We start from the raw sequence: 57,671 nt of genomic DNA on the forward strand, positions 1-57,671 counted from the left end.
ACTGGTGTTACTGGACCTACCGGCATTACTGGGCCCACTGGTGTTACCGGACCTACTGGTGTTACTGGACCTACTGGCCCTCCTGCCCCACCACTCATTTGCGATGTAACCGGCAGCATTGGCGAATGTTCCTTTGAAGGGAGCCCAATAGAGAATGGAGGATGTTCATTCGCTGAAGGATGCGGTACGATTGCAAATGGAGATTGTTCACACGCTGAAGGATGTGGTACAGAAGCAAATGGGGATTGTTCACATGCCGAAGGTTGTTGTTCAATTGCAAATGGAGATTGTTCACACGCTGAAGGAAGCCAAACACTAGCTAATGCCATTGGCTCTCATGCCGAAGGCGTAGGAAATATAGCGAGTGGATTTGCTTCTCATACTGAGGGGGGCGGTGTAGATCCATTTGGGAACCCAGCTCCCAACCTATCAAGTGGTTCCAGTGCTCACGCAGAAGGGGCTGGTACTACAGCAAGTGGATTTGCCTCTCACGCGGAAGGAGTTATTACAAGAGCAATTGGAGATTTTTCTCATAGTGAAGGAAACCATGCACTTGCAATTGGTGAGAACTCTCATGCTGAAGGTTTTAATTCAAGCTCAGTCGGATTTGTTTCGCATGCCGAGGGAATGAATACAGAAGCAAATGGTGATATTTCTCATGCCGAAGGGTTTAGTACAACTGCTAGTGGTGGGGCCTCACATGCCGAAGGGGATAGAACAACAGCTATTGGTGAGAACTCTCATGCCGAAGGTCGTAGAACAACAGCGAGCGGCAATATATCTCATGCCGAAGGAAATAGTACAACTGCTAGTGGTGATTTTTCCCATGCAGAAAGTGATAGTAACACAGCTAGCGGTGATGCGTCTCATGCAGAAGGCGAAGGTAACACTGCTAGTGGTAGAGCTTCTCACGCAGAGGGTGGCGGTGTGGATCCATTTTTCGGGAACCCTACTCCCAACCTAGCAAGTGGTGATAGCTCCCATGCCGAAGGCGCTGGCACCATAGCAAGTGAATTTGCCTCCCATGCGGAAGGATTTAATACAACTGCAAGCGGAGCTGTTTCCCATGCCGAAGGAGTTGCTACAACAGCTATTGGGGATTTTTCTCACGCAGAAGGAAGTAGCACAACAGCTAGCGGTAATTTTTCCCACGCGGAAGGAAGTACTACAACGGCTAGTGGGCATTTTTCCCACGCGGAAGGATCAGATACAACAGCTAGTGGAGAAGTCGCTCATGCTGAAGGATTTAGAACAACAGCCAGCGGAGATATCTCTCATGCCGAAGGTGAAGGCACTACCACTGCAGGATTTCAAAACGCCCATATAATGGGACGCTTTGGTGATGCAACAGAAGCCAATTCATGGTTTATCGGAAACGGCACAACGAATATATTAAGAGGCTTAGGAGCCAAATGGTTGGCAAGTGATGGGGAGATGTATATTGACGGCACTACTTATAACACAGGTGGAGCAGATTTTGCCGAGATGTTCGAAACAATCGATGGAAATAGTATAGATGTGGGTTACTTTGTCACGTTAGAAGAAGATAAAATAAAAATCGCTACGTCTTCAGATGACTTCATCTTAGGAATAAGCAGTGCAACTCCTAGTTTACTTGGAAATAGCGCAGAATTAAGTTGGCATGGTCGTTATGTTCTGGATGCCTGGGGCCGCCGAACATATCACGAAATGACAATCCCACCTAGAAAAGATCGAAAAGGGAATGAAATTATCCCTGAACATTCAGAAATACAACCCGTTATAAATCCAGAATGGGATCCAAAACGTGAGTATATCCCAAGGAAAAAACGTGCTGAATGGGTACCTGTAGGACTAATTGGTAAGATTTTAGTGAGAGATGATGGCACCTGTCAAGTAAATGAATATTGTCGTCCTAACAATTCCGGAATTGCTACAGCAGCAGATAGTGGATACAGAGTAATGAAGCGTACGGGACCAAATCAAATTTTGGTTTTATTTCGCTAAAAATCCAAATACTATCTTAATTTTGTTAAAAAGATAAACATAACTATTTCCCCTAAACAAATAAGCCCTACCAAAAGGCAGAGCGAAAAATCACGTTCATATAATCCCTAAAGCAGTAGCTATCAAACGGATAGCTACTTTTTTATTCTCATAAAAATTATCGCGTCTCATCATCAGCTCGTTATATACATAGGAATCTTTCACTTTCTCATTCCCTAAATATTTCAACTCAATAATCTGTCGCTGATCTTTATCAAGTGCATTCTGTAACGTCCGTTCAATTTGTTTAAAGCGTATCTCATGATTCTTATCGTCACCTTTCATTTTAGGAAAAAGAACAATCCCCCCCGCTTGAGCCTGCTCTTCTTGATTTTTCATCCGGACGCACAATGCTTTGTAGTTTTTCAGCTCCTTCACCACAAGTCTTCGCATCTCCTTTTCATCGATGTCTTCAAAAAATGACAATTGATTCATACGATACGGTTCCCCTCCGTTCGATCTGATTACTCTTTAGGATATTACTTCATTTCTTTTTGGCATTCTTTTAAATAATCGATAGCCTCTTGCACCTGTTCCTTTGTTGAAAGTAACTCCATCACATTTCCTTCTGTGTTGTATACACGAATCGTTCTTTCCTTGTATTCCATCCCTAACATCCCATCATCACCTAAAAGCTTTACGTTATCTTCTATTTTCAAAACCTCGCTTTCTATTCATAGGGTTATTTTATAAACATATTAACTAGCAAAATAATTAGTATTATTAAGCTATTACTCCAATCGTTCTATTTAATTTATACATATATTAATAGTAAATCGAGGAAAGGAGGTTTTTATATGGCTGAGCATACAAAATGTGTATGTGAACAATTAGAAAGATTACAGTTAGGTACTGAAGTAGATGTTTTCCTTACAGGAACAACACTAGAGGATCTTATTTTCACTAACTTTAATCCAGATAATTTTTGTGTAACATTTGTAGATAACACAACAGAACCTGGCTCTATAATTGTTTTGGACTGCCGTGATATTCAAGCGCTTAGAATTGAAGCTGAGTAGAGTAAAGATGGGGCTTTGAAAAAAGCCCTATTTCATACAGCATATTTAAATATAAATTATAAAATAGAGGAGCCGGAAAAATGTCAGTTTTCATCAACTATGCTATTACTCCCAAAGTATTCAATCCTAATCTAACATCTCTTCCAAATAACCGAATTTCTTTTATCTCAACCCCAAAAGAGAGTTCTAAAAATATTTGCTATCTTTTAGAAACATTTTACTTAGGAAAAAAATAAAACAGCTGTTAGTTAACGGCACAATATTAAAAGCTTCTATATTTGTAGGATTCCATAATAGATCCGGCCTTGCTACATTTATAGATGGAAGCGGAGATATCACTGTAATTAACTGTGAGCGTATTGATGCGATTGTGCTTTAATTGTGAATTTACATGTGAATGAATAATCATTATTTTCAAGATAAACGTGTAATTCTTACACATAACGCCAGTAACTGTTACTATAAGAGACTAGGTCTGTAGGACACTAATATATAGTTCTTTTTTAGGCTCAACCGAATAAAACTCAACATTCCGTTAATAATAAAAATACAGTTTCTAAATTCCCTTCATACCCGAGGGTTTAGCGGCTAACTTTTGTTAGCGGCTCTTTTTATGTTTTACACGAATAAAAATCTAAATTTTCCCGATACTATATAAGACTTTATAAAGTCAGCTTTAAGTTCTTCCCACTTTAGCTTTCTTGGTCGAGAGCCGAGCAGTTAGCTTTTGCTAGCTACTCTTTATTTGTAAAAAACGAACTCAATTGACTGTACGCACATATAATATTCTGCGTTCCTTTCTCTATAAAATAGTCGTTACAAAATGAATCTCGTCACGAGAGCACTTTATTTAGTGCTCTTTTTTGGTTTTTTAATACTTATCAATTGAAATTTTTGTTTAATTGATAAAATAAAACTGCTTGTCCACTTCAACCCATTCACCATCGTATATTATCCAACCACAATGATTGGATAATTCTTCTTGTATTTTCCATCCACTTCGATACATTCTTTAATCCCTCTTAACAATCCTTGCACTTTTATATAAACGCTTTCCAACTTCATGATTTGCTTTTTGCAACCTTTACCTCCTATGGCGAGCAATCATAGAAGGTAAAGGTATGAATGAAAAAAATATTGTTTTACATGGAGTTGCTGTTGAATCCAGTTTAATTGATTCAACACTCCTATCTATTCTTCGACATTCACTTTACCAACAGAAGCAACAGGTTTAACGATATTGATTTAGGAAGCGGACTCCCTTATATATTAAAAGCTTTTTGAAGTGAACCCATGCTCCTTATATATTATGGAATGGGTTTATATTTGTGACATAAGGGCTTATTTTTTTATTTATTTTAATTTTCAAGGGCCTTTTTCTTATACTTGTTTGTTAACCAATTCATAAGTTGTAGTGTGTATGTGGGTGAATGATAAGGATGGTGTAAAAATGAGTGAATTTAAAAAGAAATTTCATATTCCATGTGAGTGTTTTCTCCCCCCTGTACCCCCACCTCAAGTTGGACCAACCGGGCCGACTGGACCAACTGGGCCGACTGGACCAACCGGGGCTACAGGAGTTACAGGACCTACGGGACCAGCTGCTACGGCATGTTGCCCATGTACGAATGTTCTTGATAACCCTGGATTTGATGAACCTGCAACACCAGGTACTCCAGTTCCAGGATGGATTGTAACGGGAAATGTTTCAGAAGTAGGATTTCCAAATGCGCACAGCGGTCGTTTTCTTCCAAATGGAACCTTGAGTGCTTTAGCTGTTACTATTGGACCTGGAGGAATTATGACCCAATCTGTTGATGTGGGCGAAGGTTGTTGCTTTACCCTTTCTTTTGCTGGGGATATAAGAGACGGAGCACTCCTTGTTGCTTCTGTATCGTTTCCAGAACTTGGTCAAGGATGTCCTCCTAACCCTACAACACTTGGACCATTAAACATTCCGCACATTGTACCTGTTGCAAATCAACAACAAGCTGGCTTCCAACATTATACCCTTGTTGTGTGTATACCTGCTGATGTAACTACAGCATGTATTAGTTTCCAAAACTTAGCTACAGGTGGAGAAGGCGCAACAGCTTTTGTTGACAATGTTGTATTTCAACCTACTGGTGGACCTTGCACTTCATGTTCACAAAATTTTTAACACATTAATACGCTTGAAAATTTCCTTTTTCCTGACGAATCCAACAACTATTAAAGAGAGTCATCTGGCTCTCTTTTTATATTAGGAATCATCATAATCTGGCCCCTCATCCATGACTCCACTCACTATATATTCATTAATAAGCCATTTGTTACTCTCCATTTTATTCCAATAACTATTCATATTAAATCCGCACACCCCTCAGGGGCATACATACGATATTAAGTGGTATTCTTTTTCAATATTATTTTTTATCTGAGAGCGGATTTTATTATGCTGTACAAGCACTACTTCGCTTTATTAAATAGACTATATAGACATCTAAAAGAAGGGAGCTTTAATTTCATATGGCTGATTACTTTTATAAAGATGGTAAAAAGTATTATAAAAACCAAGCGCATTCGGATCATCAAAAAAATAACTGTTTTGTTGAGACTCATACAATTGGTGGTTCAGGAGAAAATTTAAATGGAAATATACCTACATCTATCGACCTCTTAGATACCACTCCACAAACAGTATTTGAAGATTTCACCAACAATCACAATAAAACATTAATTCAGTTATTTGTTGTTGGTATGAGTGCCCCCGTTCAAGTAACCATTCTAACAAGAAGATCTAGCGTACCAATTACTACTACATTACAACCCGTTCAAACAAAAATATTTCAAGTTGAAGATTTTCAAAGTCTTACTTTTACAAAGCAGGAAGGTCCTGCTAGTGTAGTTAGTTTATTTATTCAAAAAACATTTTGTATCTGCTGTAACGATAATAACGATTCATGTAATGAATATTACCACGAGTGCAATTAATAGATTAAATCACCAGAAGAACTCTTTATATAGAGGGTTCTTTTCTTTTTATAATGTCGCGTGAAATTTACCAAGACTTGAACCCCTAGCCCCTAATCCTAGGGATTCTCTATTTAAATATAAATTTGAGTAAAAATGAATTCACTATTTATTTGCAAAGTCCATATACTTATATAGACTTAAAAAAATACAAAATATAGTTCTTGGTCCAAGAGCACCACACTTTCTGTTGGTGCTCTTTTCAATTAAATAATGCTTTAATGAAAATTCCGTTATCTAATTTTTCACTTGTCCATTTCACTTTGTTCTATTTCCGCATTCACTATTTTGTTATATATTAAAAGTGCAATTTTTTTACTTTCCATACGACTTATGCTTGAGTGCTAGGAGAAATCCTAGCCTTTTTTGATTTATCTCATATCAGTTGGCCCTTTCCAAATACCCGCTCGTTTCCATTGTTTTTTCTTTTTCCCGACATACGAGGGGCTAAGATCATACATAATACCAATATCCTGATCCGGTATACCTTGTATATTTAACTTCCTGACAACCTCAGGCGTTAACCCACTCGACTTTTCCATTCTTCGTCCACCGTTCTTTTTCGGTTGTGTATCTAAATACATACCCAACCGGCGTAATTCTTCACCAGTCGGGCATGCTTTACACTCATTGATGCTGAAGCATTCGTTTGATGTACGATTGTAATAACAACGTCTACATTTCTGTTCGATAATGTCACCAATTTGGTATGTGAGCTCTTTTCGTTCTTCTTTTGTCAGCTTCATACCATCCACCTACAAGACTGCTTTAAGCGCTATACCGAGCGCTTGTGATCTACCTTGTAACTCAATACGGTGTGCACGTTCTTTCGCAGTTGTTTCTTCTGCAGCACGTACATTGATATGCATTTTTCGAAGATCATTCGCTAGTTCATGATTCTTTTCCGTAATCGCATTAAATTCGTTTAGTAATGAATTGTGATCTTCCTCGCGAGCTTGCGATTATTGTTTCATGGTTTCAAATGCATCTTCCGCTTCAAAGCGTGCTTTTGTTTCTTCGATGAGACCTTGCGCTAGTTTTTCTTTTATATCTTTTAATTCTCCGTACAGTTTCGATACTGCGCTTAACTCTTTTCGAAGTGCATCTTTTTCATCAAGAACATCATTTAATCGCTTATACAGCACCCCTAAAATCTTTATTTCAATACAATAAAACTAAAAAAGAACACCTTAAGTCGATGCTCTTCTTACAAATATCAACCATTATGTAATTGAACATATAGATAACATTAATCCTCCAAATGAAATTGCTCCTATTAAAACCCCTGTTAAACAAACACAATCAGCAAAACAAATAGAAGACCGCGATAATGGAACAAATGACCTACTTGTACTCGATCCATATTGTTTATTTTTTCATAATTCATATCTAACATGAAATGTAGACATGTTACACCATCCTCAATAGTTTGTAGAGATTCTTTTTCTAATCGCTCCAATAATTTACTATTAAAAGCAACTGGAAGAGGATACTACTAGCCAAGTTCTTGAACAACAATACAAGATGCTAGATAAACTAGGACTTAAATATGAAAGGGGTGATAATTAATGAACAGGTTAGATAATATCAGTAGTGTGTATAGAATTGATGCCAAAAAATCTCCTTCGAAAGAAGAAGTTAAAGCGCTTCAGGATTTTTCAGCAATAGATGTACCTACAGAATATATAGAAATAATTCAGCTAGCTTCAGACATTGAAATTAAAGTTAACGACCAAATTTAAATTCGAATTTGGGGAGCTTCGGGATGCATTGAAATGAATGAAACTTATGACGTGCAGAAATATCTCCCGAATTCACTCGCAATTGGTGATAATGAAGGAGGTGGTGCTTTGATCTATCTACAGGGTAAAGATGGTTTTGGAATATACTATAACAGATTCGCAGATTTGGATATTGAGGAGGCAGTGAAAATTGCACCATCGCTAACCGATTTAGTAGTAAATAATGTAGTCGTGAATACTTTATTAGATATTTTTAAAAATTTAGAGACCTTGATTAGCTTGCCTTTCAAGGTTTTCTATTGGTAATGATATAGGTTTTGTAACAACTATGCTATTTTTTATTCTCATAAAAATTATCACGTCTCATCATCAATTCGTTATAAATGTAGGAATCTTTCACTTTCCTATTCCCTAAATATTTCAACTCAATAATCTGTCTCTACTCTTGATCAAGTGCATTCTGTGACGTCCGTTCAATTTGTTTAAAAGTCACCCTTCATTTTAGGAAAAAGAACAATGCCCTCAGCTTGAGCCTGTTCTTCTTGATTTTTTCATCTGGATGTACAATGCTATGTAGTTTTTAAGCTCTTTCACCACAAGTCGACGCATCTCCTTTTCATCGATATCTTCGAAAAATGACAATTGATTCATACGATACGGTTCTCATCCGTTCAATCTATATAATTATGAATGGATTATTATTTTGAGTCCCAATATGCAATATTGCATATTCTGTACTTTCAATTTTTATACATGCGATAATTTTTTTATAAAAATAAAAGGTAGTAGTAAGAATGATTTATATGAACAAGTTCTGAAATAAGATGATTTAATATTTGCAAACATTTTGGGGATGCTTAGCATTCGTTATATTAATGTTCGCTATCTTCTTAATTATGGATTTAACAGATACACCTTTAAATACATTAGGCTGGAGAGACTGGCTAGGTTCTGCAGTAGGCGCAGCCATCTTAACTGTCGAGATGTTTACTTTAAGTAAATTGGATTTAAAATAAATATTCCGTCAATACTGTATATAGGCTGTGTGCCAAATCTCAATACAAGTAGATTTCCCTGTATCTCCCTGTACTGAGCAGTTAGCTTTTGCTAGCCGCTCTTTTATTTCGTTCCAGTTCTTGTTTCTTAAAGAGCTCTTTAACTGCGTTTCCCCAATAAGTACACATATCCATTCCCCTTTAAATTTTTATAATAATCTCCTCCATTAATTTCATTTGTATTAATCATTTTTATCGTATATGGAACCTTATACAATACCATATTAAAATTAAATATGGCTAAATAGACTGCCCATGCGGTAGCTACGGTAATTTCCCTCGGTAGTGCCTATCAATCCTTAAATTAGACAGACATTTGATGGTAAAACCATAAGAAAAAAGCAATGATTAGATTTTACAACTAGTCATTGCTTTATCTATCTCATCTGGATTTATACCTATATATCTTATTGTTACTCTTTCACTTGAATAATTGAATATACCCATTAGCGATGGCTATATTCTTTGTCGGCATGTACATGTATGAATCTAATGTTTTTTAATTAATAAATGTAGTTAATATTCATATGTTATAATAGTACCAGTAGTATCAGAAGTACCATTAAAACAATTAGAGCAACCACCACAACTTCCACAACCACCACAACCGCCACAGCCTCCACAACCAAAACAACCGAAGCAACCAATACAACGGAATCCACCACAACGAAATCCACCACAGCGACCGCCACAACCTCCGCAACGACCACAACCACCACAGCGACGAGCAGCATCTTCAATATAATAATATGGATATTGGTTTTGCGGGTCCCAATACACAATATCTCCAGACCGGTAATCATTAAGACTTAACGTTTGTAGTTCTTGTTGAAACTGATTCATTTTCATAACCTCCATTTATAAAATACAACCTCATCGATGGTTTCCTATAATTCTGTTCGTTACATCTAAGTAGAAATAACGCTATAAACTAAATTCAATTCATACACCAACAAAGTATGACCCATCACTAGATGATGCACCTTGTTTATGTACCTATTTTTACTATGGGCTCATTTTTATAAATAGAACTTATAACATTGCTTCTATTCTTTATCCAATTACATCTTTTACTTCTATATTCACTGGCCACTTTTCTAAAGTATAAGCCATTTCCCAAAATGAATATTCATATTGACTGCTAATAATAAAATGCTGCTTCATACGCTTACGGTCTGCCTCTGTTACTTTTTCAGCGATAGTATCTAACCTTGTAATTTGCTCTTCAACTAATGTTCGGAACCAATCGGATCCATAAGCAGAAATCCATTCGTTATAAATTGGCTCTTCTGGCTGACACTCTTTTAAACGCTCACCAATTTCATAATACAGCCAATAGCAAGGTAAAATCGCTGCAATGATATCGCCTAAATGTCCTTCATACGCAGCACGATACATATGTGAAGTATATGCGTATGCAGTTGGAGCGGGGATAAAATTATCTTTTTCTTCTTGTGTGATCCCTAGTTTCTTCGCGAAATTTTCATGTAAAGATAATTCCGCCTCATATGTATTTTGAGCATGATGTGCCATACGAGCTGTCGTTTCTAATTCCAGTGCTTTTGCAGCTCCTAATGTTTGTACTCTAGCAAAGTGACTTAAATAATAGGAATCTTGAAGCACGTAATAGCGAAAACTAGCTAAATCTAACGTTCCTTCACCAAGTTTTTTTACAAAAGGATGATGAAAACTTGCTTCCCAAATTGAATCTACTTCTTTACGCAATGATTGTGAAAAAGTCATTTAAATTCCTCCAATAATTCATTTAATATAAGTATTTATCCACAGCTATTAACGCTTTAAAATAAAAAAACTTCCTTTACAGACGTAAAGAAAGTGAAATTGACAATATTTATACATGAAATAGCAATGTCTTTTCCACTTCCCTACGCTGGCATTAACCAGATCAGGTACTAAGAGTCTCAAATTCCCATTTGATCTCAGCCTATAATAGGCCCCCCTAGTGGATAAATATTTAATTTTCGTATTGTATTCATCATAACACAATTCATGTTACTGTCAAAAGTATTCATGATAATGCTACTTAAAACCCTTCTTCTTCCCTTACTCTTAATGAAGTTTCAATAATCATATCTAATAGTTTGCTATAATGAATTCCCGCAGCATCTGCACTTTTTGGTAGTAAACTTGCTTGTGTCATCCCTGGTAATGTATTAACCTCCATTACATATGGAATACCGTCTTTCACCATCATATCAACCCTTGCATAAACACTACATTTTAATGCTTTATAGCAAGCCAATGACGCTTTGTTTACACGTTCTTTTAATTCAACTGGAAGTTCAATAACTTCTTCAATAGTACCAGCATCATCATATTTCGCATTGTAATCAAAGAACTCCGCCGCGTGTCGAATTGAAATGATGGGTAACTGTTTTCCATCAAAAATGGAACATGTAATCTCGTCACCTTTTATATACTTCTCTATTACTACTTCAGAATCCCATTCAAACACAGTTTCCAGCATTGAAATTAATTCGTCTTTATTATAGACAATCTTTACTCCAACACTTGATCCACCAGAGTTTGGTTTTACAACTAACGGAAATCCTAACTTATCTAACTCATCAAGATTTAGATCCTCCATTTTTGTAAGTTCAATCCAATCTGGTGTTTCTATTCCTTCATAACGTAAAATCTTTTTCGAAATATTTTTGTCCATACATATACCGCTAGATAACATATTGCTCCCGCTATAAGGAATACCTAAACTTTCAAGCGTTCCTTGAACAGTCCCGTCTTCTCCGTATTTTCCGTGTAATGCGAGCAGCGCAAAATCAATGTCTTTCGCTTTTTCGATTAAATCCATTTTTTCGTTTAACGTAATTGGAACTATGTCATACTTACTTTTATCTAAATGTGCAATCATTTCATTTCCAGTCATAATTGATACTTGTTTTTCAGAAGATACTCCACCCATAATAACGCCAATTCTCATTTCCTCAACTCCAAATTTCATTTTTTATTGTATCACCAATTATTTTGATTCCCCGAACTATGTCTTCTTCTTTCAGACGTGAAAATCCTAATCGAAAAGTGTTCGCTCCTCTTCCATCAGAATAAAATACATCTCCAGGAGAAAATGTAACCCCTTGCTCATAACACTTTTGCAAAAGCCTACGGGCATGAATTTTTTCTTCTAACTCTATAAATAAATGGAGGCCACCATCACCGGTCATTCTTTGAAACGGAATGTACTCGTTACATGCCCCAACAGCTAACTCATATTTTTTCTTATAAACTGATCTTGCCTTTTTTAAATATTTTTCAAAATATCCTTCATGTAAATATTGAAATAGAACAGCTTGATCTAAAGTAGATGTGTGAATCGTTCTTGCTCTTTTTACACTTTCTAAATGATGAATTAGTTCTTTATCTGCAATAATCCAGCCTACACGTAAACCAGGGAAAAGTACCTTCGAAAAGCTACTAATATAAATCACATTATTACCAGCGCCAGCAAAAGTTAATAATGGTGCTAAATGTGATCCTGAATAACGTAGTTCTTCATTAAATCCATCTTCTATAATAGGAATTTTATATTTTGAAAATAAGCTCATCAATTCCGTTCTTTTCTCTGAACTCGTAACAATACCAGTTGGATTATGATAAGAAGGAATTAAATACGCGAAATCAAAATCCTTTTCACGCAAACTTTTTTCTACTTCGTTCGTATCGATGCCATCTTCATTCATATTAATTCCATGAACCTCAAGACCATGTAAGCGGAAAAGCTTCAAAGCAGCATGATGAGTCGGATTCTCACAAATAACCCGCCCCGATTTTTTGGATAACGAGGATAGTACAATATCTAATCCTTCTGTAAATCCATTTGTAATTAAAATATCTTTGTTCGAAATATCTACACCTTTCATTTCCATATAATGAAGTAGATAATTCATTAACGGTCTATAACCTTTAGCGTAGCCGTAGTTTAATACGACATCACCTTCAATGGACATACGAGTAAGAAAAGCTCTTTTGAAATTTTCCACATCAAATAGCTTTTCGTCCGGAGCAATGCTATTAAAAACAATCATTCCTTTTTCCCAGCGGACACCATGTTTCATTAAATCTAATTCATCCGCTAATAAGGTAACTGTATTAAGTTTATTTTTCCAATCTATTTCAACAGACGAAGTGTTTGAAATATCAACCTTCGCAACAAAATTTCCTTTTCCTTTAACTGCATAAATAAGTCCTTCTTGTTCTAAATCTGCATAAGCAGCAAGTACAGTATTTCTGCTTACACTAAGTAATTCACTTAGTTCCCTTGTTGAAGGTATTTTTTGGTCTCCGAGCAAATGCCCTTTCATAATCATCTTTTTTAAATAATCTTTCAGTTGAATATAAACGGGACGGTCTTTGACAACTTTAAAATCTTTAAACAAATCCTTACCCCCTGCAATTATTTTTGCATATTTATTTCATTCTCAAAAGGTCCACTACATATGTATTTTTTATTAAGGGCGGTACGGTCTTATAAAATGAAACTTTAATCAGTGAGAATATTCATCCCCACTGATTATTAGACTTCACCAGTTAGGACAAATCTTTTCGATATAAGTTTATAACATCCTTTAAAGCTGCTGCTGCGGCTCCACGTGGATTAGAAGCACCACCAATTGTAGTAACTTGCCCCATCGTATCTGTAAAGAACGTAATCCCTTTTTCCGTCCCATTTACTTTTGATAACGGGTGATTTTTATCTAATTCGTACGGTTCAACACTTAGATTCACATTACCTTTTGTACCTTTATAAGCTGATGCTATTAATTTAATAATTTTATGTTGTTCCTTAGCATTTCGAATTTGTTCTTTTGTAACGTTCTCGATTCCTCTTATATGTATATCTGTAAGTGTATTCTCTACTCCCATTAAACTATTTGTCAAAAGTAACAATTTACACGCACTATCAGAACCACTTACATCTAATATTGGATTCGTTTCAGCAATTCCTTTACTTTGCGCTTCTTCCAGTGCTTCTTCAAACGTAATATCTTCCTCATTCATTTTCGAAAGAATATAATTTGTAGTCCCGTTTAATATTCCTTCTACTTTTTCAATATGGCAACCGGCTAAACTAAATTGACCAATATCGAGTGTCGGTAATGCCGCAGCAGTTGCACCACTGTATCGAATTCGTACATTTTCGATTCTTGCTGCTTCATTTATTTCTTTCCAGTTTGTAACGAGTGCGCCTTTTGAAATTGCAACTATATCCATATGTTTCTCAATCGCTTGTTTTATATATTGTTTTCCTGGATTTCCATCTTTAAGGTTTGTAACAGTTGATTCTACTAATACAGTCCCATTTATCCCATTTGTTGCACGTTCCTTCGGATGATACTCTATATATTTTTCAATTGCGGCACTACCGCTACCATATTTCAATAAATCGTGAAGGGACAATCCATCCCCATTATATATTGCAACATTCCTTCCTAATACCCCACTTACAACTAATCGAATTCCATATGTTTCATATATATATGAATATTTTTCGTTTAATAATTTTATAAACTCTCTGCCAACTGTTCCATATCCTGATAATACAACTTGAATTTTCATAATATCCCCCCAGTTTTTTCTACCAAATCCCTCTTTCAATATAATATAAAGCGCTCTCGAATTCCATCGAGAGCGCTTTATTATTACCTATTTCGGTAATCTTAATAGTTTTTCTGCAATTGTTCTATAAAACTCTTGAATGTTAGAAAAACCTAACGTGTCTGAAACACTTAATCCCACCATGTCGAGATGGTCCCAATTTGCTTTCATTTCGATATGATTCCATTTTCCAATCTGTAAAGACTCATTACTATTTACAGTAGTATTAGAAGACGGTGCAATCATAGAGTTTGTATTTACTACACCGTCATTTTGCCACCAAGTAGTATCAATTAATGGACGATTTTCTTCATATCTTGCATAGGAACCTAAGAAAAATGCATTCCCCATTAACACTTTATTCATCGTTATATGAGGCAAATGTAAACCTGTTATAGGTGCCGCTTGTGATGCATGTCCACTATAAGATAAGTAATAAACATCTGATTGCGTCTTTACCCAATTATTGAGCTCCTTTGCGCCATCTGTACTTAAATCCCATTGACTTATATCCTTTGTATTTTTCCAAAGTGAACTATTTAGGATGCGATCAGTATATTGGAAAAAAGACTCTCCAGTATTCTTCTTTATACCCCATTGATCCAATTTGAAATCATATAAAGATAAATTATTGTTTCCTCCAAAACTAGCAGCTGTAATGAGGAAATCTTTTACGAACGGTAGTAGAAGACTACCATCCGCAAGTGTTGTGCCATTGTGAGGGGTTGCTAATGTTGTAACACTATGAATGTATGATTTCTCGCCCTCAAATAGTGGTGATATTTTGGTGTTCGGGTAATTTTTTACATGATTTTTTTCTTCAAAACTGCCTTCTTTTAATAGCTGTACTAATGTTCTAATCGTTTGTCCACCCATGCTATGCCCAACTAAATGAACTTTATTTGTTTCACTCCAATTCGGCGCAAAACCACTATAAGTTCTGCCAAAACGATTATGTCCATGTTTCTCAGCATGTGCGGCACCGTAGTCTACTGTTCCACCGTTAATTTGGGCATATAATTCACATGCACGATCCCAGTTACTTGAAACTGGCCCAACAGCTGCGGTATGAACTGTATAACCATTGCGTTTCAAATCTTCCTGTATATCATGAACACCACCCCAATATTTTACGCCAAGCATTTCTTCTCTACCCCATCCAGCAAATCCATTCACTAATATGATCGGATAATTATTTTGTTGTCTCTCTTCAGCATATGTTATTTTCGCTACCAATGAACAAACAGCCACTAATGCAAAAAAACATATTTTAAAAAATAACTTCCCCATACTTTCTCCCCCTAATAAAACGTTTACATTTTTTACCATACAGCATGCTTTAATAACTTAAACATAATGTAAAGTATTTTATATACGTTGTATATATAGAAAACATATACAGATGTTGATAAATATTAATTCAAATAAACATTTACTTTTTACAATACAACTTGTAAATCTGTTTATTTGAATTTATAATTAAATATAGTTTCCTCATGTTAAAAAGATTTAAAAACCATAAGAAAACTAATCTCATTGCTTGAAAAGGAGGAAAAAGCATGCAAATCGGATCAAATATTCATACATTATCTCAACCTACTAAAATAACTCCATCTACTCTTGAGCATAATACTATCTCTTCTACTAAACTTGAAAGTAAGAAAGTAAATGATCCTATCAAGTTCGATATTCGTTCATCTGAAAAAGAAATGAAACAGCCTGAACATAAATTTAATGAATTAGATTTATGGAAGATGTTAAAGGATAAAGGTGTTCCTTTATGGATCATTCTTGAAATGCTACAAAAAGTTCGTAAAGAAAAAGAAGCTCAGAATAATTCAGTTCAAAATTCAAATGCGATTGAAGAAACAAACGAGAGTCGATTAAATGAAGTAATGTAATCTTTTTTATATGAATGGTCTATGAACTAAAAAGAGTTCGAGCTTGATAAATTTTCTATCAAGCTCGAACTCTTTTTTAAGATTTTTCTCCAATCGTTACAAACTGAAAAGCTACTTCTCCTTCCAAACCTTTAATTAGCTTTTTTACTTTGATTTCTTCATTAACCAATGAATTATCTGTCGACATTTTAGGTTTTTCGTCACCTATAGATTTTTTAAATTGAAGAAGATTCATTTTTGTTTCATTTGCTTTTATTTCCTTATATACGCTATTTTTTGCTACAATCACATACGATTGCGTTGGATATTTACGAGTGTTACCTATCCAAGTGTCACTATCGTATATAACAGGAATCTCGTTTCCTTCTATTTTAATACTTTTCATAGTCTTTTCGTCTTCATTTGTAAACAATAGTGATCCTTCTTTTGGGAATTTTGGTAACGTATCTAAAATATAATTGGAACCATTATCTCGTTTACGAAAAGCTTTTTCTTTAATCAGTGCTAGTGCTGTAGACTCATTTAAAATTAATACCTGTCCGTTTCCATAAATACCTGTTTTCACAGAAAACACTTCATTTGCTTTCGTAATCTCCTGATAACGATTAATAATTGGTGAAATTTTATTTTCATCTCCAATGATTAATATACCGTTTGCAGGAAATAGATTCTCCTTTTTAGAACATGCACTAAAACTTATTAATAGTAGTATCGTTAACATAAAAATAGTTAAAGTTCTTTTCATCGCGTTTCCTTTCATCATACAGTTGATTTTTTCACATACTTTCATATAGTCTTACAAGCTAATAAACTCTATTCATCCATAACTTTATAAAGCTTTTGCAGGTAACGCCAACGGGTTATAAAGAAATATAAAACTTGTATACAAATAAATGAAATTAAAATTACGATAGAACTATTCATAATAGAAAAATCGACTAATTGTTGTAATGCCATATAAGCAACTACAGTATGTATCACCGCAATGATAATTGGTAAGAAGAACATTAATAATAACTGTCTCGTTACAACTTTCTTTAGCTCTCGTTTACTTAATCCCATTTTCGAAATCATTTTATATTGCTGTTGATCACGATCCAAATCCGTATATAATCGGAAATAAATAAAACTAGCAGCGAATGTAAAGAAGACGATTCCGACTAAAACACTTGCCATAAGTAATAGCCCATTCGTTTGCTTCGCACTTAACAAATCTATAGTTAAAGCTCGAAATTGAAAACTACCTTCTTCTTTCGCGAATGTACTAATTAATTCGTTTGAAATTCTCTTCGTTTTTATCCAATCGTCTACAACAAATCCGTAAGTACGATATGGAATATCAAGATTATCTGGGTCACTAGTAATAGGTATTTCATCATATACATGATCCTGAACAGCGATATATATACTTCTTGTATCATGTGGTAAAACTAAATTTTCTACAGCTTTTTTCACATGAAATGTCTTTGTCCATTCACCTTGAATGACTTCTATATTTTTTTTATAGTTGCCACTTTTAAATTCTTGTTTTTGTGATACGATTCCAGGAATTAATAAGATTTCATCTTCATTTCCAATCGTTTCTTGTTGATACCCGAGTGCTTTAGCAAGATCGTTATATTCACTTAACTTCATTACAATTACATTACTTTCTGTGTATATATACGAAGCTGAAGCCATTCGATACGGAATATTAGCATCAGAAAGGTGTTTTTTTATAATAGAAATATTTTTATTTAATGCTTTTTCGTTTTCAAAATCCCCATATAAAAATGTATACGGATTTGTCATCCTTACCAAATCTTTACTTCCAATTGCAGCTGTTGTACCAATCGCTGTAAATGCAACTGCTGAAACAATAGAAACTATAAAAAACATCGTTGCATTATCTTTCATACGGTAAATTAATTCAGAAAACGTTAATATATTCGTTCTCTTTAAAAAGAAAGATTCTCTCCTTTTAACAAGATGTAATATATACACGCTACACTGTGTATATAAAAAGTATGTTCCTATAATTACTAGTAGGACACCCATTCCGAGCGTAGTAAAACTGGAACTTGAAATGAAGCGAAATACTGAGAAATATCCATATCCTATACTAATTAAAGAAAGCAGTGATAATAAAATTGAAGATTTCGGCTCAGGTTTTGGCTTTTCCTCTGCTCGAATAAGTTCCACAAGTTCCGTTATTTTTACCATTTTAAATGTAAATAGTGAAACAATTAAAAATAAGAAAAGAAAAGTGATAACTGTTAATACTACAGCCTTCACTGGTGTGTAAAAAGGCAAACCATTATTAATCATTAATACACTTGCGCTTATCAATAAGACTAGTTTAGAAAATATGAGTCCAATGAAAATCCCTATACAAATTGAACCAAGTCCAATTAACATATTTTCAATTAACAATAACTTCTTAAGCTGTCTCATCGACATACCTTGCATCATTAAAATGCCAAATTCTTTCTTACGTGTTTTTAAAAACGAACTAACTGAATATAAAATAAAGAAAAATGAAAATACAAAAATCAAACCTTGCGAAATTATAAATCCCATCTTACCATATGCACTTATTGTTGCACTTGTTGATTTTAACTCCCCTTGTAAATCAGGATGAAATAATAAAAGGGCATATGTAAAGAAAATCATAATAGAAAATGTACTACTTAAAAAATGGGCAGCATATGTACGCTTATTACGAAAAATATTATTAAATGCGAACTGACGAAAAGTCATGCCTTTTCCCTCCTAACAAAGAAAGAACATCCATAATCTTTTGATAAAAGGCTTGTCTGCTTTCACCACAATAAATTTCGTTATATAGTTGACCATCTTTAATAAATATTACTCTACTGCAAAAACTCGCAGCATACGGATCATGTGTAACTAACATCATCGTTGCTTTTTCTTCTTTATTAAGAGTATCAAGCATCTCCATTACATCATTTGAAGATTTAGAGTCTAAATTCCCTGTTGGTTCGTCAGCAAGTAATAATTGTGGCTTATGAACAATCGCACGTGCGATTGCCGTTCTTTGAGCTTGCCCTCCTGATATTTCAAACGTTCTTTTACTCAATATATCTGTAATATTTAATTTCTCTGCAATTTCTTCCACTCGTTTGTTCATTTCTTGTACAGACACACCATCTAAAGTCATCGGTAATACGATGTTTTCTTTTACAGTAAGTGTGCTAAGAAGATTAAATGATTGAAAAACAAATCCTAATTGTTTTCTGCGGAATAACGCTAATTCTTCTGATGATAATTGATGAGGATTTGTGCCATTAATTAAAATTTCTCCCGATGATGGAGAATCAATAGTAGATACCATATTTAATAACGTTGTTTTCCCACTACCAGATGGCCCCATAATCCCTACAAATTCGCCTTCTTGAATTGATAAATCAATATCAACTAATGCTTTATAAGGTACTTTTCCTTTATATACTTTACTAATACTTTTTGCATGTAAAATTTCCATGTATATTCTCCCTTCATTTGCACGTCTCATAACAGAGTGTAAATGAATTGTCTTACATCTCATATTGATTCGTCTTTCATTTATCTTACACGCTTGTAAGATTTCTAAAAAAACTGATAATAAAACTATTTGCAAACTAAAATTAACGCATAACTATCTTATAATAATTGTATAGTAGCAGGAAATACAAAGTATATGAAACCTTTATTATATAAAGTAAAACTTTAATCAGTGGGGGTTTTCTTCATCCCCCACCTAACTTCTTTGCTTTCGCTGAATTTTCAGGTGGAGGTCTTACTGCCCATTAAAGTGGGATAAATGAGAAAAGACCGATTGCTTTATCGGTCTTTTACTACTCAACGTTATATTTCTATCCACTCAGATTTTCTCAATATATAATGATTATATATTTGATTTTCTATCCTCTGTTGGCACTTATAAATAAACCCGCATTTTTCAATAACTTTATTTGATGCTACATTGTTAATTAAAGCAATTGTGTTAAGAACATCTACATTCGTTTTTTCAAACAAATAGTTAACCAGCCCTTTAGTCGCTTTCGTTGCATAACCATTATTATGATATTCACTTGAAACTGCATACATAATTTCTCTGTTCGGTGCAGGGAGTTCATCTTTCATACCTGTGCAGCACCATCCAATAAATTCATTTGTGGTTTTCTTAAATATTCCTAGTTTTAATATGTGATCATCTATGTTAGTCGTAGTTCTCACTGCATGTAAAAACGCTTTATTTTCTGGTATCTCATAATTTACAACCCAATTAATCCTTTGTTCTTTCGTTGATTTCCAGTCTGGCAAAAACTTTTCTATTTCCGGTTGATTGGATATGTTATAAATACTCTCTGCATCTTTAATCGTAAACTCTTGCAGATATATATCTCCACAATCTATTCTAAATAACTTAGGCAAACTCTCTTCTCCCATGTTAATCCCCCTTACTTACATTAAAGCTCCTTAATCTGCTTCGTAAGTTCCATAAACCGTTCATCCAGTGCTTTATATTCTTTGTCCTTAGAAGTTAAAAAGCTTAATTTCCCTAATACTTCTTGTCTCTCTGTTTCTAGTGTTAAACGTAGCTCTTCAATTTCATCTCTTGTTTTAATAGGTTCTTCTAGCTGCTTTTGTATCGTATTGTTTACAAACACAAGTTTTGTATTTGTTGTTTTCTCCAGAAAATATCGATCGTGAGAAACGATAACGAGTGTTCCATTATACTCAGCTAATGTATTTTCAAGCTGTTCACGTGAAGGAAGATCAAGGTGATTCGTAGGTTCATCTAAAATAAGTACATCTTTTTCATCTAAAATATAAGCCATTAGCTTACATTTTACTCGTTCACCCATACTCATATATCGAATCGGCTCTTTCCATTGGGAAGATTCAAACCCTAAATGTTTCATTAAATTTTGGACTTTTCCTCTTTCTTCAAATGTCTCTTTATAAAATAAATCTTCTGGTGTTTTATCAAGTGGTAAATCAAATACTTCTTGTGTTAAATAACCGATGTTTGCTGATGGTGAAATCCATACTTCTCCTTCAGCAGTTTCGTTTCCCATAATCATCTTCAGTAAAGTTGTTTTCCCGCTACCGTTTGGTCCAACAATCGCAACCTTCTCACCATGCTGAATTGTAAAATTAACGTTTTCAAATAATGTTCGATTATTAAATTCTTTCCGCAATTGTTTTACTTCTATGAAACGTTTCCCTACTTTTTTACTCGCTTGAATAGAGAATTCAACTGAATACTCCTCTTTCACACGTTCTACCTTCGTTTTCTCTAGCTCTTTTTCGAGACGTTTTCGTTTTGACTTCACTTGTGCATCCATGCGCTTCGCTTTTACACGATAAAATTCTTTAACTCCTTCTTGTCTTGTAGACTGCGCATGTGCCTTTTGTGACCAGGAACTTAATTCTTTTATATGAGTTTCTACTTGTTCTATCTTTTTTTGTTGTTTTTCATATTCACGCTGCTGCGTCATTCTTTTGTGCTCACGTGCTTTCATATAACTTGTATAATTACCGCTATGGTCAATTAATTTCTTATCCTCAATTGACCATATTCTAGTCGCGACAACATCTAAAAAATATCGATCGTGCGATACGACGATAACTGTACCTTTCATATTTTTAATTTGCTTAATGAGAAATTCTGTACTCATCTCATCTAAATGATTTGTCGGTTCGTCTAATATTAAGACATTAGGATTTTTAGCAAATCCTTTTGCTAATCTTACTTTCAGCTTTTCACCACCACTTAAAGTATGAAAGTCGTTCGTTGGCACGCCCCATTTCGCAAGAAGTTCTGCTTCTTTTGCAATCACATCGTTACTAATAAAAGATTCTATTTCTTGTTCTACATATGCGGTTGTCATATTTATTTGCATCCATTCAACAGTACCTTTTGAAGGTTCAATCTTCCGATTTATTAATTGTAGTAACGTTGATTTACCAGCACCGTTTTTACCAATTAATCCGATAACATCCCCTTGTTTTACTGTCACATTTAATTTCTCTAACAACATATTTTCCTTTATTTCAACATAAACATCATTTAATTTTAATAATTCTTTCATAATACCGATTCCTTTCATTAAGGGAGAATAAAAAAATCCTCCCAAATAAATTTGGCAGGATTAGTCATTACATTATTTATACCCAAATAAGCTATTGCGCAATATAAATAGCAATACCGTTGTATGGAAACTGGGCAGACTAATCCTATTTTTTAGAAATTGAAATTTATTGAATTTCAACATTTAAAAATAAGATTAGTTAATCATCGTCCACCCATCATTCCTTTCCGTCATTAATAACCATATTGTACCATACTAGTACTGTATGAGTAAATGCAATTATTTGTGCTGTTAAAAAGATTGCTTTCTTTTAGGCTTATTTATCATTCCCTAACTTCATATTGAACAAGCACAAATTACATTGATTGTAATACGTCCTTTAGATTTCCCCAGTAGTAAACTTCTAAGCACTCTCTCTTATATAAAGTGAAACTTTAATCAGTGGGGGTTTTCTTCATCCCCCACTGATTATTAGTTGAACCAATCGGACTTTTATGGGCAGTTGATCCCCCACCTAATTTCTTTGCTTTCGCTGAATTTTGAGGTGGGGGGCTTACTGCCCATTAAAGCGGGATAAATTTTATATAAAAACAAAATGTTATTCGTTACCCAATAACCACTTATTGTTTTTCGATAAATTTTTATTGATTATTCCTTTGTAATAAGCTATTATATCTTTACAGAAAATAATAATGTAAGGATTGAATTTATGGACAGGACATTAAAAATCACAAAGTTAAATATGTTTTTAAGGATTTTTCTCGTCCCGATTATAGTAGGGATAATTGTGGGTATACTAACTAAATTGGGGCAAAATATACTTCCTGGACATTGGAATTCATTAGCTAATCTAGGAAGCGTTTGGTTAGTTCCATCCTTTTTTGTGGCTAGCTTTAGTTATTATAAGCGTACAGCTATACTTTCTGGTATCCTTGCACTACTCGGCATGGTATTAGGCTACTATGGTTATGCAATAGTTATTAAAAATGTAGCTCACTCTATTTATTTTATAACCGTATGGATTGTATGTGCATGTATAGGAGGAACTATCTTTGGAATTGCAGGTTTTCTATGGAAAGATAGTACAAATCCACTTCATAAATTCGGAAGCGCGCTTATTAGTGGAGTTTTTGTAACGGATGGACTTCACATTCTTTTAAATTTTGAAGACTATAGTCACATGTTACCTGTTGGACATACCGAAATCATAGTCGGGATTATCTTGATTCTTGTATTAGAACGCTCTAATGCTAATCGAATTTCTTCTTTCTTAATGATGATTCCTATCACTATTTTAGGATTAATTGGATATAAATTATTAAGTTTGTTTACTTAATTACAATACTGAATCATGAAAAAAATAAAAGATTAATTCTTTTATAATCCACAAAACATACCGCGAATTCGAACATTATACTGATCAATGTTAATACACTCAATCATAGGATGGATACATAAAGCTACCACTTTCAAAAGGGGGGCTTTTTTCTTACAAAAACTATTTATTTATCAGCCTATTATTAAACCCTTCTAATTTAACAGCTGTATTTATTAGTGTGTTATTATATATACCAATATGACTTTTTACCATTGCAAATAATGACTATAAAATAAGGCTAAAAACTTACATTTCAAGTTCTTTAGCCTGAGTCATTTTTACACATTTAAAAATTTAATTCGTACAACAGTACCTTTACCAACTTCTGAATGGATTTCTACACTATGTCCTAATTGCTTCGTAATTTCATACACAAGATATAGCCCCATTCCAGTTGATTCTTTAAAATCTCTACCATTTTCTCCTGTAAAGAAAGGTTTAAACACTCTTGGTAAATCTTGCTTCGGTATCCCTACGCCATTATCGGCAATTTCAAGTATAACTGTATTACCTTCCTTACAAGCTTTCACTTTAATCTTCTCTCTATTACCTGATGAATATTTAATTGCATTTGATAGTAGTTGTCCAATTAAAAATTGTAACCATTTCGCATCACTTTCTACTGTAATATCCTTCTCAATTTTAAGCTCAGGATATACAAAGTTCCGGATAAAGAATCGTTTATGTTCATGTACGGAATCATTTACTATTTTATGTAGTTGCACTCTTTCCACATAAAAATCTTGTGTGAATGCTTCTAAACGTGCGACATATAAAGCCATCTCTAACCCCTTTTTCAGTCTATCTGTTTCCTCATTTATACTTTCAAAACGCGAATCCACTTCATCCTGTGTAATTAATTCTATTACAGATAAAGGTGTTTTCATTTGATGAATCCACTGATTCATAAAGGTTAAATGATCATTATTTTTTCTCTCTTGCATCTGAAGCTGATTTTGATAATGGCGATATTGCATCTCAATTAGTTCTTGAAGAGCAGTCGACACAGCTGCAAAATCAGATTTTTGAACAGATTCATCTAAAGATTGCATCGGGTTTGCTAATCGTTCATAGAAAGTACGATGAGTAAAGTAACGAAATACTAAATAGCCTACCATAAAAAAGGTACCTAAAAACATTGCATACAATGCCGTCGCGATATGCTTATGTCCATCAAACCAATATACGAGAAATATGGATAGTAGTTGGATTGCTGTAAAACAAATAAGAGGTATATGATCACGTATAAACAGCTTTATCATTTTTCCATACCTGTATCCCAAGTAATATGCAATCTATATCCAACACTACGAATCGTTTCAATCGCATCCTCAATATGTAACGTTTTTAACTTTTTTCGCACACGTGTTGTATTTACACTCAATGTATTATCATCAACATAAGATTCGCTATCCCATAATTTATTTAACAACACTTCCCTACCCACAACACGCGGATAATTTTTCATTAACATTTCTAATAAAATAGCTTCATTTCTCGTTACATCAATTTCTTGATTCTTAAGCTTCAATACAAGCCTTTCAGGATATAAACAAAGACCATGTTGTTCAACCATCCGTTCTTCTATTTTCGGTGCATAATCTCCGTAAGCACGCCTTAAATGACTTCGAATTTTAGCCATTACAACTTCGTAATGGAATGGCTTTGAAATGAAATCATCGCCACCGTTTTCTAGCGCCATAACTTGATCCATTGTACCTTCACGGGCTGAAATAAATAATATCGGACATGTAGAAACTCCGCGAATTTGACGACACCAATAGTACCCATCAAAACTCGGTAGATTAATATCTAATAAAACTAATTCTGGTTGTTCTTCTAAAAAAATATTTAATACATTTTGAAAATCCGATACAATAATTCCTTCATACCCGTATTTCGCAACATGTGTTGATAATAATTCTGCTATTTTCATATCATCTTCTACAATCATAATTTTAACCATTATTTACTCCTTTTTCGATCCGTAATCGTATATATAATCATATAAAATAAATAATACCTTTTTTTATTTAATCCGTAAATTTAAAAAGGATACTTTTATACAAAAGCATCCTTCTTCTATTATTCTTACTTAATATGAAATTTACTCAAATTAAAACCTAGCTTCTCCACATAGTCCATACTTAGTTCCATTCGTGCCGTTTTAAGTGGGTCCACAACTTGACAAACTTTTAAATCGCCGGCTGCTGATAATAAAAGAGTGGCATCAGCTTTAGACATTTCTAATTCTTCATGTAAAAATGTCACCATATTACGTACAGCTCGATTCGCTGCATCATCTAGCAATTTCTCTGAAGCAATCGTCATTACTTTTTCATTTTGGATAGCCATTGGTAGTAGCCATTTCTTTCCTTTTATAATCTGAACTATTACCGTCACCTCACCAGCAACCTCTACTCCACTAACACCAATTTCACCATCACCCATCGCTGCGTGTAAATCACCTAATGCTAATAAAGCACCAGGAACATTTACAGGTAATAATAATGTTGTCCCTTCTTTTATCTCTTTACAATCCATATTCCCACCGTGATCATGCGGTGTGCCACATGAAATGCTCTCTTCTTTCGGCGCAGTACCAATTACACCGATCATTGGATTAATCGGGATTTGTAGTTCATTTGAAAACAAAACATGTTCATTATGTACTGAGACAAATTTCACTGTATTTTCATGTAGCTCTTCACCCATTACACCAAGATTTGCACCTGTAGTTAAAACGCCTTTCTCTGCAATTTTTATCTTTTCAATCGTAACAACTAATATATCACCAGGTTCTGCACCATTAATATATACCGGACCAGTCGCTGGATTAATCCGGTTCCAATCTAATTCTTGAAACACAACATCTTCAGAATCAATTTGATTTTCAAAGCAATCATATGTTTCAAATATAAGACGACTCCCAATTTCTACTTCCATACATGGTTTATTTTCTGGTGACATTGCATAAATGATATGTTCTTTCTGGATTCGATACATATTATCTCTCCTCTTTATATTGGTCTACAATTACTAATTAGCTTTTTTCATAAAAGCTCCTTTTAATAATTAATGAATTTACATATAGAAAAGCACTTAGCTTATTTTCATACATACACTCTTTACTATAACAGGTAAAGAAAGGTGGTATCACTATGCCCCTTATTCCATATAACGAAAGCGATGTTGATTTACTAGCTCGTTTAATGCGTGCTGAAGCTGAAGGCGAAGGTCGACAAGGTGAACAACTTGTTGGCTGCGTAGTAGTAAATCGTGTATTTTGTGATTGCTTAGATTTTAAACAACTTCGTTCTGTACGTGACGCTGTGTATCAAAGCCCTGGTGGATTCGAAGCAGTGCAATACGGATATTTTTATCAACGGGCTCGTGAATCAGAAAAAGAAATCGCACGAAAAGTTTTACAAGGTGAGTGGCGCTGGCCAGCAAGATGGGCTCTTTGGTATTTCCGTCCAGTTGGAGCTTGTCCACCTGAATGGTATAATCAGCCGTTTGTAGGACAGTTTAAAAGTCATTGTTTTTATGAACCTAGTGGTGACGAATGTCCGAAATTGTATTCACGGTAGTAAAATTTGCAAAGCAAGTACTTAGAATTTTGGGTACTTGCGTTACTTTTAACTAAGTTCTAGTAGTCTAATAATGTGAGGGATTTTTCGATATACTTTTCTAAATTAAAATCATAGAATTATCTAAAAAAATTCTTTATAGCTTCTAATTGAATTTTGTGGCTACACTCATCACAACAATATACCCCTTTTGGTTTCTCTTTAAATCGCTTATATTTTTCACTACCTTCATAAACACGAAATATATTTTTACAAGAAAAGCAAACAATTTCATAAAACATCATATGCATTTTCCTCCTCGTATTTATAACCTATCATCAAGCAACTTGAGAAGGCTTCTTTCCCATATCCATATATTATTAATAAAAGGTTTTTCTAAATTTTTATGGAATTATATAAATATCATTAAAAGTGAGGTTTACACCTTTTTCAATAATTTTCAACTGAAGGATCATGTTGCAATGAAAGTATTGGAGTTGAAACACTATGAATCGTATCGATTACAAAAGACAAGAAGAAAAGAAATATCACGACCTTTGTTATGAACAATATAAACTATTTGAAACTGGTTCTTGGCTGTACAAACCGGTTAAAACAGTTATGGATTTGATGGATTACTTTGAAGGACAAAACAACTTGCAAGTACTTGATCTCGGCTCTGGCGTTGGAAGAAATAGCATCCCAATTGCACAAAAGATGCAAAATACTAGCGGCACTGTTACATGTGTCGATTTACTTGATTCTGCTTTAACAAAATTACAAACTTATAGTAAAGAATATGGTGTAATTAATAATATTAAAACAGAACAAGCAGCAATTGAAAACTACTACATCCTACCTAATACTTATGATTATATCGTTGCAGTATCAAGTTTAGAGCATGTTAAATCAGAAGAAGATTTAACAAATGTGCTCCATTCTATGAAAAAAGGTACAAAGACTGGTGGAATCAATTGTTTAATTATTAACTCGAACATACAAGAAATTGACTTACATACAAATGAAGAATTAGATGCTTTAATTGAAATTAACCTTTCTACTGATGATATGATACATCTATTAAAAAGTATTTATAAGGAATGGAAAGAAATTAAAGTTGAAATAAAAGAATTAATCTATAATATTGTTCGCGATAAAAGGCATATTCAATTAAAAACAAATGCTATTACGTTTGTTTTTCAGAAATAAAACTATAAAAGGTAAGGTTTTCCCCTCATATATTCAGAGAAACACCCTTACCTTTCAATTATAAATTCTTCAAAAAATTGCTTCGTTATTAGTTTTATCTTCATCTAAAACATTATTTTTATTAGAAATACTATTCCACTATCAATTGAATTCATTTATTAATAATTGCTTGTCGAGCTTTTTCTTTATCATCAAAATGAATAGTTGAATCTTTTAAAATTTGATACGTTTCATGCCCTTTCCCTGCAATCAAAACAATATCATTAGAAGATGCCATGTTTATTGCGTGATTTATTGCAATTTCACGATCTACTTCTACTTTATAATTCAAATTATTATTTTGCAAAAATCCTTTTTCAATATCTTTCATTATTGCCTGCGGATCTTCCGAACGTGGATTGTCAGAAGTAATAAAAACAAAATCGCTATAACTTCCAGCAATTCCGCCCATTATAGATCGTTTTTTTGCGTCTCTATCTCCACCACAACCGAAAACAGTAATAACTTTACCTTTTGCAAACTCGCTAATTGTAGAGAGAACATTTTCTAACGCATCCGGTGTATGAGCATAGTCCACTATTACAAGAAAATCTTGATTTTCATCTATGATTTCCATTCTACCTTCAATACTCTTTAAGTTAGATAAGCTATCACTAATGTTTGTAAGCGGAATACCTTCAACCAATGCAACTGTTATTGCTGCTAATGCATTATAAACATTAAAACGACCTACAAGATTAAGGTTAACCTCTATTTCGCCATTAAAGGACGAAACTAAAAAACGAATTCCTTTTGGACTTAAAGTTATGTTCTTCGCTTGAACATCTGCTCCATTATGTATTCCATATGTGATAACCTCAGCTGAAGTAATTTTTTTAAAGTATTCTACCGATGGATCGTCTGCATTCAAAACAGCTATTTTTTTATCTATAGTAGATAAATCATTTCCTAATCTCGCAAAAAGAAGACTTTTTACATGCTTATATTCATCAAATGTTCCATGATAATCTAAATGATCTTGTGTTAAATTTGTGAAAACAGCTATTTTAAAGTTACACCCTTTAACTCTTTCCATATGTAACCCTTGTGACGTAACTTCCATAACACAATAATCTGCATTATGATTTTTCATCATTTGCAAATTCCGTTGAAGTGTTGGAGGTTCTTGCGTATTAATATCAGTAGAATACCATTTTGAACCAACTTTGACTCCGTTATTCCCCATGAGCCCCGTGTGATATCCATAATCACTTAAAATTTTTTCAATTAAATAAGAAGTAGTTGTTTTCCCATTTGTCCCTGTAATTCCAATTAACTTCATTTTATTAGATGGATAACCATAGAAATGTGACGCAATAACTGCCATAGCATACCTAGCATCTTTAACAATTATTTTAGGTATCTCAATATTTACATCTCTTTCTACAATTAGCGCTACAGCACCATTTTTCACTGCATCTTCAACAAATTGATGTCGATCTTCAAGAAAACCATCGATACCTGATACACATATAAATAGATCTCCATCAGTTATCTTTCTAGAATCCATTTCTAACCCCGTAATTTCTACATCCATATTGCCAATAGTTTCTTTAATCAATAACAAATTCGCCAGCTCTTTTAGTTTCAAATCTCCCGCCCCCTTAAACATTTCCCCTATTTATTTTACCACTTTATATAAAATAATGGCTTAAAATCCCATATAGGTTTAACGAAATTTATTCATCTTAAATAAACAAAAAATAAAAGAGCACTTGTTTCCGCAAGTGCTCTTTTGGGGATTTTGAGATATCCTATTAAAGAAAGTTAAGGTTACTTAAAGTTAATAGGTACTTCTATTATATGCTTGTCCTTTTCATTTGTGCATAATCAATATATAAACATCTTTAATAATTCTTAATAACTTTTAGTTATAGTTCTTTCTTACATTTTATCATTAAAAAATTGATTGAAGGTTTATTTGCCATGTTCTTATTTGGTTCATCAATTTCCGAAACTTGTACTAATCCATATTTTTTAAAATCTTTTTTTATAGATTCAGAATCATAGAAGAACATTTTTACGCCTTCCATTATCTCATAATAGTCTTGCTCCAGCTGTTTTCCTTTTCCGTACATGGGAGCTTTTTTAGAAACAGTTGTAAAAACCATATATCCGCCTGGTTTTAACTGATAATAACAATCTTTAATAAATTTTTCTCTTTCCTGCTCATTCAGCAAATGAAGAAGAGCATGACTAAATATCCCATCATAAGATTTATTATCAAAAGGCATTTCGTTTACCGATCCATGAAATATACTAATATCTTCTAATCCGTTTTGTTTCGCTAAATCAATAGCTGTTTTTGAAATTTCAATCCCTGTTACATTTATATCATTATCGATAAACACCTTTGCGTTTCTGCCATATCCAATACCCGGAACTAATATGTCCTTAACGTTCTTTTCTAGAAAAAAATCTTTTGCCAAAATTGCAGATTCTGTAGGTTCAAACCCCCACATCGTTTGTTTCTCAATAAAACTTGATTCCCAAAATTCCATTATGTTTCTATCTCCTTGTTCTAATCCTATTTTTAGTATCACATTAAAAACTTATAAATTTTAGTGCTGCGGCTACCTATGCCAAATTAATTTTTTTATCACATTCACTTTAGGTCCATTGAATATATCATAATTATAAGTCTATATCTATTATAATGATTGCTTTAAAACCCACCCTGTTTTATTAACCCTTACGTTTGCAGAAAAATAAAAAAAGCCAATACTTCCATTGTAGTATTGGCTTTTCTGAAGAGAAATTATCTTTTTATATTGTACTGATCTAATACCTTTTCTAACATTTCTAAAGTTATCGGTTGAGCCTTTTTTATTAATTGATAACCAATACGCCCATTAGGTTCAGCTGTAACTTGCTGTAAACTCTTTAAATCATGAATCCCTTTTTCTCTTAATTGCATAAAAAGTTGTTGTTCTGACATTTTTGCCTGCTTCAAATTCTCTTTTACAATCTCTCCGTTTTCAACAATTATAATGCTACTGCCATTCAGGAATTGTTCCATCTTCTTTGATTTCAATTCAAAGAAATGAATGATAAGAAGTATGCTTGCAAATATTACAGCTGCAAAGATAGATGGGCCTACTTTCCTACTTAATACAGGCTCTACAATAATACGTCCAATTGATACTACTATAATAATTTCAGCTCTTGTCATTTGGCTAACAGATGTACTGCCTGTCATTTTTAATGCAATCATTCCAGTGAAAATTAAAATAATGCTTTCCAAAATCATATTCATAATAGCTCAACCCTTTAATGGTGAATATTACTAGCATTCCCATTTCATATAACATTCTAAATGCATATTAATTAAACTTTTTCGTAAAAATAAAACTTAAATATACTGAAAGAGGATCTATTTTGATCAATCTTTTTTCAATAAGGATTTGTTAATTCATCTTCCATTGTCCAAAATTAAAAAAGCACCCAAATGGATGCATAGAGTAAACTTATTCATTATTACTTTCTCCACTTTCATCATCAACTGATTTCGAGTCTAACATGCTGCCTATATCAGGTGGTAAAGCTAACTCTATACCAGCTACTGGTTGATTATCTTCATTAAACCATTGTTTTTTAAATTTAATCAATTCTTCATTTTTCTTATTTTCATTCATATTATCCCCCCTTTTATGTTTGATATTAAACTCTTTACTTAATATGTACACTGAGAAAGATAATATACTATTTGTACATAATGAAAGAGCAAAAACCATTCTCTGTTTTCACAACCCGTTGTACCTATTAAAAAATCCCCGTACATGTTACTCCGCGCTCTGCTATCATATTAGTGTCTAAACATATGTGGGCTATTGTGACAAGTACCTGGTCATTTTGTTCATTATTCATATGAGACAAATACTTTTAAAGGGGTAATTATTCCTTGACTTAATTCCTCAAAACATTGAATGAGTCCTGTATATTGTATTTCATGTTGAAAAATCTCTTCTATCCATGGTGTTTGTTCTATTTGACTAAAAAACCAATCTGCATGTTTTTGATAATCATATCCGTCACTTGAACCAATGATCCGCAGTTCTTTCTCATAAAAATCAGCGGTTAATGTTAGTTCCTCTAAATTCCCATCAGAAAGTATACATATTTCACTATTACTGTTAAGTGCTTTTTGTAATGTATGAAATCCAATATTTGTAGCAGAACATTCGAAACCGTAATTATATGTTTCTATTATTTGTTCTTCTGATTCATATATGTTTTTCGCACCAAAATTCTTTGCAAAATCTCTTCTATTTTTATTAGGTTCAACAACATCTACATGCTTAACACCTACATAGTATTTTAAAATATAACAAGCGAGTAAACCAATAACTCCCATTCCAGTTATAAGTACTTTTTCATCCTGTCGCATATTTAGTTTTAATACTCCTTTAGCAGCATCACACGAAAGAATAGATAATAAAGCAACTTTAGGTTTTATATAACTCGGCACTCGAATTACTTTATCCCCCTTAACTATTCCTACAGTTTCATGTCCATAAAAAGAAACTACTTTATCACCTACATTTAAATTTGTTATTTTATTCCCAACTCGAACAACTTCACCATAACTTTCATATCCAGTTTTTCTTGGATAAAAAGGATTAATATCTGTAACATCCGATTCTTTATACTGTGGTAACTCTGCTCCAATACTTATTGCACCTGCAATTGTTTTAACGATAATTTCATCATCCTGTATAGGCTTAATTTTACACGTTTCCCACTTAAGCCGTTTGGGTCCTTCTAAAACTAATTTATTTTGTTCCATTTATAACCCTCACATTTTATAAAAATATATTCTCACAAAATTTCAAACAATGTATAATAGATTCAACTAAAATTTAAGCTATACCGTTGGCTAGCACCCAACAGTGATAATATGATAATTGAATTTGATGGATATGGAATAAATGAGTATGTTTTTGGCCGTAACTGTTCTCTTAACGAGTTAATAATAATGTATTTAAATGTAAAAAATGAAGAGATATCTAATGAAGATCTTCTAAACTTATTTTGTGTACGGTATCATTATGAAAAAATTCCAAAGTTACTACAAGAAGACGTCATGAGCGATGTCGTCATTGATTTAGACACGGACTATATTTATATCCCTAGTAGATAACAGTAAACTAGATTAAATGAATAGAAATTACGATTCAGCTAAGTGTTTAATAAAATAAGTCATTGCCCAAATTAATGTTGCAAATTGAGTGACAAAATACATCGTCCATTCAAAACCAGTCAACTTTCTCTCTCGTTTCACTTTCTTTAAATATCTGTAAAATATAAATGTACTTAAAAACATAAGTAACAACGATAATTGTTGTAAATCATCGACTATACGTACCCCCATAAACTCCATCACCCTCCCATTCAAAATAAATGCTATACTTTAAGAATAACATTTATTGGTAGTTTATTTCCATTTCAGATTACTTATGTCCTAAACAAAAAGAGCACTCAGCTATTGAGTGCTCTAAAAAATATCAATTTAACACATTTTCCTTGTACTGGTTGCATATTATTCCTCTTACTTTTTATAACTCAGTTCTATCACTTCCGGTATATGGTTGCTATCATATTTTCTCGTATAGATTTCTCCATCAGGAGTAACTAATTGTAATACAATCTCACCACAAACACCATGCAATACTTCAAATTCACCTTCTGCATTTGAAATACTGCGTTCCTTTTCTTTAATAGAACCCTCATAAATTTTCACATTAAATATAGGTTCGTTATTTTGATCTATGATAATACCTCTTGAATACTTACCAACTGCAATGCATTGATCATCTTTTTTATTATATTTCGTTACAACCATAGCTCCAATTATTATAGCGATACATACAAACAAGAGAATCATTTTTCGTCTCACAACGAATTTCATTATTCATTTGATTCTTTTTTAAATTGAAAATTTAGACGTTCCACTTGTTTGATTTCCTCAATTATTTTACGTATTCCTTCTTCAATATTATCTTCTTTTACATTTGATACGTTTAACTTTAATAGTCTTTCTTTCGGAAAACCTCTCACATAATTCTTATCAATAGTATCAATACTTATTTGAATTTCACTTAGTTTTTGTATAAACGTTTCCGAAATACTCGTTTTCTGTAATTCTAAACAAGTATGGATTCCAATTGTATTTTGCTTTTTATGTGTGAATAAAAGCGGGTTTTCACCATGTATTCTTTCTAATGTTTCTGCTAGTTTTTTAGATCTATTATTATAGGAAGATTTTATTTTATTTTTATGACGTTCGAACATGCCACTCTTTATATAAATTTCTAAAGCAGCTTGGGATATCATCGGGCTATCGATATCTAAAATCTTTTTATAAGTATGAAAAGCATTAACAATAACCGACGGAATAACTGCTACACCAACTCGTAACCCCGGAAAAATAATCTTCGAATAACTTTTCAAATATATAACATGATTACAATGATCCAAGCTATATAACGGATCTGCTTTTGAATCCGTTTCTAAATCTGCTAAATAATCGTCTTCTACTATAAATACATTATATTTCTTCGCTAATAGTACGATTTTTTCTTTCTCACCTTTAGAATAAGAAGTTCCAAGTGGATGATGATATCTTGGTATTGTATAAAAAAATTTTATTTTACCAGTTCGAAAAATACGCTCCAATTCATTTAAATCAATACCTTCATTCGTACGTTTAATACCGATTACAGGAACTTTATTTATTTCTAGATATTCTATATACAAATGATACGTTGGCTGTTCAACTAATATTGTTTCATTTTCATTTGGAAATGGTATAGAAGTTAATATTGCAAGTGCCTGCTGCACACCTGACGTTATAAAAATATTTTCTTCTTTCGTGAACACTTGATAATTTGCCAACTGTTTTTGAATGACTGGAATTAAAGATGGTAACCCTTTCGGCGTTCCGTATACGAACAAATCATTTTTATAAGTATCAATAGCCTTATTAATACAATGCTGAAAGTCTAAATACGGAAAAACATCTGGATCCGGTGCTGAAGAAGCGAAATCAATTATTTCGTTATTTTCTATAGTACTCCCAGATTTCTTAACAACGTAGTATCCACTTTGAGGGACAGAATATATAATATGACGCTTTTCTAATTCATGAAGCGCACGTATAACTGTCGCCTTATTACATTCATATTGCGTAACGAGTGACCGTATTGATGGTAATTTCTGTCCTTCTTTTATCTCTCCATGTTGAATCATGTTTTCTATATCATTAAAAATATGTACATACTTATACATTCTTTCACTCCCTTATAGAAGCACTAAAAAGGGTTCCTCACTCTCATAAGCTCATAATAAAGCGAAAGGAAATTCATCCCTTCAATCACTTTAAAGTTTAACATTATTTCACATTTCCGTCTCTTAACAAGGAAATTACAATTAATAAATAGAATATCTCTATAATAAATAAAAAGTGAGGGATATGTCATGCAGCGCTTAAATACGATGGATATTAGCAATATTCTAGAATTAGAAAATACTCTTTCTACTTTATTAAATGAAGTAATTTCTTCAAAACTAGAGCTTGAAAACTGGTTAAAAAAGCAATCTACATTCATTTGGGAAATTGAAGAACAATTAAGATCGCACTATATCTCCTTTCAATGTAATACAGATAATAAAAAAATTAAAGATACTTTTGAATATGATCAACAATATGTACGACCTCTTTTGAAACGTTATCAAAATTCATTTGATAATAAATATTTAGAGTCCCCTTTTCGGATGGAACTTGAGCCAGAAACATACAGCTTACTGGATAAAAAAATTAAGAATGCGCAAACATTATTTTGTGAAAAGAATATTGGTTTAGAAGTAAATGAAGACAAACTAGTAACCGAGTACTTCGAAATTACTGGTGGTTTAACTGCGTTATGGGACGGTGAAGAAAAAACAATTACTGAACTACAGTCTTACTTACAAGATCCAGATCGTCATATACGAAAAAAAGCAAAAATGCTTATTTCGGAAAAGTTCTTATCTGTTGAAGATAAATTACAACATATATTAAATGAATTAATCGTAATCCGTCACCAAAAAGCAAAAAATATTCAATTAGATAATTATCGTGATTATATGTTTAAAAAACATGAACGTTTTGATTATACAGCGGAAGACTGCTATGAGCTTGCTGAATCTATTCGGAAATACGTAGTACCACTTATCGATAAAATATTTAATGAGAAAAAAACTGAACTTCAAGTAGATAGCCTTCGTCCATGGGATCTAAAAGCAACCGCACCAAATCAAAAAGCATTAAAACCTATCGAAGACGCGAGTGATTTAATCGAAAAAAGTTCTCTTATTTTACACAAGCTAGATCCTGAATTTTCTACATTACTGGATCGTATGCAGAAAAATAATTGCTTAGATTTAGAAAGCCGTAAAGGAAAAGGTCCAGGAGGATTTTGCGAATATTTACCTGCTTCTAGATTATCTTTTATTTTTATGAATCTCAATCATACACATTATGATGTTACTACTTTCCTCCATGAAATGGGCCATAGTATTCATAATGAATGTATGAAACAGTTAGAGCTTCAAAAGTATTTAGAAATCCCTTCAGAATCCGCTGAACTAGCTAGCATGACAATGGAATTATTTTCGATGGAATATTGGGATACTTTTTATAAAAATAAGGAAGAATTTATAGAATCAAAATTAGATTTCTTTAAAGATATTGTTAAATATTTACCACAAATGCTTATCGTTGATCAATTCCAGCATTGGATGTATGAAAACCCTAATCATACTGCAAAAGAAAGAAACGATAAATATTTAGAATTACATAACACTTACCAATCGAACATCATAAATATTGATGGTTATGAAAATTGGGTAGCAACTGGCTGGTTACCGGTACTACACATATTCGAATTACCTTTCTATTACATTGAATATGCAATCGCACAACTTGGTGCGCTGCAAATGTATAAACAATATAAACAAAATCCTAAACAAGCACTAGAAAATTATAAAAAAGCTTTATCATTAGGTAGCTCAAAATCTTTAACGGAAGTATATAAAGCAGCTGGAATTCGTTTTGATTTTTCTGGAGAAACGATTAAAGAACTAATGTTATTTGTAGAGGGTGAATTAGAGTTACTTGAACAATTGTAAAAAGAAAGCTGTTCCTATATTTTAGGTACAGCTTTCTTCTTTATTTTATTTATCAGTTCTATGTACTGAGAATCCCCATATCCGATTGTTGGAAATAGCTGAAACAACTTTGTTAATAATTCTTGAGTTGATAAGTCTTTATTTTTAGAGATAAATTTCATTACAGTATTATCTTGTTTTAGCATTTCTAAATATAAGTCTATAGACTGATACATTACTGGCAGTAATTCAACAGAAGTTTTTTCATGATTTACCAACACTTCTTTATATGCAGAGTGATAGTTTCCTAACATTATTTCAGTTTGCCTTACTTTAAATTCATCTTCTCTGAAGCTATTTAAGTATACCTTCCCTTCATAAGAAGACTGTTCAAGGTAAGAAAGTATTGTAAGTAGGTTCATTTGGCAAAACATATCTTCCCCAAACCATAAAACAATACATTTATACTTTTTTGTAAAAAGATTTTCTAACGGATCTATTACCTTTTTTGTATAACTTTCTACTGAACTGGTATGTCCTTCTGCTCTTGTTTTAATAAACTCTTCATTAAAAACTTGTGTTGTAGCTGGGTTCACACACATCGCCTCATTAAATGGTGCATAATCAGAATCACCCATTAGCTTTTCGTTTTTTAATTCTTCATACATCATTTGACCATTTAATATGTTAAGTACCTCTTTATCAAATAGCTCACTTTTCCTATTTCGTAACTGTTCAACCTCTATTTTTCTAGAAATATTCATAGTAAACGCCCCTTCTTTATTTAAATTGAGTTTAACAAATGATTGAATAGGCATTTTGCTAAGTTGGTATTCTCTTGGATTCATTCCAAAAACATTTTTGAAAGCTCTACTATAAGCTTCTTGGGAAGAGTAATCGTAATCCAATGCGATTTCAATTATCTTCCTACCATTCTTTAAATCTTCCGTAGATGAATATAATCTTCTAAAAAGAATATAGCGTCTAATACTGAAACCCGTTACTTGATGAAATTTAAAAGAGCAATAATAAGGAGAATACCCCATGTAACGAGATAATTCATCTAATGAAAACCCCTTTTTTAAATTGCGCTCAATCCAATCAATCATCTGCTGTATATGTTCATTCATTTCCTTCACTTCACTCCTTATTTAAAAGTATAGGATAAACGCGTTTCTTTCTTTTGATATTTCTTGTGTTTTATAACATGATCCATTTTCTATAATCTTTAAACTCTATATGTAAGTATTAAATTTTTTTAGCTATCTTATTTTGTCATACCTTATCCTAACTTTTCAATCTAGCGTTAATTAGTATGATTCACACACCTTACCATTATTAAAAGTCAATTTACATTATATTTCATTTTAAAGGAGTTCAAAAATTAAACACGAATTTTATAAAATAAGATTCTTTTACTTCCCTAGTTAAAAAATTCAAGTTTGGAAAGGACGTTACAATGAACGAGATAGATAAAAAAATACTTCAATTAATAAATGAACAATATCCGTTGAATTTTATTAACATTAACGCAATAACAAATGAAATGTATCAATGTCTCACAAAACAAGGTACATACTTCATTAGAATTACAAATTACAAAACGTATGAAGAACAATTAGAAGAAATTACATATACGAATTTTTTATATCAAAACGGCTTAGGTGTTCCACCAATAATCCCTTCTTTACAGGGGAATTTTGTAGAAAAGTTAACATTAGACAAAGAAATTTTTGCCGTATTATATAAAGCGGCTCCTGGTATACATTTACCGAGGTGTGATTGGAATTCTAAAATATTTAAAAATCTTGGTAAACAAATTGGAAAATTACATCGTATTTCTAAAAGCTTTGAAAAGACTAAACCGGTTAAACATATAAACGATTGGTATGAAAATGAAGAATATAATTTTCTTAAGTATATCCCTAAAGAAGAAACAACCATTAGAGAAATTGCATCTGACGTTTTAACTTCTATAAAAGAGCTAGAAAAATCCACTTCAAATTACGGCTTAATCCACGGAGATTTATGGTTAGAAAATATTTTAGTTGAAAATAATTCAAACTTAACAATGATTGATTTTCAAGACTGTGAAAAACATTTTTACGTATTCGATTTAGCAGTTCCAATCTATAGCGCGATAGAATACTCATTTGCTGGAAATGGGAATATCATTGACTATGAGCATTCTATTACAAAAGCATTATTTGAAGGGTATCAAGAAGAAAATGAACTACCTAAAGAGATGATAGACAAGTTTCCATTGTTTATAAAATTAAAGGAGATTTTTGAATATAGCTTAATGTATATGTATTGGGATAAAGAAGAATTAACTGAGGAACAAGTACGGATAATGAACCTTTATAGGATGAAAATTGAAAATAAGTATACTTATATCAATGTTTAAGAGTGCTGTTGTTTAACTAAAGTTTCCTTGTAGTTAAACAATAGCACTTATTAATTTTCTACTAGACAACATTTTTAATAATTTATGAATACTGATTCAATAGTCTGCTCAAATACACTTCATTTTGCGGAGATGCCTTCTCAGCAAACCTAGCTGTAATAACAATAGGAGCCCATTGAAAAATCTCATCTCTTGTTAAATCCGTATTATTGCAATATATTTTCAAATACATTTCCGCTAATTCTATATGAGACTGTGCATACAATAAATATGTACGAAACACATCTGCGCGAATATCACCTGAACTGGCATCTACCCAGTCTACAACTTTCACTTTCTCTTCCTTACTCAAAATCAAATTAAATGGATGAAAATCTCCATGACATAGCCTAAAATCAAATGTAATAGAATCTAATTTTTGTAATATATTCTTCTTTTTGTTTTCAGCCAATTTATGTACAGATTTAATTTGACGCTCTAACCTTTTCCTCATTAACTCCATTTCATCTGTATTCACACGTATATCATGGATCTTTTTTTGCTCATTAACACAAAGGCCGATATAACGCTCTGCCTCATTCAAATTATTAAGCAGGAGATCACCAATGTTCTCCCCTTTTACATATTCCATAATAATTGCCTGTCTATTTTGTATCTTTGTCACTTCAAATACGTTTGGAACTGGCAGCCCGCATGAATAAGCATATTTTTGTTTTTTTGCTTCATTTATAGACTCTGTATCTGGGAGGTAATCTTTAAATAATTTTACAATCTTATTATCACATAGATAAATTTCCGCTGTATTCCCTTTTGCAATTGGATTACCTAAAACCACTTCATTTCTCCCCTTAACATAAATTAGAATAACACCTTATACTTCTCTTTAAATTCACTATAACCCTAGCTAAAACCTTCTTCACGACTATACAAAAAACTTACCGCTTTCCATCATTAAATAGAAAGCGGTAAGTTTAATTGTTTAGGAATATCAGAATGAAACTCTGATGTATGCACAATTGAAAATGTATCTCCTTGCTCAATAAATGATACTTCATTACGTTTACATTCAAATGGTACACTATTTTTCTTAAAGTTATTTTGGATTCGCTGTAAAAATGCGACGTCTGGTGTTCCAAAAGAAACATGTACTTTCGGTGGTAAAGCTTTCATCGCAATCGGAATCCATGGTCGCTGCCACCAAGTTGCAACAATGTATGCAGTGCCACCTATAACAAAGTTGAAAATATCCCCATCTTCCATCGTTTTCATATCTAGATTTAATTTCAACCATTTCGTAAATACAGGTACACTTTTAACAGGAAGACCGATTTCTCTTACATATAAAACGTTTAATGGTGAATGCGGTACTAATACATCTTCTTTAACATAACTATGTGCGATAATTTCGAGTAGATTTCCATCTCCGTCTTTAAAGTATACATTGAATAGATCGTTCTCCTCACCAATTATATTTCCATCTTTCCATTTCACAATAAGTAACCCAGACTTTTCAAGCCATTTTGCTGTTTCATGAAATTTTGAATATGAAATTTCAAAAGCGAAGTGGGCAGGTGAAATTGGTTCATATACTTCTTGGAAGCTAATTGTTGTATACGGTGTTACTTCAAATTGAATAAATGATGCAGTTTCTTTTTTTATTGGAAAAGATAATATGTTCTTATAAACTTGTTTTACTCCTTCTATGGAAACCGTTTGTAGTTTTATATCAGAAATATGTGTAATCATTTTACATCCCCCTATTTCATACTATCTATTTGTATTGTATTACACTTATAAATAGATAAAATCAAACGGAAGGATGGATTTTTCATATAAAAACTACAACTTTAGTATGAATATGTTAGCTTCAAAAGTCTTTTTATTTGATATTCATCATCAATAAAGGTATATTTTTAAGTTTTCGTTGCATTTTTTTTCAAATAAAAAAACTGCTTTTCCATACAAGAAAAGCAGCTCTTACGCTAAAATATATTATATTTTAACAGCAATAATCATAAACCTTTTTGAATTCGTACGAATACCTTTTTCATAACTATTAGCTTTAATGAACTTTTGCAAAATATTAAAATCCTCTTCCTCTTCTCCAAAATTAGGAATAATAGGCGTATGTTTTAATAAGAAAATAAGATCCTCAGGCGTACTGTAATAATCAGTAACATCATATTCACGTACTTGCACGACTTCAAATCCCGCACTAATAAGTTCCCTCATATACTTTTCTTTTAAAGTTCCGTCTCTTTCACCTAAGCATTGTCCTCTGCCAAATGCTTCTTTAAGATTTAATTTATCATGTTCGCTAACTTGTTGTGTCAAGAAAAAAGCACCTTGTTTCATTACTTTTGCTAACTCAGATGCTATAAACGGTGCGTGACAACTAGAAGCGATATCAAAATGGGCAAGCGGAAACGTTAACGCTTCAGAATCCATTTTAAAAAACTCAACATTTTGTACACCTGATTTTTTTAAATTGGAATATTCCGTTTCAATCATGCCATTAGAATTATCAATTCCAATTAACAATTTAGCTGAAGATGCTATGTTAAGTACATTTTCTCCTCCACCTGTACCAACATCAAGTAGAGTGTCTGTTAGTTTACATCTTTCTTTCACTTCTCCATAAAAGTCCCATGTATCTCCTACAGTTTCACATTTTATTTTACTAAAATCCCACCCATTTACTCTTCCTACTTTATCATAAAAGTTTTTGTACTCTAATTCGTTCACCTTATACTTTCCCCTTTGTTGATGCTTACATATTCTATAGATTCTTAATAAAAATGAGTCATCAATTATTTATTCTAAATATGCAAGCCAAGCCTTATAAAACGCTAGAACGGGCGATATCTTTTACTTTTTTCTTTATGTAGAGCTTTTTTGCATATTTTGTTTTCTTCTGTTTGTTCATAAAACATCACTCCTTCCAAATAACCGCCTTTAATTACATTCAATAACTACCAAAATATTCTTACTTACTATTATACTTAATAATAATAGTAAGTGTTAAATTTATTAATTAAAATATAATGAAATAAAAATTACAAGAAAACCCTATTTTATACCACACTTAATTTACATAATAATTTTATAGTTTATTTCTAACTGTATATTCTAAATTTCCTCTCCCCCAACTACACATACTATGGAACATAATACTAACTGTTTTTCCATGCTCAGATAAACTATATTTTATGTAAAATAGATTACTACAGACAATGTATTGTTTCCTGATGGACAATACACATACCACTAAATTATTAGCAACAAAAACCCCTTATTAAGGTATCTTTCGTTGCTAATTTACAAACTGCTGAAGTAATACAGGATCCTCTTTTAAAAGTTCTGATAAAAACATAAGTTGTGGAAAAGGTTGTAAAATTAACTCTTTATCCATTTTTTCTTTCAATATAGCAACTCCGCCTTGATTTATATAATCATTTAATGTTATTTTCCCAGTGCAAATTAATTCAATATCATTCAATGAAAGTAACAGTAGTCCATTCGTTTCAGAAGATGGTTTAGGTAGCATCTTTGAATAGGCAACATACATGATAGATAAACTTTCATCTGGACTATCAATAATTAATATTGGATTAACTTCATTTTCTACTTTTAATTTCTTAGATTGTGCATTCCAACTCTCTTTATAATATGTAGTTGGTGAATTCAATATAGTAATATCGATAGAAGCTTCTTCTTCCACTTCTCTTTTAGTGGTTTCTACTGCTGTTTCATCCGCTTCTTTATGTCCTCCAAGTCTTACTACACCTAATGTATCACCTTTACTCGTTGGTCCAACTTGAAAAACAAATAAATTCTTATACATTACATATGCACCAGATGTTCGTACATTCTTATCTATATGTATCAATATTTCCCCTCCTAAATTAACCATCTTACAATCTAGTTTACTATAATTTTATTATGTTTTTAAATAATCTTCAATCCAAAGCCTTCATTTTTATTTCCGCCTTAAAATTTTAAAATACATCTAAAAAGTAGGATTCACAAAAGAATCATAGAATTCTATACATAACAAATATTGGACGGATTATTTTCAAATTCCTCTACAATAAAGGTGGTATAAACAGTGTGAAACCTATACAAGAACGTAGCCTTACCGTAAAGACAACTTTTTCTAAAGAATACAAAATTTTTATTTTTGGTTTACTCATTTCACGAATTGGGGACTCATTGTATACTTTTGCGTTACCTTGGATTGCCTATCAATTAACCGGCTCAGCTGTAATTATGAGTTCTTTATTTGCTATTAACGTATTGCCAATCGTTTTATATGGCCCTTTAGTTGGTGTAATAATTGATCGTTATGATCGAAAAAAGTTACTTTTGGTAGCGGATATTACTAATATTATTTTAGTAAGTCTCGTTCCAATACTACATTCATTACATCTATTAGAAATCTGGTATTTATACATAATTACTTTTATGTTAGCAGTTATGTCCATGCTTTTTGATGTAACAACTGTTACAGTCATTCCGCAAATTGCTGGAGCATCATTAACAAAGGCCAATTCTTTCTATCAAATGATCAATCAATTGGCTAGTTTAGTTGGTCCAATGATAGCTGGGGTTTTCATTTCTTTTATTGGCGGCTTTCAGTTGCTTTGGATTAATGTTCTTTCATTTATTGCAACATTAGTTACTGTGATGTTATTACCGTCTATGAAAACCACAAATAAAAAATGTGAAGATAAAAATACACTTCAAAATGTACTATCTGATTTGTTTAACGGGTTTAAATGGCTCAAAAATGATCGCTTAAATATAACTTTATCTTTTCAAGCTATGATAGGAAACTTTGGAGCAAGTGCAGTTTTAGGTATATTCATGTATTATTTATTATCCACATTACAACTTACCCCAGAACAAAGTGGGGTTAATTATTCATTAATTGGAATAGGTGGTCTTTTAGGAAGCTTGATTGCAGTTCCTTTAGAAAAGAGGTTGCAACGCGGTATACTAATTCCTTTACTCCTATTTGTTGGAGCAATTGGCTTAACTTTTGCGCTTTGGAGCACATATTGGCTCGCTCCCGGAATTGCTTTCGGTGTTGCAATGACTTGTAATATTGCATGGAATACAATTGTAGCCACAGTTCGTCAGGAAACAGTTCCATCAAATATGCAAGGAAGAGTTTTAGGATTTTCACGTGTACTTACACGATTAGCTATGCCACTCGGGGCATTAGTAGGAGGCATTATTTCAGCTTATAATCCTGTCTTTGTATTTGCTTTAGCTGCTTTTACTAAATTAATTGAAGTCTTTATTGCTTTATATAGTCCGATACGAAAACTACGATAGAAGGAAAGATAATTATGTATGATTGGTTAATTGCAATTACGGATAAGTTTATGAAGAAAAAAGGCATATCATAATGCCTTTTTTCTTTACAATCATTTAACTGGATAACAAACTTCTGTAATCCACTTATTAGGATCCGATTCCATTCCTGGGCTCACATGATAAATATTAAACATCGGGCCTGCTAATTCGTAACCTTCTGTCTCAATCCATTTTGCGGCTGCTTCATTTACGTTTGTCATTTGTTCATAACTTCCGCTTACTGTTACAGAAGCTACTTTGATTGGCTCTATTTTTTGAAAATAAACATCTTTTGTATTTTCATGCTTTCCTAAGATATTTAGCTGTATTTCTACATCTACATCATTTTCTTTGTATTCTTGATCATGGAAGACAGCGATACTATAACTCGGATGGGCCATACTAATATTTTTCATATGAATTTCTTGCATTAACATGGTCCATAAATCGCCTTCACAATTATATGATGGAATAACCTTTCTAACACTGGCTACATATCTTTCTGGAATTTCTTTTATTGAAACGTGGTAATTCATCTCAACAACATCCTCTCTCATCGTTTTCATTGAATCTTCGAGGAGACGTAATTGTTTTTTGAGGTTAGTCATGTCTTCTTTAATTTGAGCACTACGATTTAAAAATTGCTCCTTAATACCATCTATATTATCACATTCTATGATTTCTTTAATGATAGCGATTTTAAATCCCATATCTTTTAACGTTTGAATTTGATTTACTTTCTTTAACTGGGCTGCTGAATAGTATCGATAACCACTTTGTTCATCGACTTTTACTGGCTGTAATAATTCCACTTTATCGTAGTGCCTCAACATCCGTATACTAATGGAAGATAATTTTGAAAAGTCCCCTATTTTAAACATGAATTCCTCCTATAAATTACATCTACTTCGAAGCTCAACTTTATCTTAAACAATGACATTGTGTGAGAGTCAACTGTTTATAACACTTGAATTATATTTCTTTAATTATTTACCCTTATACCCTCTTCCGTCTTAAACCTATGAAGATTGATAATAATCCGTTTACAGCTAATAAAATTACTATAATACTTGTAAGTAAACCTACATCTGCCGCAAATATTTTTATCGTACGCCATGGTGAGCTTGTACTATAAGTAAGAAGTGGGATGAAAATAATAGATAATAGTAGGGATAGACTCCCTGTAAATAACCAAATTAGCTTTTTTACAGTTTTCATATATTTATACTTTTTAATTAATATAATTGATAATATGAAAAGTATGAGCGTAACTATCAACAAAATAATTTGTGTTAATGGTATGTTTTTAGGGATATCAACCGGTTCTTCTCCATTCAAAATACTAATAATCCCCTTTTTCAATTCTGATAGTGCTGTTTCTTCTAATACATGATTTTTATTTGTTAAAATTACTCCACCCCAGTCACTTTCGTTTAAAGTAAATAATTCTGCACGAGCATCGGGCGTTGATCCTGAATGCCAAATCATCGTGTCGCTTTCATTTATATTTGTTGTTCTTAATCCAAAACCATAACTTTTTTCTGAATTTATCTTATAAAGTGGTGAAAGATAAAGATCCATGTTTTCTTGCTTTAAGAATTGATCATCCTCTCGCCGATTCAAAAACATAATATATTGAATCATATCTTCTAAATTTGCAATAATATAGCCATACGGTGCCCCGGCATTATCATAGGACACTACACTTTTTCTTGGAATGCCAAACCAAGACTGATAACCTGTTAAATAACCTTTTTCATATGCAGTTTCTTTACTTGCTGCCGCGCCATTCATATTTAACGGCTGAAAAATATACTTTTCCATATATGATGAATATGTTTCATTTGTGACTTCTTCAATAAGTGCGCCTAAAACAATATAATTTGCATTACTATATTGATATTTTTCACCTGGTGGAGCAGTTAATTTTACATTTGAAAGTTTCATTACATTTTCTTTTAATGCTGTAGAACTTTTGGATTGCTTATCTGATAATGCTAAGCCCTCATATGTATTGATTCCGCTTGTATGAGTTAGTAGATGTTGGATTGTTATAGTTGAGGATATTTGAGGATTTTTTAGTTTAAACCAAGGGAGATAATGTTGAACTGGATCCTCTAATTTTATTTTTTTATCTTCTATTAATTTCACTAGAGCTAAAGCTGTTAAAGATTTACTTATTGAGCCGATTACAAATGGCGTTTTACTAGTTACCTTTTTTTCAGATTCTCCAGTAAACCCCATCGTTTTTGTGAAGAATACTTCTTTATTATGTACAATTGCAACAGCAGCTCCTGGAATATTCTGTTCCTTTATAAATTTTTCAATATACTTATCCAATGTAACTTTAATATTTTGCTCAGCGTAAGCTTTTGGAGGTGTGATACATAATATTAATACATTACAAAGAATACAAATTAGAGACAGTTTATAGATCGTATTCTTCATTATACTTTAGATGCTTTCTTTTTTTATAACTTACTAAACTAATATATACTACTACAGAGAGCGTCAAACTAGTCAATATTAATAATGCGTTCCACCATTGATTCTCTGAAATACGATATAGAAGATTATACTGAAATACATCTTTACTAATAGTTGGATTAAATGATTCAGTTAAAAATATTGAAAATATAGTTTGCGAGATGAGGTAAGTAATAACTGCGATGAATATGCCACTTAAGATAATTGTGTTGAATTTTCCCTTTTTATTTTGAAGTTGTTTCATTTTAACTTGTAAGTCAACTTCATTTATTTCTAAAAAATCTTGAACAAACAATTGAGGTGTACCTAAATCATCTATACTATCTTCACCATGTTCACGACATTCTTGAATATGTTCTAATATTTGTCGCTTAATATTATCCCTTTCTTCTAAACTTATATCGTATTGCTTTAATTCCTTAAGTACGTCTGTTAAAAATTGCTTTTCTTTACCTATCAATCTATTCCTCATTTCAGAAGGTCTCCTTTCAAACCGCTTTTTAATAATGTTTGAATATCCGATTGCACTTCTAACCACTCATTAATTTTCTTCTCAAGACGTATTTTCCCATTTTCATTAATTTCATAATAAATCCTAACTTTACCACTGTCTGTTACTTCTTGATAAGTATTAACCCATTCTTGATTTTTCAACTTAGTTAAAATGGGGTAAATACTTCCTACTCCTTTCAATTTTAAATTGTTTACTTCAAGTTCTTTCATGATCTCATAACCATAACTTTTCTTTTTCGACAAAATAGATAATACACACATTTCTAAATGACCTTTAATTAAACTTGTTCTATCCATAGGATAAATTTAACAGAAATATATACTTCATTCAAGTATATATTTCTGTTAAACTCAAAAAATCAGACAATAAAACGAAAAGATTAATAAGAACAATATAACTTAAGAACTATTTTTATACTTATTCATCGCTTTTATAATATAATAATTATATAATATATCAACTGTTTATTCTTTTTAGTTTTCCATCTCTCCTTCCTTCATACTTCTTTCCATGGTGAAAAACATCGTATGTGGAACATAAAAATAATAAAAGATCCAATTTCTTAATTTTAACATTAAAAAATTGGATCTTCTTTCATTATCTTGTATCAATCATACTGCGTTAATATATACATTATAAAGAATATAGGTTTTATATAAGTTATGTTAGTAATACATAAACTAATAAAGTGAAACTTTAATCAGTGGGGGGGTTCTTCATCCCCCACTGATTATTAGTTGAACCAATCGGACTTTTATGGGCAGTTGATCCCCCACCTAATTTCTTTGCTTTCGCTGAATTTTGAGGTGGGGGGCTTACTGCCCATTAAAGCGGGATAAAACTTTACTGATTGCGCTCAAGACATTCATAAACCGCCATCATATCTCGTTTATCCAATTCACGAATACGATTAAAAATTGGTATTTGCTCAACAGCCTCTGTTAATAAGCTCTCATCCACAACATCACTAACTTTTCCAGTTAACCATGTTTTTACATCCACACCCTCAACAACTTCTTTTAGTCCTTCGTCATTAATACCACTTGCATTACAAGTTACACATGGAATTGTTAGTTTAAACACACCATCATGCAAATTATCTTCAGTAATAACTTTCTTTCCTTTACAGAATGGACATGGATTACTTTTTTTAATTTTATTAATTTGGGTAACTAACTTTTTGTATCCAAACGCTTCGTATACATACGTAAGTTTTTTATATTTACCATTTGTGAAATACTTATCTATAATGTTTTCTCTCGTTTCATAAACATTAGGGAAATCACAAACAGTCACTTGATTATTAACACTAATGGATTCGATATTCCCTTTTATTTCGCCCCAGAATGGTAAGACATTTTGTAACACCATTTCATAGTTTGAAAAGCTTGCCTGTTCTAATTCAAACATCTTCAGTGCGACTTGTGTTTTTCTTGGCAATAAAGAAACATCTTCTGTCAATCTCATATCGCCACCAACTATATACTTCAATTTATGAAGTGCAGGTAAATCACCGACTATTTCCAACACTTCATCAACTGGTTTATTGATAATTTCACGAATATCTGAGTTGCCAAATTTAAGTGGTTTATGATGATTTAAAACCGTCCCTTCGCAAATTGGACATGTCACCATTTCTTTAGAAGTCTTAATTTCTTCTTTAATAGGTGCTTTTGAAATAACAATATATCCACCAATAATCGTATTAAAACCTACCCATGTTCTGCGTGTCTTTCCTTTTTTATCATAAAATGATTTTTCAAAATATCCGTACCAAAACGTATGCTTTTCTACTTCTGACATATCATTATAGCTCTTTGACAAATCGTGACCAAGCTCATTTTTAATTTCATCAAATAGAAATTCTATTTTTTCATATTGATAAAATTTTAATACTTTCATGATTTCGGGATCGAATAAACCGTCCCAAAATGGAACGTTTTTATTTTGAATTGTAATATCTTTATCGAAAACTTCAATTTGAAGACGTCCAGAGCAAGATGGACAATGATTGTCCTGTGAATAGAAATCAAAACTTCTCGTATCTTTATTAGTTGGATGAGCAGCTACAATATGATTAATTAGTCCACCAACCTCATATAAGAAACTATACTGACTATATAAATGCCTCTCAAGATCAATAGCAATAACCGGTGCAATTGTATCAGATTCATATTCACCATAAATTAAACGCGCCATTGAAGATAAACTTTTTAAAATACCACCCTTATAAACATTTTCGGCATTTTTAAAATAGTTAATATGATTTTCTTCTAAATAATGAACGCCTTCTTTATGCTTAAGTGCTGAAGAAATATGTATTTGCTCAGCATTATTCACACTGCTTTTTTGACGATAATAATCATCATGACTTACTACTTCAAGATGATTGATAGCTTCAAGCTGTCTTTTCCCAAAATCTACAATATAATCAGAGCTTTCTAACATGTAACTATTATGTTCAATCATAATGATAGAGACTGATTCATCTTGCAATATTCCTCTAATACTGTCTATAAATTGATTTAAAATATTTTGCGATAAACCTTTTGAAGGCTCATCAAAAATAAATAATGTATGTGGATTTCTTGTGTTTGCAAATAATTCCGAAACTAAATGAACACATTGAAACTCACCTGTTGATAATGTTTGTGTTTTTCGTTCTAATGTTAAATAGCCAAGACCTAATTTAATTAGTAGGCTCAAGCGTTTATACGCAATATCTTCATTTGGAAGTTCATCAATAATATCTTCAATCGAACGCTCAAAAATATCATCAATTTCTTCACTATACTTTGTTAGTTTCTTTTTAATATCTAGAAAAGTTGCTACAGTTGATCGATTTGTAATGGATTGATTTCGATCTTGCCCTACCATAACTAGTTTATCTTTTGGATATCGTTTCAAGAAATCTGTAGCTAAACATTCATTGACAAGAGTAGATTTCCCGCAACCAGATTCTCCTGTAACTGTTACAAGCCTATTTTTAAGAATCTGAAACTCCACCATTTGGATATTACGGCAATATAATTCTTGGAATGTATAATATTCTGTTGGTACTTCTTTATTTAGATCGCACAGTATTGATTTTGGTCTTGGTGATTCTTTCACAATTTGTCCACCATATTTTCCGCTACCAGGTCCAAAGAACAATTGCTCATCTGTTGCATCCAGTACTGTATCTGAATGATCTATAAGCCAAATTTGATTTTTACACCCTAATTGCTTGATCTCTTCTAATATTTGTAATAATGTTTCATGATCAAGTCCAACTGAAATCTCATCAATAATAATTACAGCATTTTCACTTACTGCCATGAATTCAGCTAAATATAGTCGTGTTAACTCTCCACCTGACAACGTACCCATTATTCGATTTAATGTTAAATAACCAATGTTCATATTTATTATATTTTGTAATATATGTTGCTTTGCTTCACTAATATTTAACACTTCCGCTAGCGAAAGAATAGACTCGACACTTAAATCATTAATATTTGAAATGGTATGTGGTTTAGCAAATAAATCTATAGTATGTTGTTCAATTTCTTCACTATAACGTTTCCCCTTACATTTTTTACACTCAATATTTTTAGTAGTACCTCGGCCTTTACAACCAGAACACCAACCTAACTGGTTATTAAATGAAAAAACCTCAGGGGAAAGATGAAATACGTCAGCAAGTTTTTCGCGAATTTCAGTGAAAACACCAGTATGTGTACCTATCGTTGAACGTGGATTGGAAGAAATCGATGATTTTCCTAGAAAAAGTACTAAAGGCATATCCTCCATCTTAATTGCACTAAAATTTGTTTCCATGATATTAGGAAATAAATATTGATATTCAGCCTTTGGCAATAAAGAAACTAATCGTTTTTTTGATTCTTCACCAATCGTTTGACAAAACGTTGTTTTACCCGATCCCGATAAACCAGCAATTCCAAACGACTTATTAAATGGAATGTCTGTATCTAATTTATTGATGTTGTTAGCAATTAATTGATTTACCTTCATATTAACCTCTATTCTTATTTCTCATTAAAATCATATTTACAATATAATAATTACACAATGAATATAACCTTTAAGTTGATTACCCTCTTAATTCAAGAACCTTATCTTTATATATTTCAAACCATTTTTGCCATTTATCTTTAGAAAATTCTTTTTCTTCTCCTTCTAGAACGGCAGAAAAAAGATCTAAACAAATATGCCAACCAGCTATATCTTTCGGTGTATGATCAGTTAATACATGAATGTTTTCTTTGAGAAGTAAAAGGGTACCATTATCCTCTTTATGTATTTCAAATCGGACCCGATCTTTATCCCAAGTAAATTCAAGCACTGAGTTTTGTTGGCACTCTATAATATCAATATTTATAAATGAACCATCCATCATGTCGAACTTTATTACACCATTTGTTTTAAGGCTTTCAATCTGCAAATTAGACATCCATTTTTTTAACTTACTGTTTTCTGTTAAAACTGACCAAACCTCTTCAATCGTATATGCAAATTGACGTTCAAATTTTACAATATATCCATCAGTTAGTTTCCCAATTTCAGCTATCATATTGATTGCCCCCTATATAGAATGTATGTTCTCGCTTCATTTTACACGAATATAAATATAAAATAAATCTTTATATCAACGAAGTATTAATTTAAAGTTAATGATGATGAAAAAAATTTAAATATTTTCTAAATCGAATTTTATAATCTTTAGAATTAATTATCATAACTGTACGTTTCCCTATTAAATATAGACTTACTCACAAATAAAAAGAGCCGCATTTGCGACTCATAAATTTATAGAATTACTCCTGTTTTTGTTGAATGATTTAGCGCTTAATCGCATCAACAATTAGCGATGGAAAACCAAGTTTATCACCTTTATTTCTAGAATCATACCTTTTCGAACGGAAAATAACACCGTCGTTTGCATCCCATTCCTTGTAATAAAACTGACCCTTCTCATCACAATATTCAAGTAATACTACCTCAAACCCAGCAGTTTCAAACATTTTCGTTAAAGTTTTATAATTATGAACAATTTTATGACTTGCTGCTGGGTGATCTTTTGGGCCAGGTCCACCTATTTGAACTATATTCTGGTATGCTTCATCTCGGAAAAATGCATCAGGAACACCGCACCGAATATGCCCTGTTGGTATTAAAAATTCATAACAAATTTCAGCTGCTCTTACACCCTCTTCAAAAGTAAGGTGTTCCCATACATGCTCCGCTAAAATAGCTGAAATAGAGTTGTATTCAAATTTTTCTTCCCACGTAGCTTTATCTAGTAAGTTAAGTTCATCTTCTTGTGTTTGAATCCAACCTGGATTATTATTAAACACCCCAGCTCCGACTACTACTTTAATTTCGTCTTGTTTTATTGCCATCATTTTCACCTCGTAAACATTTTAATTTATTAATATATTCTATGTTTACTAATATCCTTCCTTCTTCAACAAATTTATTAGCATGAATCCAGTACAATACCGAACTCATGCCAAAAAAACTATCTAATGCAACGATTTGTCTAACTTTATAAAATTAGTTCATAATATACAACGGTTTTTATATTATTTATATATGATTTTTCTTACATAAACATAACACACCAAACATTAACATAAAACCAATCACGTAAAAACTTGTTGTCCCGCTGCCACCAGTATTAGGGATTACCCAATTATTTTTCGCATTTTTCACTGTTTGCTTTTGTGTCCTTACCGCTTCTGTAATTTCTATTTCTATTGAATCTCTAAGTAACATATATCCATTTGGTGCTTTTATTTCTTTAATCGTATACTTTCCAAGTGCTAATTGGTTGGAAATCGCCTTTCCTTTTTCATCCGTTGTTAATCTACTAACTTCTTTATCTTCTTTATCTAAGACTTGAAATACAGCACCTTTTAGTTTTAAATTACTATCCTTATCATCGACTTTCTCAATTTCAATTTGCCCAGTCGGATCTGGTAATTTCCTATTTCCTATTTTAATTTCTACTACTTCATCTCTTTCTATCTTTATAGCTGTTTTATTTTTTAATAATTCATAACCGTTTGGTGCTTCTACTTCTACTAGGTTATAGTTACCTAGTGGTAAATCCTTTGATATCGCTTCTCCTTTTTCATCTGTTACTAGCTCTCCAACTACTTTTCCACTTGAATCTTCAATATGAAACTTTGCTCCTGCTAGTTTTTTATTTTTATCGCTCGTATCTACTTTCACTAATTTCATTTTCCCAATTGGATCTAGCAATTTTTTATTTTCTATATTAATTTCTACTACTTCATCTTTTTCTATTTTTACAACTACTTTATCTTTTAATAATTCGTAACCTTTAGGTGCTTCTACTTCCACTAGGTTATAGTTACCTAGTGGTAAATCCTTTGATATCGCTTCTCCTTTTTCATCTGTTACTAACTCACCAACTACTTTCCATTGAGAATCTTCAATATGAAACTTTGCTCCTGCTAGCTGTTTATTTTTATCGCTCATATCTACTTTCACTAACTTCATTTTTCCCATTGGATCTGGCAATTTCTTATTTCCTATTTTAATTTCTACTACTGCATCTTTTTCTATTTTTACAGTTATTTTATCTTTTAATAATTCATAGCCTTTAGGTGCTTCTATTTCTACAAGGGTATAGTTTCCTATTGGTAAATCTTTTGATATCGCTTCTCCTTCTTCATTTGTTACTAGTTCTCCAACTATTTTTCCTTTTGAATCTTCAATTTTAAACTTTGCTCCCACCAATTTTTTATTATCATTATTACTATCAACTTTTTTTATTTTTACTTTTCCTGTACTAGGCTTGTTCCAATGTTGCCAGTTAAATTTGAAATTGTGAAATTCAAATCCACCAGTTTGTTGTACCGCACCGACAAATGCTTGTCCATTAATCGAACCGCCTTTTGTTTCTAATACAGCATTGGGAGCAAACACACTCCCAACAACACCATATCCCTCTGTTGTGATCTTTTTCGCATTAGGAAAAACCCACATCACTTTTCCGTATAGCTCAGTAAATGGTGAATTAGGAGAATAGGGTTGTGATGTGGGAATTATATCCGTAGCCCTTCCAATATTGTTCTTGTCATATAGAATAGCCCCATTTTTAAATGTAACCTCTATCGCATCCGAATACATTACAATAAAATCTTTGTCCTTAGCATTGGGCAAAAATACATCTCTTATATCTAAATTGATTTTCCCTGTCAATTCTGATGAAACATAAATATTAGGATTGTTTATATCTTTTCCGATCCCATAACTCATATTTGGAATTGGGGTATTCGTTTTATATTGTCCTGCATTTTTACTGACTTGGTTTACTATGTTGCGAAATTCATTAAATTTCGCGTCAATTTCTAGTTTTTCTTTATAAACGATACGATCATACGAAGATTGTATAATACGATTTGGATCACTCTCTTTTGTCATTACGACTATTCCGTTTTGAATGATAAAAGATCCTTCTCTTGATTTCTTAAATTTTCCTGACAATAACAAGGACGGATATCCCTCATCAACCCATTTTTCACCTACTATATTAGATGTTCCTGCTGCTGCACCTACAATCGTATACCCTGATGCATCCATATCACCTTGAACTGCCATTGCTCCTTCAATGTCGCCACCTATTGCTTTATGGTTACCAAAGACAACAGCATTATAACGCGATATATCACCTAGACCTTCTAAGTTTATCGTGGATCCATATGCTTCTTTTGGTACATATACGACAAAACTTACACATAGCATTAACAAAACCATAAAAGGAATACTTACCAGTTTTAATCGTAGCCTCAATTCCTTTGTTCCCACCTTTACCGTATTTTTTCTATAGTCGAATAAAGTGCACTTTTATTAGCGATCCTTCCTTACATACCTTTTTTTCTTTCCCCTAAATTTTTGGATATACTATCCATTAGTGCGGGATAGATATATTCTATCTAATTATTTTTCCCTTATAAATTACGACCAGAAGCGTACATAACAATAGGAGTGGAACTATTACCGTCCACTTATTAAACATAGATACCTCTGTACTCATTCCTTGTTTTTCTTCCTGATTGAACTCTACACGCTCACCCCGGACTAGCAATCTATTGGTGTTTACTCCATAAGGCGTGCACGTAATTAATGTTGTATAGTCTTTATTTTCTACAATTTGTAGATCGTCCGTTTCGTGTGGTAAAACTACTTTAATTTGATCTACTTTATAAGCAAGAACTTTGTCTAAAGAGTGAATATAAAAACGGTCTCCTTCACTCAACTTATCTAAATCTGTAAATAATTTTGCTGATGGTAAACCACGATGCCCTGTTAAAATAGTGTGCGTATTTTCTCCACCTACTGGGAGCGAAGAATAATCTAAATGACCTACCCCGCGACTCAATACTTCCTCAGAGGTCCCTTGATAGATTGGTAGTTTTATATTAATTTTCGATATTTCAATATACCCCATTACATCACCTAAATTTAACGCATCGGCATACGCTTGATGATTACTTTTTTCTTCAGAAAATGGATCTGCAAATGTTTTCATGGAAGTTTGAATTTGTTTATTATATTCTGCTGCTTCTTTTTCTCTTCGTTCGATTTCTTTCTTTTGTAGTGCTTTGATTTTCTTATCGTAAGAGCTAACCTCAGAATAATGTGCACGAGTCGCCAACCAATTACTAATAGTAGGATATAAAAAAATACCTAATCCAAATAAAAAAATACCTCCTAAAACAAGATTTCGTTTCATATTTCCACCTCTGTATATACTAAAATACCGAAAAGAGGGAAGCGTTTTGCTTCTCCCCTTTTCACATCACATGGTTACATGTTCCTAAAAACCTAATTATTAGCAACTTTTTTTCTAAAGAAAACAAATGCCGCTGTAACCATCAATGCAAGGCCTATTACAGTAAAAAGAGTCGTTCCTATACCACCCGTTACTGGAAGCATCCATCCACTTTTATTATTTTCTATCGTTAATTTAATCGTTTGATTATTTTCGCTAATTTTTACATCAATGGGGTCTTTTAATAATTGAAAAGAAGATGTTGTACCATCTTCTTTTGTATATGTTG

General features: G+C 32.5%; 56 protein-coding genes, 4 pseudogenes and 1 riboswitch (1 of these 61 running past the window's edge). Of the genes and pseudogenes, 15 read left to right on the plus strand and 45 right to left on the minus strand.

The features are described 5' to 3' along the window. A partial coding sequence (locus tag DN390_RS19885) for a peptidase G2 autoproteolytic cleavage domain-containing protein (protein ID WP_255444069.1) occupies positions 1 to 1,986 on the plus strand: 1,986 nt, incomplete at its 5' end. Positions 1,987 to 2,082: 96 nt separating this feature from the next. Here DN390_RS19885 and DN390_RS19890 read toward each other — a convergent pair. Both DN390_RS19890 and DN390_RS19895 read right to left on the minus strand, forming a co-directional pair. Then, positions 2,083 to 2,460: an ArpU family phage packaging/lysis transcriptional regulator gene (locus tag DN390_RS19890; protein ID WP_147808191.1), complete on the minus strand. Its 378-nt coding sequence runs from the start codon at positions 2,458 to 2,460 to the stop codon at positions 2,083 to 2,085. A 44-nt stretch (positions 2,461 to 2,504) separates the two neighbouring features. Beyond that, complete coding sequence (locus tag DN390_RS19895; RefSeq protein ID WP_147808192.1) at positions 2,505 to 2,684, minus strand: hypothetical protein; 180 nt, start codon at positions 2,682 to 2,684, stop codon at positions 2,505 to 2,507. Positions 2,685 to 2,822: 138 nt separating this feature from the next. Here DN390_RS19895 and DN390_RS19900 point away from each other — a divergent pair, with 138 nt between their 5' ends. From DN390_RS19900 to DN390_RS19910, 4 genes are all read left to right on the plus strand, one after another. Beyond that, a complete protein-coding gene (locus DN390_RS19900) occupies positions 2,823 to 3,044 on the plus strand; it encodes a hypothetical protein (RefSeq protein ID WP_000807684.1) in 222 nt (73 codons plus the stop codon). 196 nt (positions 3,045 to 3,240) lie between these two features. After that, positions 3,241 to 3,423, plus strand: coding sequence for a hypothetical protein (locus tag DN390_RS30715; RefSeq protein ID WP_179955766.1), 183 nt, complete (start codon positions 3,241 to 3,243; stop codon positions 3,421 to 3,423). A 1,071-nt stretch (positions 3,424 to 4,494) separates the two neighbouring features. Next, positions 4,495 to 5,205: a collagen-like protein gene (locus DN390_RS19905; protein ID WP_147808193.1), complete on the plus strand. Its 711-nt coding sequence runs from the start codon at positions 4,495 to 4,497 to the stop codon at positions 5,203 to 5,205. Positions 5,206 to 5,552: 347 nt separating this feature from the next. Continuing rightward, positions 5,553 to 6,017, plus strand: coding sequence for an exosporium protein D (locus DN390_RS19910; protein ID WP_098199592.1), 465 nt, complete (start codon positions 5,553 to 5,555; stop codon positions 6,015 to 6,017). Between the two features lie 410 nt (positions 6,018 to 6,427). On the opposite strand, the gene DN390_RS19915 is transcribed toward DN390_RS19910, so the two are convergent. The 3 genes and pseudogenes from DN390_RS19915 to DN390_RS19925 form a co-directional block, all read right to left on the minus strand. Next, entirely contained in the window at positions 6,428 to 6,802 is a 375-nt protein-coding gene (locus DN390_RS19915; protein ID WP_147808194.1) for a hypothetical protein, read from the minus strand. Positions 6,803 to 7,018: 216 nt separating this feature from the next. Next, positions 7,019 to 7,201 (minus strand): hypothetical protein, encoded by a 183-nt coding sequence (locus tag DN390_RS31215; RefSeq protein ID WP_255444071.1) that lies wholly within the window; start codon positions 7,199 to 7,201, stop codon positions 7,019 to 7,021. A gap of 78 nt (positions 7,202 to 7,279) precedes the next feature. After that, positions 7,280 to 7,548: pseudogene (locus tag DN390_RS19925) on the minus strand (homoserine dehydrogenase); the annotation flags it as partial. 76 nt (positions 7,549 to 7,624) lie between these two features. Between DN390_RS19925 and DN390_RS19930 the strand changes: the two are divergent. Both DN390_RS19930 and DN390_RS19935 read left to right on the plus strand, forming a co-directional pair. After that, a pseudogene (locus tag DN390_RS19930) lies at positions 7,625 to 8,104 on the plus strand (SMI1/KNR4 family protein). A 530-nt stretch (positions 8,105 to 8,634) separates the two neighbouring features. After that, on the plus strand, positions 8,635 to 8,814 hold the full coding sequence (locus tag DN390_RS19935) for a hypothetical protein (RefSeq protein WP_255444072.1): 180 nt from the start codon (positions 8,635 to 8,637) through the stop codon (positions 8,812 to 8,814). 387 nt (positions 8,815 to 9,201) lie between these two features. Here the strand turns inward: DN390_RS19935 and DN390_RS31220 are convergent. The 7 genes and pseudogenes from DN390_RS31220 to DN390_RS19965 all read right to left on the minus strand — a co-directional run. Beyond that, positions 9,202 to 9,352, minus strand: a pseudogene (locus DN390_RS31220) (site-specific integrase); the annotation flags it as partial. 17 nt (positions 9,353 to 9,369) lie between these two features. Then, a complete protein-coding gene (locus DN390_RS19940) occupies positions 9,370 to 9,696 on the minus strand; it encodes a heterocycloanthracin/sonorensin family bacteriocin (RefSeq protein ID WP_142324548.1) in 327 nt (108 codons plus the stop codon). Between the two features lie 210 nt (positions 9,697 to 9,906). Further along, positions 9,907 to 10,596 carry a thiaminase II gene (tenA, locus tag DN390_RS19945; RefSeq protein WP_097952059.1) on the minus strand — a complete coding sequence of 230 codons (690 nt, stop codon included), beginning with the start codon at positions 10,594 to 10,596 and terminating at the stop codon, positions 9,907 to 9,909. 123 nt (positions 10,597 to 10,719) lie between these two features. After that, a riboswitch (TPP riboswitch) is annotated at positions 10,720 to 10,825 on the minus strand. A 72-nt stretch (positions 10,826 to 10,897) separates the two neighbouring features. Beyond that, positions 10,898 to 11,812, minus strand: a complete 915-nt coding sequence (gene ddlB / locus DN390_RS19950) for a D-alanine--D-alanine ligase (protein ID WP_147808195.1) — start codon at positions 11,810 to 11,812, stop codon at positions 10,898 to 10,900. Between the two features lie 4 nt (positions 11,813 to 11,816). Next, positions 11,817 to 13,265: a MocR-like pyridoxine biosynthesis transcription factor PdxR gene (gene pdxR, locus DN390_RS19955; RefSeq protein WP_098952905.1), complete on the minus strand. Its 1,449-nt coding sequence runs from the start codon at positions 13,263 to 13,265 to the stop codon at positions 11,817 to 11,819. Positions 13,266 to 13,416: 151 nt separating this feature from the next. Next, positions 13,417 to 14,445, minus strand: a complete 1,029-nt coding sequence (locus DN390_RS19960) for a homoserine dehydrogenase (protein WP_218944379.1) — start codon at positions 14,443 to 14,445, stop codon at positions 13,417 to 13,419. Positions 14,446 to 14,532: 87 nt separating this feature from the next. Next, positions 14,533 to 15,774, minus strand: a complete 1,242-nt coding sequence (locus DN390_RS19965; RefSeq protein ID WP_098952903.1) for an esterase/lipase family protein — start codon at positions 15,772 to 15,774, stop codon at positions 14,533 to 14,535. Between the two features lie 269 nt (positions 15,775 to 16,043). Between DN390_RS19965 and DN390_RS19970 the strand changes: the two genes are divergently transcribed. Next, on the plus strand, positions 16,044 to 16,385 hold the full coding sequence (locus DN390_RS19970; RefSeq protein WP_098952902.1) for a DUF3914 domain-containing protein: 342 nt from the start codon (positions 16,044 to 16,046) through the stop codon (positions 16,383 to 16,385). A 76-nt stretch (positions 16,386 to 16,461) separates the two neighbouring features. On the opposite strand, the gene DN390_RS19975 is transcribed toward DN390_RS19970, so the two are convergent. From DN390_RS19975 to abc-f, 5 genes are all read right to left on the minus strand, one after another. Beyond that, the gene (locus DN390_RS19975; RefSeq protein ID WP_147808197.1) at positions 16,462 to 17,130 is read right to left on the minus strand and encodes a lipoprotein BA_5634 family protein; all 669 of its coding nucleotides are present in this window, start codon (positions 17,128 to 17,130) and stop codon (positions 16,462 to 16,464) included. Positions 17,131 to 17,198: 68 nt separating this feature from the next. Further along, positions 17,199 to 19,124, minus strand: coding sequence for an ABC transporter permease (locus DN390_RS19980; RefSeq protein WP_147808198.1), 1,926 nt, complete (start codon positions 19,122 to 19,124; stop codon positions 17,199 to 17,201). Further along, the gene (locus DN390_RS19985; RefSeq protein WP_147808199.1) at positions 19,099 to 19,869 is read right to left on the minus strand and encodes an ABC transporter ATP-binding protein; all 771 of its coding nucleotides are present in this window, start codon (positions 19,867 to 19,869) and stop codon (positions 19,099 to 19,101) included. Before DN390_RS19985 ends, DN390_RS19980 begins: the two co-directional genes overlap by 26 nt. 362 nt (positions 19,870 to 20,231) lie before the next feature. After that, positions 20,232 to 20,816, minus strand: a complete 585-nt coding sequence (locus DN390_RS19990) for a GNAT family N-acetyltransferase (RefSeq protein ID WP_147808200.1) — start codon at positions 20,814 to 20,816, stop codon at positions 20,232 to 20,234. A gap of 20 nt (positions 20,817 to 20,836) precedes the next feature. Further along, the gene (gene abc-f / locus DN390_RS19995; protein ID WP_147808201.1) at positions 20,837 to 22,465 is read right to left on the minus strand and encodes a ribosomal protection-like ABC-F family protein; all 1,629 of its coding nucleotides are present in this window, start codon (positions 22,463 to 22,465) and stop codon (positions 20,837 to 20,839) included. Between the two features lie 709 nt (positions 22,466 to 23,174). Here abc-f and DN390_RS20000 point away from each other — a divergent pair. Beyond that, positions 23,175 to 23,801, plus strand: a complete 627-nt coding sequence (locus DN390_RS20000) for a DUF6518 family protein (protein ID WP_147808202.1) — start codon at positions 23,175 to 23,177, stop codon at positions 23,799 to 23,801. A 320-nt stretch (positions 23,802 to 24,121) separates the two neighbouring features. Here DN390_RS20000 and DN390_RS20010 read toward each other — a convergent pair whose 3' ends face one another. The 3 genes from DN390_RS20010 to DN390_RS20020 form a co-directional block, all read right to left on the minus strand. After that, a complete protein-coding gene (locus DN390_RS20010; RefSeq protein WP_147808203.1) occupies positions 24,122 to 25,105 on the minus strand; it encodes a sensor histidine kinase in 984 nt (327 codons plus the stop codon). Further along, complete coding sequence (locus DN390_RS20015; RefSeq protein WP_147808204.1) at positions 25,102 to 25,809, minus strand: response regulator transcription factor; 708 nt, start codon at positions 25,807 to 25,809, stop codon at positions 25,102 to 25,104. The genes DN390_RS20010 and DN390_RS20015 overlap by 4 nt, the downstream gene beginning before the upstream one ends. A 125-nt stretch (positions 25,810 to 25,934) precedes the next feature. Continuing rightward, entirely contained in the window at positions 25,935 to 26,849 is a 915-nt protein-coding gene (locus tag DN390_RS20020) for an acetamidase/formamidase family protein (RefSeq protein ID WP_147808205.1), read from the minus strand. Between the two features lie 155 nt (positions 26,850 to 27,004). Here DN390_RS20020 and DN390_RS20025 point away from each other — a divergent pair, with 155 nt between their 5' ends. Further along, the gene (locus DN390_RS20025) at positions 27,005 to 27,433 is read left to right on the plus strand and encodes a cell wall hydrolase (protein WP_071725507.1); all 429 of its coding nucleotides are present in this window, start codon (positions 27,005 to 27,007) and stop codon (positions 27,431 to 27,433) included. Positions 27,434 to 27,552: 119 nt separating this feature from the next. On the opposite strand, the gene DN390_RS20030 is transcribed toward DN390_RS20025, so the two are convergent. Continuing rightward, positions 27,553 to 27,723 carry a DUF2197 domain-containing protein gene (locus tag DN390_RS20030; protein WP_000551046.1) on the minus strand — a complete coding sequence of 57 codons (171 nt, stop codon included), beginning with the start codon at positions 27,721 to 27,723 and terminating at the stop codon, positions 27,553 to 27,555. Between the two features lie 196 nt (positions 27,724 to 27,919). Between DN390_RS20030 and DN390_RS20035 the strand changes: the two genes are divergently transcribed. Continuing rightward, positions 27,920 to 28,621 (plus strand): class I SAM-dependent methyltransferase, encoded by a 702-nt coding sequence (locus tag DN390_RS20035; protein WP_147808206.1) that lies wholly within the window; start codon positions 27,920 to 27,922, stop codon positions 28,619 to 28,621. A 151-nt stretch (positions 28,622 to 28,772) separates the two neighbouring features. Here the strand turns inward: DN390_RS20035 and DN390_RS20040 are convergent, their stop codons facing one another. The 5 genes from DN390_RS20040 to DN390_RS20055 all read right to left on the minus strand — a co-directional run bounded on the left by DN390_RS20040 (position 28,773) and on the right by DN390_RS20055 (position 33,446). Next, positions 28,773 to 30,272 carry a UDP-N-acetylmuramoyl-L-alanyl-D-glutamate--2,6-diaminopimelate ligase gene (locus DN390_RS20040; protein ID WP_255444074.1) on the minus strand — a complete coding sequence of 500 codons (1,500 nt, stop codon included), beginning with the start codon at positions 30,270 to 30,272 and terminating at the stop codon, positions 28,773 to 28,775. Between the two features lie 259 nt (positions 30,273 to 30,531). After that, positions 30,532 to 31,161, minus strand: coding sequence for a class I SAM-dependent methyltransferase (locus DN390_RS20045; protein ID WP_147808207.1), 630 nt, complete (start codon positions 31,159 to 31,161; stop codon positions 30,532 to 30,534). Between the two features lie 257 nt (positions 31,162 to 31,418). Beyond that, complete coding sequence (locus DN390_RS20050) at positions 31,419 to 31,916, minus strand: DUF421 domain-containing protein (protein ID WP_147808208.1); 498 nt, start codon at positions 31,914 to 31,916, stop codon at positions 31,419 to 31,421. Between the two features lie 211 nt (positions 31,917 to 32,127). After that, positions 32,128 to 32,295 (minus strand): hypothetical protein, encoded by a 168-nt coding sequence (locus tag DN390_RS30720; protein WP_061530792.1) that lies wholly within the window; start codon positions 32,293 to 32,295, stop codon positions 32,128 to 32,130. A gap of 224 nt (positions 32,296 to 32,519) precedes the next feature. Next, a complete protein-coding gene (locus tag DN390_RS20055; protein ID WP_147808209.1) occupies positions 32,520 to 33,446 on the minus strand; it encodes a zinc-dependent alcohol dehydrogenase in 927 nt (308 codons plus the stop codon). 111 nt (positions 33,447 to 33,557) lie between these two features. Here DN390_RS20055 and DN390_RS20060 point away from each other — a divergent pair, with 111 nt between their 5' ends. After that, positions 33,558 to 33,800, plus strand: a complete 243-nt coding sequence (locus DN390_RS20060) for a hypothetical protein (protein ID WP_147808210.1) — start codon at positions 33,558 to 33,560, stop codon at positions 33,798 to 33,800. A 27-nt stretch (positions 33,801 to 33,827) separates the two neighbouring features. On the opposite strand, the gene DN390_RS20065 is transcribed toward DN390_RS20060, so the two are convergent. The 3 genes from DN390_RS20065 to DN390_RS20075 all read right to left on the minus strand — a co-directional run bounded on the left by DN390_RS20065 (position 33,828) and on the right by DN390_RS20075 (position 35,947). Beyond that, a complete protein-coding gene (locus DN390_RS20065) occupies positions 33,828 to 34,031 on the minus strand; it encodes a hypothetical protein (protein WP_098265618.1) in 204 nt (67 codons plus the stop codon). A gap of 177 nt (positions 34,032 to 34,208) precedes the next feature. After that, positions 34,209 to 34,556, minus strand: coding sequence for a carboxypeptidase regulatory-like domain-containing protein (locus DN390_RS20070; RefSeq protein ID WP_147808231.1), 348 nt, complete (start codon positions 34,554 to 34,556; stop codon positions 34,209 to 34,211). Positions 34,557 to 34,567: 11 nt separating this feature from the next. Continuing rightward, positions 34,568 to 35,947, minus strand: a complete 1,380-nt coding sequence (locus DN390_RS20075) for an aminotransferase-like domain-containing protein (RefSeq protein ID WP_147808211.1) — start codon at positions 35,945 to 35,947, stop codon at positions 34,568 to 34,570. Between the two features lie 189 nt (positions 35,948 to 36,136). Here DN390_RS20075 and DN390_RS20080 point away from each other — a divergent pair, with 189 nt between their 5' ends. Further along, complete coding sequence (locus DN390_RS20080) at positions 36,137 to 37,828, plus strand: M3 family oligoendopeptidase (protein ID WP_147808212.1); 1,692 nt, start codon at positions 36,137 to 36,139, stop codon at positions 37,826 to 37,828. A 14-nt stretch (positions 37,829 to 37,842) separates the two neighbouring features. On the opposite strand, the gene DN390_RS20085 is transcribed toward DN390_RS20080, so the two are convergent. Then, complete coding sequence (locus tag DN390_RS20085; protein WP_147808213.1) at positions 37,843 to 38,937, minus strand: helix-turn-helix domain-containing protein; 1,095 nt, start codon at positions 38,935 to 38,937, stop codon at positions 37,843 to 37,845. 329 nt (positions 38,938 to 39,266) lie between these two features. On the opposite strand from DN390_RS20085, the gene DN390_RS20090 reads away from it, so the two are divergent. Next, a complete protein-coding gene (locus DN390_RS20090) occupies positions 39,267 to 40,214 on the plus strand; it encodes a phosphotransferase enzyme family protein (protein ID WP_147808214.1) in 948 nt (315 codons plus the stop codon). 82 nt (positions 40,215 to 40,296) lie between these two features. Here the strand turns inward: DN390_RS20090 and DN390_RS20095 are convergent, their stop codons facing one another. The 5 genes and pseudogenes from DN390_RS20095 to DN390_RS20115 all read right to left on the minus strand — a co-directional run bounded on the left by DN390_RS20095 (position 40,297) and on the right by DN390_RS20115 (position 44,103). Beyond that, positions 40,297 to 41,049: an aminoglycoside phosphotransferase family protein gene (locus DN390_RS20095; protein ID WP_147808215.1), complete on the minus strand. Its 753-nt coding sequence runs from the start codon at positions 41,047 to 41,049 to the stop codon at positions 40,297 to 40,299. A gap of 116 nt (positions 41,050 to 41,165) precedes the next feature. Then, positions 41,166 to 41,960, minus strand: coding sequence for a VOC family protein (locus DN390_RS20100; protein ID WP_147808216.1), 795 nt, complete (start codon positions 41,958 to 41,960; stop codon positions 41,166 to 41,168). Positions 41,961 to 42,206: 246 nt separating this feature from the next. Next, positions 42,207 to 42,959: a class I SAM-dependent methyltransferase gene (locus DN390_RS20105; protein WP_147808217.1), complete on the minus strand. Its 753-nt coding sequence runs from the start codon at positions 42,957 to 42,959 to the stop codon at positions 42,207 to 42,209. 358 nt (positions 42,960 to 43,317) lie between these two features. Further along, a pseudogene (locus DN390_RS31225) lies at positions 43,318 to 43,425 on the minus strand (winged helix-turn-helix transcriptional regulator); the annotation flags it as partial. 102 nt (positions 43,426 to 43,527) lie between these two features. Further along, complete coding sequence (locus DN390_RS20115; RefSeq protein WP_147808218.1) at positions 43,528 to 44,103, minus strand: NUDIX hydrolase; 576 nt, start codon at positions 44,101 to 44,103, stop codon at positions 43,528 to 43,530. Positions 44,104 to 44,324: 221 nt separating this feature from the next. Here DN390_RS20115 and DN390_RS20120 point away from each other — a divergent pair, with 221 nt between their 5' ends. Continuing rightward, entirely contained in the window at positions 44,325 to 45,554 is a 1,230-nt protein-coding gene (locus DN390_RS20120; RefSeq protein WP_147808219.1) for an MFS transporter, read from the plus strand. A 92-nt stretch (positions 45,555 to 45,646) separates the two neighbouring features. On the opposite strand, the gene DN390_RS20125 is transcribed toward DN390_RS20120, so the two are convergent. The 10 genes from DN390_RS20125 to DN390_RS20170 all read right to left on the minus strand — a co-directional run. Then, on the minus strand, positions 45,647 to 46,456 hold the full coding sequence (locus tag DN390_RS20125; RefSeq protein ID WP_147808220.1) for a MerR family transcriptional regulator: 810 nt from the start codon (positions 46,454 to 46,456) through the stop codon (positions 45,647 to 45,649). A 115-nt stretch (positions 46,457 to 46,571) separates the two neighbouring features. Continuing rightward, entirely contained in the window at positions 46,572 to 48,023 is a 1,452-nt protein-coding gene (locus DN390_RS20130; protein ID WP_147808221.1) for a serine hydrolase domain-containing protein, read from the minus strand. Beyond that, positions 48,004 to 48,534 carry a DUF1700 domain-containing protein gene (locus tag DN390_RS20135; RefSeq protein ID WP_147808222.1) on the minus strand — a complete coding sequence of 177 codons (531 nt, stop codon included), beginning with the start codon at positions 48,532 to 48,534 and terminating at the stop codon, positions 48,004 to 48,006. Before DN390_RS20135 ends, DN390_RS20130 begins: the two co-directional genes overlap by 20 nt. After that, on the minus strand, positions 48,531 to 48,836 hold the full coding sequence (locus DN390_RS20140; RefSeq protein ID WP_306472301.1) for a PadR family transcriptional regulator: 306 nt from the start codon (positions 48,834 to 48,836) through the stop codon (positions 48,531 to 48,533). Before DN390_RS20140 ends, DN390_RS20135 begins: the two co-directional genes overlap by 4 nt. A 583-nt stretch (positions 48,837 to 49,419) precedes the next feature. Next, a complete protein-coding gene (locus tag DN390_RS20145; RefSeq protein ID WP_147808223.1) occupies positions 49,420 to 52,590 on the minus strand; it encodes an ATP-binding cassette domain-containing protein in 3,171 nt (1,056 codons plus the stop codon). Positions 52,591 to 52,669: 79 nt separating this feature from the next. Beyond that, positions 52,670 to 53,149 (minus strand): SRPBCC family protein, encoded by a 480-nt coding sequence (locus tag DN390_RS20150; protein WP_147808224.1) that lies wholly within the window; start codon positions 53,147 to 53,149, stop codon positions 52,670 to 52,672. A gap of 268 nt (positions 53,150 to 53,417) precedes the next feature. Further along, on the minus strand, positions 53,418 to 53,978 hold the full coding sequence (locus tag DN390_RS20155) for a class I SAM-dependent methyltransferase (RefSeq protein WP_147808225.1): 561 nt from the start codon (positions 53,976 to 53,978) through the stop codon (positions 53,418 to 53,420). A 187-nt stretch (positions 53,979 to 54,165) separates the two neighbouring features. After that, on the minus strand, positions 54,166 to 56,400 hold the full coding sequence (locus tag DN390_RS20160) for a SpaA isopeptide-forming pilin-related protein (RefSeq protein WP_147808226.1): 2,235 nt from the start codon (positions 56,398 to 56,400) through the stop codon (positions 54,166 to 54,168). Between the two features lie 139 nt (positions 56,401 to 56,539). Beyond that, positions 56,540 to 57,343: a class C sortase gene (locus tag DN390_RS20165; protein ID WP_147808227.1), complete on the minus strand. Its 804-nt coding sequence runs from the start codon at positions 57,341 to 57,343 to the stop codon at positions 56,540 to 56,542. A gap of 92 nt (positions 57,344 to 57,435) precedes the next feature. Then, positions 57,436 to 57,671: the final stretch of a SpaA isopeptide-forming pilin-related protein gene (locus DN390_RS20170; protein WP_147808228.1), read on the minus strand. Its footprint extends 1,426 nt past the window's final position; 236 of the gene's 1,662 nt are visible here — the last part of the coding sequence; the start codon falls outside the window, past its right edge — the gene reads right to left on this strand; the stop codon is at positions 57,436 to 57,438.

Source organism: Bacillus sp. SH7-1, from assembly GCF_008042405.1.
Classification (GTDB): Bacteria; Bacillota; Bacilli; order Bacillales; family Bacillaceae_G; genus Bacillus_A; species Bacillus_A thuringiensis_N.

Excerpts from the sequence above, each read along its gene's own strand:
- DN390_RS19890 (WP_147808191.1), bottom strand. The coding sequence starts at position 2,460 with ATGAATCAATTGTCATTTTTTGAAGACATCGATGAAAAGGAGATGCGA.
- DN390_RS19900 (WP_000807684.1), top strand. The coding sequence starts at position 2,823 with ATGGCTGAGCATACAAAATGTGTATGTGAACAATTAGAAAGATTACAG.
- DN390_RS19905 (WP_147808193.1), top strand. The coding sequence starts at position 4,495 with ATGAGTGAATTTAAAAAGAAATTTCATATTCCATGTGAGTGTTTTCTC.
- DN390_RS19910 (WP_098199592.1), top strand. The coding sequence starts at position 5,553 with ATGGCTGATTACTTTTATAAAGATGGTAAAAAGTATTATAAAAACCAA.
- DN390_RS19915 (WP_147808194.1), bottom strand. The coding sequence starts at position 6,802 with ATGAAGCTGACAAAAGAAGAACGAAAAGAGCTCACATACCAAATTGGT.
- DN390_RS19940 (WP_142324548.1), bottom strand. The coding sequence starts at position 9,696 with ATGAATCAGTTTCAACAAGAACTACAAACGTTAAGTCTTAATGATTAC.
- tenA (WP_097952059.1), bottom strand. The coding sequence starts at position 10,596 with ATGACTTTTTCACAATCATTGCGTAAAGAAGTAGATTCAATTTGGGAA.
- ddlB (WP_147808195.1), bottom strand. The coding sequence starts at position 11,812 with ATGAGAATTGGCGTTATTATGGGTGGAGTATCTTCTGAAAAACAAGTA.
- DN390_RS19960 (WP_218944379.1), bottom strand. The coding sequence starts at position 14,445 with ATGAAAATTCAAGTTGTATTATCAGGATATGGAACAGTTGGCAGAGAG.
- DN390_RS19965 (WP_098952903.1), bottom strand. The coding sequence starts at position 15,774 with ATGGGGAAGTTATTTTTTAAAATATGTTTTTTTGCATTAGTGGCTGTT.
- DN390_RS19970 (WP_098952902.1), top strand. The coding sequence starts at position 16,044 with ATGCAAATCGGATCAAATATTCATACATTATCTCAACCTACTAAAATA.
- DN390_RS19975 (WP_147808197.1), bottom strand. The coding sequence starts at position 17,130 with ATGAAAAGAACTTTAACTATTTTTATGTTAACGATACTACTATTAATA.
- DN390_RS19980 (WP_147808198.1), bottom strand. The coding sequence starts at position 19,124 with ATGACTTTTCGTCAGTTCGCATTTAATAATATTTTTCGTAATAAGCGT.
- DN390_RS19985 (WP_147808199.1), bottom strand. The coding sequence starts at position 19,869 with ATGGAAATTTTACATGCAAAAAGTATTAGTAAAGTATATAAAGGAAAA.
- DN390_RS19990 (WP_147808200.1), bottom strand. The coding sequence starts at position 20,816 with ATGGGAGAAGAGAGTTTGCCTAAGTTATTTAGAATAGATTGTGGAGAT.
- abc-f (WP_147808201.1), bottom strand. The coding sequence starts at position 22,465 with ATGAAAGAATTATTAAAATTAAATGATGTTTATGTTGAAATAAAGGAA.
- DN390_RS20000 (WP_147808202.1), top strand. The coding sequence starts at position 23,175 with ATGGACAGGACATTAAAAATCACAAAGTTAAATATGTTTTTAAGGATT.
- DN390_RS20010 (WP_147808203.1), bottom strand. The coding sequence starts at position 25,105 with ATGATAAAGCTGTTTATACGTGATCATATACCTCTTATTTGTTTTACA.
- DN390_RS20015 (WP_147808204.1), bottom strand. The coding sequence starts at position 25,809 with ATGGTTAAAATTATGATTGTAGAAGATGATATGAAAATAGCAGAATTA.
- DN390_RS20020 (WP_147808205.1), bottom strand. The coding sequence starts at position 26,849 with ATGTATCGAATCCAGAAAGAACATATCATTTATGCAATGTCACCAGAA.
- DN390_RS20025 (WP_071725507.1), top strand. The coding sequence starts at position 27,005 with ATGCCCCTTATTCCATATAACGAAAGCGATGTTGATTTACTAGCTCGT.
- DN390_RS20030 (WP_000551046.1), bottom strand. The coding sequence starts at position 27,723 with ATGCATATGATGTTTTATGAAATTGTTTGCTTTTCTTGTAAAAATATA.
- DN390_RS20035 (WP_147808206.1), top strand. The coding sequence starts at position 27,920 with ATGAATCGTATCGATTACAAAAGACAAGAAGAAAAGAAATATCACGAC.
- DN390_RS20040 (WP_255444074.1), bottom strand. The coding sequence starts at position 30,272 with ATGTTTAAGGGGGCGGGAGATTTGAAACTAAAAGAGCTGGCGAATTTG.
- DN390_RS20045 (WP_147808207.1), bottom strand. The coding sequence starts at position 31,161 with ATGGAATTTTGGGAATCAAGTTTTATTGAGAAACAAACGATGTGGGGG.
- DN390_RS20050 (WP_147808208.1), bottom strand. The coding sequence starts at position 31,916 with ATGAATATGATTTTGGAAAGCATTATTTTAATTTTCACTGGAATGATT.
- DN390_RS30720 (WP_061530792.1), bottom strand. The coding sequence starts at position 32,295 with ATGAATGAAAATAAGAAAAATGAAGAATTGATTAAATTTAAAAAACAA.
- DN390_RS20055 (WP_147808209.1), bottom strand. The coding sequence starts at position 33,446 with ATGGAACAAAATAAATTAGTTTTAGAAGGACCCAAACGGCTTAAGTGG.
- DN390_RS20060 (WP_147808210.1), top strand. The coding sequence starts at position 33,558 with ATGATAATTGAATTTGATGGATATGGAATAAATGAGTATGTTTTTGGC.
- DN390_RS20065 (WP_098265618.1), bottom strand. The coding sequence starts at position 34,031 with ATGGGGGTACGTATAGTCGATGATTTACAACAATTATCGTTGTTACTT.
- DN390_RS20075 (WP_147808211.1), bottom strand. The coding sequence starts at position 35,947 with ATGTATAAGTATGTACATATTTTTAATGATATAGAAAACATGATTCAA.
- DN390_RS20080 (WP_147808212.1), top strand. The coding sequence starts at position 36,137 with ATGCAGCGCTTAAATACGATGGATATTAGCAATATTCTAGAATTAGAA.
- DN390_RS20085 (WP_147808213.1), bottom strand. The coding sequence starts at position 38,937 with ATGAATGAACATATACAGCAGATGATTGATTGGATTGAGCGCAATTTA.
- DN390_RS20090 (WP_147808214.1), top strand. The coding sequence starts at position 39,267 with ATGAACGAGATAGATAAAAAAATACTTCAATTAATAAATGAACAATAT.
- DN390_RS20100 (WP_147808216.1), bottom strand. The coding sequence starts at position 41,960 with ATGATTACACATATTTCTGATATAAAACTACAAACGGTTTCCATAGAA.
- DN390_RS20125 (WP_147808220.1), bottom strand. The coding sequence starts at position 46,456 with ATGTTTAAAATAGGGGACTTTTCAAAATTATCTTCCATTAGTATACGG.
- DN390_RS20130 (WP_147808221.1), bottom strand. The coding sequence starts at position 48,023 with ATGAAGAATACGATCTATAAACTGTCTCTAATTTGTATTCTTTGTAAT.
- DN390_RS20135 (WP_147808222.1), bottom strand. The coding sequence starts at position 48,534 with ATGAGGAATAGATTGATAGGTAAAGAAAAGCAATTTTTAACAGACGTA.
- DN390_RS20140 (WP_306472301.1), bottom strand. The coding sequence starts at position 48,836 with ATGTGTGTATTATCTATTTTGTCGAAAAAGAAAAGTTATGGTTATGAG.
- DN390_RS20145 (WP_147808223.1), bottom strand. The coding sequence starts at position 52,590 with ATGAAGGTAAATCAATTAATTGCTAACAACATCAATAAATTAGATACA.
- DN390_RS20150 (WP_147808224.1), bottom strand. The coding sequence starts at position 53,149 with ATGATAGCTGAAATTGGGAAACTAACTGATGGATATATTGTAAAATTT.
- DN390_RS20155 (WP_147808225.1), bottom strand. The coding sequence starts at position 53,978 with ATGGCAATAAAACAAGACGAAATTAAAGTAGTAGTCGGAGCTGGGGTG.
- DN390_RS20165 (WP_147808227.1), bottom strand. The coding sequence starts at position 57,343 with ATGAAACGAAATCTTGTTTTAGGAGGTATTTTTTTATTTGGATTAGGT.